The following is a 56,794-nucleotide window of genomic DNA, read 5'->3' on the forward strand; positions in this document are numbered from 1 at the left end:
TCGACCGCGAACCCGTGGTTGTGCGCGGTCACCTCGACCTTGCCGGTCGTACGGTCCTGCACCGGCTGGTTGATGCCCCGATGCCCGTACTTCAGCTTGAAGGTCCCGAAGCCCAGCGCACGGCCCAGGATCTGGTTCCCGAAGCAGATCCCGAACAACGGGGTGCCACGCTCCAGGACACCCCGCATCACGGAAACCGGGTGATCGGCGGTGGACGGGTCACCGGGGCCGTTGGAGAAGAACACACCGTCCGGCTCGACCGCGTAGACGTCCTCGACGGTCGCCGTCGCCGGCAGCACGTGCACCTCGATGCCACGCTCGGCCATCCGGTGCGGGGTCATGCCCTTGATGCCGAGGTCGACGGCGGCGACGGTGAACCTCTTCTCGCCGACCGCCGGGACGACATACGCCTCGGTGGTGGCGACCTCGGCGGAGAGGTCGGCGCCGGTCATCTCGGGGGCTTCCTGGACGCGGGCCAGCAGCGCGGCGTCGTCCTGGATCGCGTCCCCGCTGAAGATGCCGACGCGCATGGCGCCGCGCTCGCGCAGGTGGCGGGTGAGGGCGCGGGTGTCGATGCCGGAGATGCCGACGACGCCCTGGGCGGCCAGCTCCTCGTCCAGTGAGCGCGTGGAGCGCCAGTTGGAGGGCACGCGCGCGGGGTCGCGCACGACGTAGCCGGAGACCCAGATCTTCTTGGACTCCATGTCCTCGTCGTTGACGCCGGTGTTGCCCACGTGCGGGGCGGTCATCACGACCACCTGGCGGTGGTACGACGGGTCGGTGAGGGTCTCCTGGTAGCCGGTCATGCCGGTGGAGAACACGGCTTCGCCGAAGGTGGCCCCCACGGCCCCGTAGGCACGGCCGCGGAAGATCCGGCCGTCCTCCAGGACGAGTACGGCGGGAGTTTTCACAGCTCCCCGGGTGGAGGTCGTCATCGTGCGCCTTCCGTTTCCGTCTTCTTGATCATGTCGTTCAGTGTCTCGACCCACTCGTTGTGCTCGGCCGCGTGGTCGGAGCGGAAGCCGGAGTCGATCAGCTTGTCGCCGTGCTCCCAGGTGACGACCAGCAGGCCGCCCTCGGTGAGCACCTTGCCGGCGATGCCCTTGTCGAGCCGGGCCTCGCGCAGCGCCGTGACGGGGACGAAGAAGTCGTTCGCGCCGGGGCGTACGACGTCCAGGCCCGCGTCCGTCAGCGTGAGCTCGACCCGGCTGCGGGTGCCCAGGCCGTGCGCCACGATGCGGTCCAGCCACTGCCCGGCGCTGGTGGAGCCGTGGTAGCGGCCGCTCATCGTCAGTCTGGCCGGGCCCGGCTGTTCCGGCGCGGTGGGCAGCTCGGGCAGGTCGCCCTGGAGGGTGCTGCGCCACTTCCAGCCCTCGCGCATCAGCCAGTAGACGAGCGCGACGAACAGGCCGAGGCCGACGACCCAGCCGATGCGGGCGGCCCAGTCGGTCACTTCCGCCGATTCCTTCTCGGCGGCCAGTAGGATTACAGGTGTCACGTGAGCTTCCCGTCGACGAGCGTGGCCTTGCCCCGCAGCCACGTGTGCGTCACACGGCCCGGCAGCTCACGCCCCTCGTAGGGGGTGTTGCGGCTGCGCGAGGCGAAGCCCGCGGGGTCCACCTGGCCACGGTATGCCGTGTCGACGAGGGTGAGGTTGGCGGGCTCACCAGCCGAGACGGGACGGCCGTGTCCGGTGGCCTGTCCGATCTGCGCGGGCTTGACGGACATCCGGTCGGCGACGCCGGCCCAGTCCAGCAGGCCCGTGTCCACCATGGTCTCCTGGACCACCGACAGCGCGGTCTCCAGGCCCACCATGCCCATGGCGGCGGCGGCCCACTCGCAGTCCTTGTCCTCGTGCGGGTGCGGGGCGTGGTCGGTGGCGACGATGTCGATCGTGCCGTCGGCGAGCGCCTCGCGCAGGGCCATCACGTCGCGCTCGGTGCGCAGCGGCGGGTTGACCTTGTAGACCGGGTTGTAGGAGCGGACCAGCTCGTCGGTGAGGAGCAGGTGGTGCGGGGTGACCTCGGCGGTGACGTCGATGCCGCGGGACTTGGCCCAGCGGACGATCTCGACGCTGCCCGCCGTGGACAGGTGGCAGATGTGGACGCGGGAGCCGACGTGCTCGGCGAGCAGCACGTCCCGGGCGATGATCGACTCCTCGGCGACGGCCGGCCAGCCCCCGAGGCCCAGCTCGGCGGAGACGACGCCCTCGTTCATCTGGGCGCCCTCGGTCAGCCGGGGCTCCTGGGCGTGCTGGGCGACGACGCCGCCGAAGGCCTTCACGTACTCCAGGGCGCGGCGCATGATCACGGCGTCGTGGACGCACTTGCCGTCGTCGGAGAAGACGGTGACGCCGGCCGCGGACTCGTGCATGGCGCCCAGCTCGGCGAGCTTGCTGCCCTCCAGGCCGACGGTGACGGCGCCGATGGGCTGCACGTCGCAGTAGCCGGACTCCTTGCCGAGCCGCCAGACCTGCTCGACGACGCCGGCGGTGTCGGCGACCGGGAAGGTGTTGGCCATGGCGAAGACGTTGGTGTAGCCGCCGGTCGCCGCCGCGCGGGTGCCGGTCAGGACGGTCTCGGAGTCCTCGCGGCCGGGCTCGCGCAGGTGGGTGTGCAGGTCGACCAGGCCGGGCAGCAGCACCTTGCCGTCGGCCTCGACGACCTCGGCGCCGTCGGCGGACAGGCCGCGGCCGACCGCCTCGATGACGGAGCCGTCGATCAGCACGTCCTGCGGCTCGCCGCCGAGCACCTTCGCACCGCGGATCAGGGTCTTGCTCATCTGTCTTACTTCTCCTCGGTGGTGCGGGCGTGGGTCGCGGCGGGTTCGTTGCCGCCGAGCAGCAGGTACAGGACGGCCATCCGGATGGACACGCCGTTGGTGACCTGCTCGACGGCGGTGCAGCGGTCGGAGTCGGCGACCTCCGCGGTGATCTCCATGCCGCGGACCATCGGGCCGGGGTGCATCACGATGGCGTGGTCGGGCATCTTGGCCATGCGGTCGCCGTCGAGGCCGTAGCGCCGGGTGTACTCGCGCTCGGTCGGGAAGAACGCGGCGTTCATGCGCTCGCGCTGCACGCGCAGCAGCATCACCGCGTCGGACTTGGTCAGCGTCGAGTCGAGGTCGTACGAGACCTCGCAGGGCCAGGTCTCCACGCCGACCGGCAGCAGGGTGGGCGGCGCGACGAGGGTGACCTCGGCGCCGAGGGTGTGCAGCAGGTCGACGTTGGAACGGGCGACCCGGCTGTGCAGGATGTCGCCGACGAGGGTGATCCGGCGCCCGTCCAGGTCCTTGCCGAGGCCGGCGTCGCGGCCGACCAGGCGGCGGCGCATGGTGAACGCGTCCAGCAGGGCCTGGGTGGGGTGCTGGTGGGTGCCGTCGCCGGCGTTGATGACGTGGGCGTCGATCCAGCCGGAGGTGGCCAGGCGGTACGGCGCGCCGGAGGCGCCGTGCCGGATGACGACCGCGTCGACGCCCATGGCCTCCAGGGTCTGGGCGGTGTCCTTCAGGGACTCGCCCTTGGAGACGCTCGAACCCTTGGCGGTGAAGTTGATGACGTCCGCGGACAGGCGCTTCTCGGCGGCCTCGAAGGAGATCCGGGTCCTCGTCGAGTCCTCGAAGAAGAGGTTGACGACGGTACGGCCGCGCAGGGTGGGCAGTTTCTTGATCGGCCGGTCGGCGACCCGGGCCATCTCCTCGGCGGTGTCGAGGATCAGGACGGCGTCGTCGCGGGTGAGGTCGGCGGCCGAGATGAGATGACGCTGCATCTGTCAGGCTCCGTAAGGCAATTCATGCGGAAGAACGGGATAATTCGGGCGGCCGGGCGCGCGCGTGGGCACACCGGGCGGGCGTACGGCACGGCGGTACGCGTTCGCGAGGTGCTAGTGGTGGGCGCCCGGGGCGGCCGGCTTCGCGCCGAGCAGCACGGTGTCGCGACCGTCCTCCTCGGCGAGCTGGACCTTGACCGTCTCCCGCAGTGACGTGGGGAGGTTCTTGCCGACGTAGTCGGCGCGGATGGGCAGTTCGCGGTGACCGCGGTCGACGAGGACCGCGAGCTGCACCGCGCGCGGGCGGCCGATGTCGTTCAGCGCGTCGAGGGCGGCCCGGATGGTGCGGCCGGAGAAGAGCACGTCGTCGACCAGGACGACCAGCCGGCCGTCGATGCCGTCACCGGGAATCTCGGTGCGGGCCAGCGCACGCGGCGGGTGCATGCGCAGGTCGTCGCGGTACATGGTGATGTCGAGCGAGCCGACCGGCATCTTGCGCTCGGTGATCTGCTCGAGCTTTTCGGCGAGCCGCCGGGCCAGGAAGACACCCCGGGTCGGAATGCCGAGGAGCACCACGTCGTCGGCGCCCTTGGCGCGTTCGACGATCTCGTGGGCGATGCGGGTCAGGACCCGTGCGATGTCGGGCCCTTCGAGAACGGGCCGCGCTTCGGACCGCGTGTCCGGCGGGGTGTTCTCGCGTGCGTTCTGCCGCACGTCCTGCTGATGGTTCTGCCGCTTGTCCATAAGAAACGGACCTCCTTCTCCGCCTCACGGGACGGACGTTAAAGGACGTCGGATATGCGCCACCTACGGTATCAGGCTCACAAGAGCGCCTCCGACGGCACCCCGAACACTCCCCCGTCACCCTTGTGCCGCGTCCGCGTCACCCGCTCGGAGTAACGGATCGCGGATACCACGGAAGAGCCGGTGCGGACCATTCGGCTTGACGCAGGAGAGTAACGCTGCGTAACCTCACAGTGAGTTACCAGCCGAGCGGCACGCAACACAGCAGGCCGCGTCGACACCTTGTCCGGGGAGCCATATGTCCAGCGAATACGCCAAACAGCTCGGGGCCAAGCTCCGGGCCATCCGCACCCAGCAGGGCCTTTCCCTCCACGGTGTCGAGGAGAAGTCCCAGGGCCGCTGGAAGGCCGTCGTGGTCGGTTCGTACGAGCGCGGCGACCGTGCCGTCACCGTGCAGCGCCTCGCCGAGCTGGCGGATTTCTACGGCGTTCCCGTGCAGGAGCTGCTGCCGGGCACCACCCCGGGCGGTGCCGCCGAGCCGCCGCCGAAGCTGGTCCTGGACCTGGAACAGCTGGCCACGGTGCCGGCCGAGAAGGCGGGCCCGCTGCAGCGTTACGCGGCCACGATCCAGTCGCAGCGCGGTGACTACAACGGCAAGGTGCTCTCGATCCGCCAGGACGACCTGCGCACGCTCGCCGTCATCTACGACCAGTCGCCCTCGGTCCTCACCGAGCAGCTGATCAGCTGGGGTGTCCTGGACGCGGACGCGCGGCGCGCCGTGGCGTCCCACGAGGAGGTCTGAGGCACGACCGCCTCAGCAGAAACGTGCCGCCGGGGCTCAGGCCGGGCGGTGCGGCGTGACCGCGCCGGAGGGCCCGCAGCGCGCCTGCTGCGGGCCCTCCGGCGCGGTGGGGGTCTTTCCCTCTGTCGGTCCCGGCGCCTCTCTCAGCTCTCGTCGCGACGCAGCGAGGGCTTGAGGTCCTTCAGCCGGCCGAGCAGTCCGTTGACGAACGCGGGCGAATCGTCCGTGGAGAACTCCTTCGCCAGCTGCACCATCTCGTCCAGGACGACGGCGTCCGGGGTCGCGTCGACCCAGATCAGCTCGTACGCGCCCAGGCGCAGGATGTTGCGGTCGACGACCGGCATGCGGTCGAGCGTCCAGCCGACCGAGTACTGGGCGATGAGCTCGTCGATGCGCTGCGCGCGCTCGGCGTAGCCCTCGACCAGCTCCATCGTGTACTCGCTCACCGGCGGCTGCCGGGTGTCGGACCGGGAGTGCCGGACCCAGTCGGCGAGTACCGTCAGGACGTCGGCGCCGCGCTGATCGCCCTCGAAGAGGATCTGGAAGGCGCGCTTGCGGGCCGTGTTGCGGGCAGCCACGGTTAGCTGTTCACCCGGCCGAGGTAGTCGCTCGAGCGGGTGTCGACCTTGATCTTCTCACCGGTGGTGATGAAGAGCGGGACCTGGATCTGGTAGCCGGTCTCCAGCGTGGCGGGCTTGGTGCCGCCGGTGGAGCGGTCGCCCTGGACGCCGGGCTCGGTCTCCTGGATGGTCAGCTCGACGGCGGCGGGCAGCTCGACGAAGAGCACCTCGCCCTCGTGCTGGGCGACGGTGGCGGTGAAGCCCTCGATCAGGAAGTTGGCGGCGTCGCCGACGGCCTTGCGGTCGACGTGCAGCTGGTCGTAGGTCTCCATGTCCATGAAGACGAAGTACTCGCCGTCCATGTAGGAGAACTGCATGTCACGCTTGTCGACAGTGGCCGTCTCGACCTTGACGCCGGCGTTGAAGGTCTTGTCGACGGTCTTGCCGGAGAGCACGTTCTTGAGCTTGGTGCGCACGAAGGCAGGGCCCTTGCCGGGCTTGACGTGCTGGAACTCGACGACGGACCAGAGCTGGCCGCCTTCGAGCTTGAGCACCATGCCGTTCTTGAGGTCGTTCGTGGAAGCCACGGTTGCGGAATCTCCTGGACTGGACTGACGTGGACGACCTCGGGGCGGGCAGGCGCGCAGCGCGAAGGCTAGAGCGCGAGCAGCTCCTTGGTCGTGATGGTGAGTAGCTCGGGTCCGCCGTCCGCCTCGGGGCGCACGACGAGCGTGTCATCGATCCGGACCCCGCCCCGGCCCGGGAGGTGGACCCCCGGTTCGACGGTGACCGGCACACAAGCGTCCAGTTTACCCATGGCCGCGGGGGCCAACTGCGGGTCCTCGTCGATTTCGAGTCCGACACCGTGGCCGGTGAGGGTCGGAAGGTTCTCCGCGTACCCGGCCGAGTCCAGTGCCTGGCGGGCGGCGCGATCGACATCGCGGCAGGCGGCGCCGGGTGCGAGGGCCTCCCGGCCGGCCCGCTGGGCGGAGAAGACGAGGTCGTACAGTTCGATCTGCCAGTCGGCCGGCGAGGTGCCGATGACGAACGTACGGCCGATCTCGCAGCGGTAGCCGCGGTAGGTCGCGCCCAGGCAGACGGAGAGGAAGTCGCCCTCCTCCACGCGCCGGTCGGTGGGGCGGTGGCCGCGGCGCCCCGAGTTCGGGCCCGTGCCGACGGAGGTGGGGAAGGCGGGGCCGTCGGCGCCGTGGTCGACCAGCCGGCGCTCCAGCTCCAGGGCGAGGTGCCGCTCGGTGCGGCCGACCAGGATGGACTCCAGGAGTTCGCCGAGGGCCTGGTCGGCGATCTCGGCGCCGATGCGCAGGCAGGAGATCTCCTCCTCGTCCTTGACCACCCGGAGCTGCTCGACCGCCTGACCGAGGTCGGTCAGGCGCAGCCGGGGTGCGACCGAGTGCATGGCGCGGTGCCGGACCACGGTGAGGTGGTGGTCCTCGGTGGCGAGGGACTCGGCCCCCTGGGCCGCGGCGAGGCCGGTGGCCGCGACGGCCGGGTCACCGCCGGGTCCGGGCAGCGCCCGCACCGGCAGGGAGTCGTCGGGCCGGACGCCGTCCGTCGGCCGGTCGTCCGGCGGGCCCGAGCAGACCAGCAGATCCTCGGTCTTGCCGAGCAGCAGCACGGCGCCGTGCGGGGCCGCGCCCGCGAGATAGCGCACGTTGGCGGGCCGGGAGACGAGCGCCGCCGCGCTGCCGCCCGCGTTGCAGCGTTCTCGTAGGCGCGTCCGGCGGGCCGCGTACACCTCTGACATGGGCCGAGCGTAAGAGCTCCGCTCGGGGGGCGCCGCTCGGGAGAGGCCGAGTGGGGAAGCGAGGGCGGTCGGTCTGCGGGGGGCGACTGGAGGTTGTGCGCCGTCCGGCCGCCGGTGGGGCTGGTCGCGCAGTTCCCCGCGCCCCTTCGGGCGCTCCCCGGTCTCCCTCTCGCTACCAGTTCGGCGGGCTTGCTATGGAACGGGTCAGGACCTCGTTCAGGACCTGGGCGGTTTCCGGTATGTCCAGCGTGGAGTTGTCGATGATCGGGAGACCCGAGCCGTACCAGCCGGCCATACGGCCGTGGATGCGGGCGACCTCCTCGTCGGTGAGCCGCCGGTTGCCGCTGCGTTCGGCGTTGCGCTCCAGGACGATGTCCAGGCCCGGCAGGAGGACGACCGGGAGCAGGCCGGGGCCGACGTGCCGCTTCCAGCCGCCGAGGCCGACGACGGGGCGGTCCGGGAAGACCGCGTCGTCGAGGATGCAGGAGATGCCGTTGGCGAGGAAGTTGCGGGCGGAGAAGCCGCAGGTGCGGCGGGCGAGGCGGTACTGGGCCTCGGAGTTCTCGTTCCACCCGGTCTGGGGGTCGGCGAAGCCGGAGCGGACCCATTCGCGGACGTCGTCGAGGCTGATGTGGGCGGTGGGGACCCGGCGGTGGTCCGCCCAGTACTTGGCGACGCTGGTCTTGCCGGCTCCCGCGGGTCCGATGAGCAGCACCGCCAGGGTGGTCGTGGCCGGGTCGGGCGCGGTGGACGCGGCAGGCGGCACGCTGGGCACGGCCACGGGGCCGCCGGGCGGCAGCGGTACGTGGCCGGTGGTGTCCGGCGGGGGCGGCACGGGAGCCGCCTGGTGCGGACCCGGAGCCTGGTGCGGACCCTGGGCCTGGTGAGGTCCCGGGGCCGGGTGAGGTCCCGGAGCCTGGTGCAGACCTTGGGCCTGGTGAGGTCCCGGAGCCTGGTGCGGGGCCTGCTGGGGAGCCGCGGGGTGCGGGGCCCGCATGGGGTAGCCCGGCGCCGCGGGCGGCGGTACGGGGCTGGAACCCTGGTGCGGGCCCGGGTGGTGCGCGGCCGGTGACCAGCCGACGGCCGGTCCGTGCCCCGGCTGATGGGGCGGCGGCAGCGGAGAACCCACTGCGTGCTGCATCCGGTGCCACTCCGTCTCGTACAGGCGATGGGCGCTGGCGGCGGGAAGGGGGGCCCGCCCGCTTCCCCACAGCCTAAAGGGCGTGAGGGGATCCCCGTCCGAACGGTACCGCCCCCGGCCGTCGTTCGGTGAACGGCCGGGGGCGGTACGAAGTGCCCGTCGCGCAAGGCGAATCGGGCGGAAGGTGCGGCGGGGTACTACTCGCCCACCTCGCCGTAGGCGGCGAGGAGGACGGCCGGGTCGGGTCCCTCCAGCACGGTGGGCTTGGCGAGGCCGTCCAGGACGATGAAGCGCAGCAGGTCTCCGCGGGACTTCTTGTCGACCTTCATGTTCTCGACGAGCTTGGGCCACTGGTCGTAGCGGTAGTGCAGGGGCAGGCCGACCGCTTCGAGGATGCTGCGGTGCCGGTCGGCGGTGGCGTCGTCCAGACGGCCCGCGAGGCGGCCCAGTTCGGCGGCGAAGTGCATGCCGACGGAGACGGCGGCGCCGTGACGCCACTTGTAGCGCTCGTTCTTCTCGATGGCGTGGCCGAGGGTGTGGCCGTAGTTGAGGATCTCCCGCAGGCCCGCTTCCTTCAGGTCGGAGGAGACGACCTCCGCCTTGACCTTGATGGAGCGCACGATCAGCTCCGCGGTGTGCGGTCCGGCCGGGGTGCGCGCGGCCTGGGGGTCGGACTCGATCAGGTCGAGGATCGCCGGGTCGGCGATGAAGCCGGCCTTGATGACCTCGGCGAGTCCGGAGACGTAGTCGTTGACCGGGAGCGAGTCCAGGGCGGCCAGGTCGCACAGGACGCCGGCGGGCGGGTGGAAGGAGCCGACGAGGTTCTTGCCCTCGGCGGTGTTGATGCCGGTCTTGCCGCCGACGGCCGCGTCCACCATGGCCAGCACGGTGGTGGGGACGGCGATCCAGCGGACGCCGCGCAGCCAGGTCGCGGCCACGAACCCGGCCAGGTCGGTGCTGGCGCCGCCGCCGACGCCGACGATCACGTCGGTGCGGGTGAAGCCGGACTGGCCCAGCGCCTTCCAGCAGTAGGCGGCGACCTCGGCGGTCTTCGCCTCCTCGGCGTTGGGCACCTGGATGGCGATCGCCTCGTAGCCCTGCCCCGCGAGGTCGGCGCGCAGCGCGTCGCCGGTCTCGGCGAGGGCCTCCGGGTGGATCACCGCGACCCGCTTGGCCCTCGGGCCGATCAGCCCGGCCAGCTCGCCCAGGAGCTGTCGGCCCACCAGAACCTCGTAGGCATCGCTGCCCGCGGTGCCGCCGACCTGGATCCGGGTGACTGCCTCGCTCATGCTTCCTTCAACTCCACTGCGTCCAGGACGGCTTGGGTGACTTCTTCGGGCGTGCGGCCGTCCGTGGCGACGACGACCGTGGCGACCTCTTCGTAGAGGCCGCGGCGGGCCTCCATCAGCTCGCGCCACTGCTTGCGCGGGTTGACCGCGAGGAGCGGGCGCGCGGCGTTCAGGCCGGTGCGCCGGACGGCCTCCTCGACGTCCATCGAGAGGTAGACGACGCGCTGTCCGGCGAGCAGCGCGCGGGTGTCGGCGTCCAGGATCGCGCCGCCGCCGAGGGCGAGAACGCCCTCGTGCCCGGCGAGCGCGGTCCGTACGGACTCCTTCTCCAGGGCCCGGAAGGCCGCCTCGCCCTCGTCGACGAAGATCTCGGCGATGGCCCGTCCCTGCGCGGAGACGATGTCCTCGTCCGTGTCCCGGTAGCCGGTGCCGAGGCGCTCGGCCAGCAGCTGCCCCACCGTGGACTTGCCGACGCCCATCGGTCCGACCAGGACGATCAGCGGTGCGCTCATCGGATGGCCAGGTTGTCGAGGTAGGACCGCACGTTGCGGCGGGTCTCCGGCACGCTGTCGCCGCCGAACTTCTCCGCGACCGCGTCCGCCAGGACCAGGGCGACCATCGCCTCCGCGACGATGCCGGCCGCCGGCACCGCGCACACGTCGGAGCGCTGGTGGTGGGCCTGGGTGGCCTCGCCGGTGGCGACGTCCACGGTCTTGAGCGCCCGCGGCACGGTCGCGATCGGCTTCATGGCCGCCTTCACGCGCAGCAGCTCGCCGGTGGTCAGACCACCCTCGGTGCCGCCGGAGCGGCCGGACGCCCGCCTGATGCCGTCGGGACCGGCCAGGATCTCGTCGTGCGCCTTCGAGCCCGGCACCCGGGCCAGGTCGAAGCCGTCGCCGACCTCGACGCCCTTGATGGCCTGGATGCCCATGAGGGCGGCGGCCAGCCGGGCGTCCAGCCGGCGGTCCCAGTGCACGTGCGAGCCGAGACCGACCGGGACGTCGTACGCCAGCACCTCGACCACGCCACCGAGGGTGTCGCCGTCCTTGTGGGCCTGGTCGATCTCCGCGACCATCGCCTTCGAGGCGTCCGCGTCCAGGCAGCGCACCGGGTCGGCGTCCAGCTTCTCGACGTCCGCCGGGGTCGGGTACACCCCGTAGGGGGCCTTCGCCGCAGCCAGTTCGACGACGTGACTGACGATCTCGATGCCGGCCGTCTCCTTCAGGTACGACCGTGCCACGGCGCCCAGGGCCACCCGGGCGGCCGTCTCCCGCGCGGAGGCGCGCTCCAGGATCGGCCGGGCCTCGTCGAAGCCGTACTTCTGCATGCCCGCGAGGTCGGCGTGGCCGGGGCGGGGGCGGGTCAGCGGCGCGTTGCGGGCCAGGCCGGCCAGCACCTCCGGGTCGACCGGGTCGGCCGCCATGACCTGCTCCCACTTCGGCCACTCGGTGTTGCCGACCATGACCGCGACCGGGGAACCGAGGGTGAGCCCGTGCCGGACGCCGCCGAGGAAGGTGACCTCGTCCCGCTCGAACTTCATGCGTGCGCCGCGACCGTAGCCGAGCCGTCGCCTCGCCAGATGGTCCGCCACCATGTCCGTGGTGATCGGTACGCCGGCGGGCAGACCCTCCAGCGTCGCGACGAGTGCGGGACCGTGGGACTCCCCCGCGGTCAGCCAGCGCAACCTGCTCAACGGTGCTCCTCAGTGCTCGCGCCCCGGTTATGCCCTGCGTACGCGTCTTCTCTGCGTACGGCGACGGCGTGTCCGGGTGCGCGGCCCCGGTCCGCCACCTCCGATCCTCCCACGTCCGGGCCCCGGACCCGGCCGCCGGTCCATCTGGCGGACGGTGGCGCGGACGCCGGACGACGCCGTGGGCGCGCCCGCGGGACCACGGAGGCTAGCGGTCCGCCAGGGCCCGCTCCCCCGCCGTGCGCATGGCGGCGAGGGGGGCCGGAGCGCGGCCCGTCATCTGCTCCACCTGGAGCACCGCCTGGTGCAGCAGCAGGTCGAGGCCGCTGACGACCGCACCGCCGTGGGCCGACCAGCGGGCGGCGAGGGCGGTCGGCCACGGGTCGTAGAGCACGTCGAAGAGGGTCGCGGGCATCTCCGGGACGGCGGCGGCGAGGGCGTCGGTGGCGCCGGCCGGGGTGGTGGCCACCACCAGAGGGGCGTGCAGCGCCTCCTCGGCGTCCGCCCAGTCCGCGATGCGCACGTCGACGTCCAGCCGCTCGGCCCAGCCCCGCATCTCGGCGGCGCGCGCCCGGCTGCGTACGTAGACGGCGATCTCGCCGGTGCAGATCCGGGCCAGCGCGGCCAACGCGGAGGACGCGGTGGCGCCGGCGCCGAGGACGGCCGCGGTCTCGGCCTTCTCGATGCCGTGCTCGCGCAGGGCGGCGACCATGCCGGGGATGTCCGTGTTGTCGCCGGTCCTGCGGCCGTCCTCGGTGAGGACCACGGTGTTCACCGCGTCCACGGAGGCCGCCGTCTCACTGATCCCGTCGAGCAGCGGGATGACCGCCCGCTTGAGCGGCATGGTCAGCGACAGCCCCGCCCACTCGGGACCCAGCCCCTCGAAGAAGCCGGGCAGCGCCTCCTCGTCGACGTCGAAGCGGTCGTACGTCCAGCCCTCCAGGCCCAGCTCGGCGTAGGCGGTGCGGTGCAGGGCCGGGGAGAGGGAGTGGGCGATCGGCGAGCCGAGGACGGCGGCCCGCCGACGGTCAGTTGCCCGAGCTGGCATCGAACTTGTCCTTCAGCTTCAGGAAGTCGTCGTGCGTCTTGGCGAACTCGGTCTTGCTCAGGCCGTCGGTGGCCACGAAGTACATCCAGCCGTCGTCCGTGGGATCGAGCGCCGCCTTCAGGGCCTCTTCGCCGGGGTTGCTGATGGGTCCGGGCGGCAGGCCCTTGTTGGTGTAGGTGTTGTACGGGTCCGGGTTGCTGTTGATCTCGGACTCGCTGATGTGGATCTCGCTCTGGCCGAGCAGGTAGTTGAAGGACGAGTCGAACTGCAGTTCCTGGTTGGTCTCGGTGTTGGTGGGCTTGAGCCGGTTGTAGATGACCTCGGACATCATGCGGAAGTCCTCGTGCGTCTTGCCCTCCGCCTGCACCAGGCTCGCCACGGTGAGCAGCTGCCACGGATCTTCGAGGCCGAGGCCCTCCGCCTTCTCCTCGAGCCCGATCTTCTCGTACTGCTCGCTGGCCCGCGCCACCATCTGCCTCAGCACGTCCTCGGGCTTCTGGCCCTTGGCCGCCGAGTAGCTCGACGGGTAGAGGAAGCCCTCCAGCGGGTCCTTGACGTTCTCGTGGTTCATCGCCCAGTCGGGCAGGCCGAGGTTCTTCCACTCGGCCTTGGCGACCTTGGCGGTGGTGCCCTCGTCCAGTTCGAGGCGCTTGTCGATATCCTTGTAGATGCTGGCGTTGCGTTTGCCCTCGGCGATGATCAGGTTGCTGCGGCTCTTGGGATTGAGCAGCAGCTCGATCGCGGCCTCGGCCGACATCTCCTTCTGCAGCGTGTACACGCCGTCCTGGATGCTCTTGCCCTGCGGGTTGCTCTGCTGGGCGGCGATGAAGGCGTCGACGCTCTTCACCACGCCCTTCCGCTTGAGCTCCTGGCCGATGGTGGAGCCGCCCGCGCCCTTGGGGATCGTGACGGTCACCTGCTCGCCGTTGCCGTCACCCGCGTAGTCCGGGGCCGCGCCGAAACGTTCCTGGTAGAACTGGAAGCCGAAGTATCCGACTCCCGCCACTGCGCCGCCCAGCACCAGGCAGACCACGAGGCACGCGACTCCGTTGCGGCCCTTCTTGGGCTTGCCGCCCCGGCCCCTGCGGTCGCCCCGCGCTGCGCCGTCGTCGCCGCCGTCCTCTTTCTCGTCGGCGTCCCCGTCCGCGAAGAAGGCGTGCTCTCCCTCGTCGGGACCGGGGTCCCGGTCGGTGTCCTGCGGTTCGGGCTCGGCGCGCCGGCGGCCCGGTGGCTCGGGGGGCGGGTACGCCTCCGGGGTGCCGTAGAAGTCGGGCTGTTCGGCGCCGTAGGCGGCGGCCTGCTGCCCGTAGGGGTCCGACGGGTCGGCGGGGTACTGCGCGGGAGGCTGCGCGCCGGTGCCCCAGCCGCCGTCGTCGTGGCCCTGCTGGGACTGTCCCTGGGGCGCGTACTGCTGGTCGTACTGCTGCTGACCGTACTGCTCGTACTGGTCGTACTGCGGATTCTGCTGGTACTGGTCGTACTGCGGCTCGGGGTGCTGCTGACCGTACTGGCCGTACTGCGACTGCTGACCGTAGGCGGACTGGCCGCCGTCGCCCCACTCGCCGTACTGCTGCTGGGACTGCTGCTCCGGATACTGCTGCGGCTGGCCGCCGTAGGGGGACTGCTGACCCGCGTGGGCCTGCTGTCCGCCCCATCCGCCGTCCCCGTACAACGGGTCCTCCGGATGCCACGGTTCGGAGCCTGGGCCCCGGCCATACTCAGTCATCGATCCCCTAGAGCCGCGAGGCGACGGCGCGCTCGGCCTGTCATGGAGGGCCGTCTTCCGTTCCGCCTCTTGCTGTGCGGTGGCTGTTCGAATGCCTCCGCATCGCGCGGAACGTTACCGTATCGCGATCAGATGACCACTTCGACGCCCTCACCGGGTGGCCTGCCTGACACCCGTTCGGATTCCAGTGCCTGCTGAAGGATGATCACAGCGGCGGCCTGGTCGATGACGGACCGGCCCTTCTTGGACTTCACTCCCGAGGCGCGCAGCCCCTGACTGGCGGTCACCGTCGTCATCCGCTCGTCGACGAGCCTGACCGGCACCGGCGCGATGCCGCGGGCCAGCTCCTGCGCGAAGCCCCTGACCTTGACCGCGGCCGGTCCCTCACCCCCCTTGAGGGAGCGAGGGAGACCGACGACGACCTCGATCGGCTCGTACTCCTCGACCAGCTGCCGCAGGCGGCGGTGTGCTGCCGGGATGTCCCGTCCGGGAACGGTCTCCACCGGCGTGGCGAGGATCCCGTCGGGGTCGCAGGACGCGACCCCGATACGGGCGTCCCCGACGTCGATCGCCAGGCGGCGGCCACGGCGCATGACCGGGCCGTCCGGCCGGTCGTCCGTCCGGCCCTCCGCCTGACCTTCCGTCCGGCCGTCCATCCGGCCGTTCCTCGCGTCGCTCACTTGGCGGTGTCCGCCACGAGCCGCTCGACGGCGTCGACGGCGTCACCGATGGCGGCCGGGTTCTGGCCACCGCCCTGGGCGACGTCCGGCTTGCCGCCACCGCCGCCACCGAGGGTCTTGGCGGCGGCACGCACCAGGTCACCGGCCTTGAGACCGCGCTCGCGGGCGGCATCGTTGGTGGCGATGACGGTGAGGGGCTTGCCGTTCACCGTGGTGAACAGGGCGACGACGGCGGCCCGGCCGCCCTGGATGCGGCCGCGCACGTCGAGGACCAGCTTGCGCAGGTCGTCGGCGGTGGTGCCGTCCGGGACCTGACCGGTCACCAGGGCGACACCGCGCACGTCCTTGGCGGAGTCGGCGAGCGAGCCGGCGGCCTGGAGGACCTTCTCGGCGCGGAACTTCTCGATCTCCTTCTCGGCGTCCTTCAGCTTGCCGAGCATGGCGGAGACCTTCTCCGGGAGCTCCTCCGGACGGCCCTTGATCAGCTCCTGGAGCTGGGCGACGACCGTGTGCTCACGGGCGAGGAAGTTGTAGGCGTCGACGCCGACCAGGGCCTCGATGCGGCGCACCCCGGAGCCGATGGACGACTCGCCGAGCAGCTTGACCAGGCCCAGCTGGGCGGTGTTGTGCACGTGGGTGCCGCCGCACAGCTCCTTGGAGAAGTCACCGATGGTCACGACGCGTACGCGCTCGCCGTACTTCTCGCCGAACTCGGCGATGGCGCCCTGCTTCTTGGCCTCGTCGATGCCCATGACGTCGGCGCGCACGTCGAGGTCGCGGGCGAGTACCTCGTTGATCTTCTGCTCGACGTCGGTCATCACGGCCGTCGGCACGGCGGACGGCGAGCCGAAGTCGAAGCGGAAGCGGCCGGGCTGGTTCTCGGAACCGGCCTGGGCGGCCGTCGGGCCGAGGGCGTCGCGCAGCGCCTGGTGGGTGAGGTGGGTGGCCGAGTGGGCGCGGGCGATGGCCTTGCGGCGCCGGTCGTCGATCGAGGCGTGGGCCTTGGCGCCGACGGTGATCTCGCCGACCTGGACGACGCCCTTGTGGACGTACACGCCCGGCACCGGCTTCTGGCAGTCCCGGACCTCGATGACGGCACCGGAATCGACCTTGATCCGGCCGGTGTCGCCGATCTGGCCGCCGCCCTCGGCGTAGAACGGGGTGCGGTCGAGGACGATCTCGACCTCGTCGCCCTCGGTGGCGGCCGGGGAGGAAGCACCGTCGACGAGGATGCCGACGATTCGAGACTCGCTCTCGGTGTCGCTGTAGCCGACGAAGTCGGTGGCACCGGCCTGGTCGGCGATCTCGCGGTAGGCGCCGGCGCCGGCGTGGCCGGTCTTCTTGGCCTGGGCGTCGGCCTTGGCGCGCTCCCGCTGCTCCTTCATCAGGCGCCGGAAGCCGGCCTCGTCCACGGAGAGCCCCTGCTCGGCGGCCATCTCCAGGGTGAGGTCGATCGGGAAGCCCCAGGTGTCGTGGAGCAGGAAGGCCTTGTCGCCGGCGAGGACGCTGCCACCGGCGGCCTTGGTGTCGCTGACGGCGGTGTCGAGGATGTTGGTACCGGCCTTCAGCGTCTTCAGGAAGGCGTTCTCCTCGGCGAGGGCGACCTTCTCGATCCGCTCGCGGTCGGTGATCAGCTCGGGGTACTGCTGCCCCATCATCCCGATCACGACGTCGGTCAGGTCCTTGACGACCGGACCGGTGGCGCCGAGCAGGCGCATGTTGCGGATGGCACGGCGCATGATGCGGCGCAGCACGTAGCCGCGGCCCTCGTTGCCGGGGGTGACACCGTCGCCGATGAGCATCACGGAGGTGCGCATGTGGTCGGTGACCACGCGCAGGGAGACGTCCGAGGCGTGGGCGTCGCCGTAGGCCACGCCGGTCAGCTCGGTGGCCTTCTTGATGACGGCCATGGAGGTGTCGATCTCGTACATGTTCTGCACGCCCTGCAGAATCATGGCGAGCCGCTCCAGGCCGAGCCCGGTGTCGATGTTCTGGCTCGGCAGGTCCCCGAGGATCTCGAAGTCCTCCTTGCCGATGCCCTCGCCCCGCTCGTACTGCATGAAGACGAGGTTCCAGATCTCCACGTACCGCTCGTCGTTGACGGCGGGGCCGCCCTCGGCTCCGAACTCGGGGCCGCGGTCGTAGTTGATCTCGGAGCAGGGGCCGCAGGGGCCGGGGACGCCCATGGACCAGTAGTTGTCCTTCTTGCCGAGCCGCTGGATGCGCTCGGACGGGACGCCCACGACGTCGTGCCAGATGCGCTCGGCCTCGTCGTCGTCCTTGTAGACGGTGATCCACAGGCGCTCGGGGTCGAGGCCGTAACCGCCCTTGTCCTGGGGGCTGGTGAGCAGCTCCCAGGCGAGCTTGATGGCGCCTTCCTTGAAGTAGTCGCCGAAGGAGAAGTTGCCGCACATCTGGAAGAACGTGCCGTGGCGCGTGGTCTTGCCGACCTCTTCGATGTCCGGCGTGCGCACGCACTTCTGCACGCTCGTGGCGCGGTCGAAGGGCGGCTTGACCTCACCCAGGAAGTAGGGCTTGAACGGCACCATGCCGGCCGGGACCAGCAGCAGAGTCGGGTCGTCCGCGATGAGCGACGCCGAAGGGACGACGGTGTGCCCGCGCTCCTCGAAGAAGCTCAACCAGCGGCGACGAATCTCGGCCGACTCCATCAGTGGTCCTCATTCCGGTTGTACGAGTACGTCGTCCTGTCGACGTACGTCGGGGTGTTGCCGTTCTCGGTGTTGCGGTTCTCGGTCTTGCGGTTCTCGATGGCGCGGGAACGCCGGGGTGCGGGGAGTTCGTGGTCGACGGGGGCGTTCAGCCCGAGCGCGTCGTCCAGTTCGGCCTCCCGCTGGGCCATGTTGTCGCGGACGTCGAGCGCGAAGCCCACCGCGCGGTCCTTGATCCGGGTGCCCGCGTCGAGCGCCTTGTTCGCCGCGGTGGCGGCGAGGCTCTCGGGGGTCAGCTGCCTGAGCTTCCGGTTGACCTTGGTGGTGGCCCACACACCGGCGGCGACGCCGGTGCCGAACCAGAACGTACGGCGGAACATCGCTGGATCAGCCCTTCTTCCGCTTCGTCCGCCGCGCGTCCGGGATCGTACGGCCCACGATCACGGTACGCCGCGGCTGCTTGGCCGGGCCCGCGGGCTCGCCCTCCTTGCGACCGCCGAGTGCCCGCCGTACGCCGTACCCGAACGCGGCGACCTTGACCAGGGGGCCGCCGAAGGTGGAGGCCACGGTGGTGGACAGCGCGGAGGCGTTCGACGTGACCTCCTGGACGTCCGAGGCGATCGCGTCGACCCGGTCGATCTGGGTCTGCGCGGAGCGCACCGCCGACGAGGCGTCGGACAGCAGCGGGACGGCCTGGTCGGTCACGTCCGCCACCAGCTTGGTGGTCGCCCTGAGCGTCTGGGCCAGCCTCGCCAGCGCGACGGCGAGGAAGGAGACCAGGATCGCCCAGAAGACGGCCACCAGGATCCCGGCCACCTCGCCACCGGACACTGTGCACCCGCTCCCTGAAAGACGTGCCTGAACATCGGGAAAAGTCGTGCACCGAGCCTATCGCGCCGGGCGCGGGGCTCCGTACCGGATTACCGACCGCGCGCGGCGGAGTGCGGTGAAGTCACGAGGAGGGATTGTACGGAGTGAATACGGTTCAGTACGCTCCGTGTTCCATGCGAGACCTTCGGCGCGACGGCATCCCGCACGGCAACCTCTCCCTGGAACTCGACACCTTCGTGGGGAGAGCGGCGGAGCTCGCGGAGCTGGCCCGGGCGCTGGACTCCGGGCGGCTGGTGACCGTGACCGGGACCGGCGGGGTCGGGAAGTCGCGGCTGGCGGCGCGGGCGGCCGCGCGGTGCGCGCCCCGGGACGGGGTGTGGCGGGTGGAACTGGCGCCGGTGCGCGACGCGGAGTTCGTCGACTACGCGGTCGTGGAGGCGCTCGGCCTGACCGACCACACGACCCGGCTGCCGCGCGAGACGCTGCTCGCGCACCTCGCCGAGCGAGAGCTGCTCCTGGTCCTCGACGGGGTCGAGCATCTGGTGGACGCCTGTGCCGCGCTCGTGACCGACCTGCTGGGCCGGGCCTCGGGGCTGCGCGTCCTGGCGGTGGGGCGCAGACCGCTGGCCGTGACCGGGGAACGGCTGCTTCCGCTGGCACCGCTGAGGCCGGAGGAGGCGGTGGAACTGCTGACCGTCCGGGCGCGGCAGCGGCACCTGACCTACGGGTACGACGCCGACCTGGACGACGGCCACGGGGAGATGCGCGAGCTGTGCCGGCGTCTGGACGGGATCCCGTTGGCGATCGAGCTGGCCGCGGGGCGGCTCGGCGCGCTGTCGCCGGGACAGGTGCTGCAACGGCTGGACGACCGCTTCCGTCTGCTGACCGGCGGGGACCGCACCGCGCTGCCCCGGCACCGGACCCTGCGCACGGCGATCGGCTGGAGCCATGAGCTGTGCACGCCCGCGGAGCGGCTGCTGTGGGCGCGGCTGTCGGTGTTCGCGGGGCCGTTCGACCTGGAGGCCGCCGAGTACGTGTGCGGCGGCGAGGGCCTGCCCGCCGACGACGTGCTCGACGTGCTCTCCGCGCTGCTCGCGCAGTCCGTGCTGGCCCGCGAGGAGACCCCGGCCGGGGTGCGCTACCGGATGCTCGACACGGTGCGGGCGTACGGCGCCGACTGGCTGGAGGCGACGGGCGACGCGCCGCGGATACGGCGGCGGCACCGGGACTGGTACGTGGGCCTGGCGACCTGGTGCGAGCTGGAGTGGTTCTCGCCGCGCCAGCACGAGGTCACCGCGCGGGTGGACGCGGAGCTGCCGAACCTGCGCAGCGCCCTGGAGCACTGTCTGACGGAGCCGGACGAGGCGCACCTGGGCCAGTATCTGGCGGGTGCCCTGTGGTTCCACTGGGTGGGGTGCGGGCGGCTGTCGGAGGGGCGGCGCTGGCTGGAGCAGGCGGTGCGGCTGGACCCGGAGCGGACGGCGGGCGAGCCGGCCCGGCTGAAGGCGCTGTGGGTACTCGCCCACGTGGCGATCCTGCAGGGCGACACGGTGCCCGCGCTGGCGGCGCTCCAGGAGTGCCGGGAGGAGGCCGAGCAGTCCGCGAACCCCACGGCGGTGGCGTACGCGGAGCACCGCACCGGTTGTCTGGCCCTGGTCACGGACGACATGCCGCGCGCCGAGACGCTGCTGCGTTCCGCGCTGCGGCGCTACCGGGAGATCGGCGAGCTCAACAGCAACGTCCTGATGGGCCAGGTGGAACTGGCGATGGCGCGGGCGTTCCAGGGCGACGTGCCGGACGCGGTGCGCCTGTGCGAGGACGTCCGCCAGGTGTGCGAGGACCACGGCGAGCGCTGGACCCGGGGCTACGCCCTGTATGTGCTGGCCTACGCGGCCTGGAGCGACGGCGAGCCGGGGCGCGCCCGCGAGTTGCTGGCCGACTGCCTGGCCGGCGCCCACCGCTTCCGGGACCAGCTCGGCTCGGTGCTGGCGGTGGAGCTGCTGGCCCTGGTCACGGTGGCGGACGGGAACGCGGCGGAGGCCGCGGTGCTGCAGGGCGCGGCGGGGCGGATGTGGCCGTCGGTGGGGCTGCCGTTGTTCGGCTCGGCGCACTACAACGCGCCGCACGAGCTGTGCGAGGCGGCGGCCCGGGAGCAGTTGGGCGACGAGCGGTACCAGGAGTGCGTACGGCACGGGGCTCGGCTCGGCCGGCGGGAGGCGGTGTCGCGGGCGCTGCGGCGGCCCGGGGCGCCGGCCTCGCTGCCGGCGCCGCGCGGGGGCGGGCGGCGTGCCACGGCGGGTGCGAGAACGGCGAAGCCCGCCGCCTCGCCCACCCGGAAGGGCGGGGAGACGGCGGGCTGAGGTACCGCGGAGGTACTGCGCCTTGCTGAGATGCAGCGTTCTGCTGGGATCAGCGGGCGTAGTACTCGACGACGAGCTGCTCGTCGCAGATCACCGGGATCTCCTTGCGGTTCGGCTCACGGTCCAGGCGGAACGCCAGGGCCTTGAGGTTCACCTGGAGGTAGCGCGGGGTCTCGCCGTCGGGGGCGAAGCCACCCTCACGGGCGATCGTGAAGAGCGTCTTCTCCTTGGAGCGCTCGCGCACCTGCACGACGTCGTCCGGGCGGACGCGGAAGGACGGCTTGTCGACCTTCTGGCCGTTGACCTGGATGTGGCCGTGCACGACCATCTGGCGGGCCTGGTAGATCGTGCGGGCGATGCCCGAACGCAGGACCAGCGCGTCGAGACGGCGCTCGAGCTCGATGACCAGGGCCTCGCCGGTCTTCATGTTGGTCTTGGAGGCACGCTCGTAGGCGCGGACGAGCTGGCGCTCGCTGAGGTCGTACTGCGCGCGCAGACGCTGCTTCTCGAGCAGACGGACCTTGTAGTCCGAGTTCTGCTTGCGGCCGCGGCCGTGCTCGCCCGGCGGGTAGGGGCGGGCCTCGAAGTACTTGACGGCCTTCGGGGTCAGCGCGATGCCGAGGGCACGCGACTTCTTGACCTTGGGGCGGGACTGGTTCGCCACTGTCTGTGTCTCTTTCCTGGTTTCCGGCTTGTCAGGGTTGAGGGAGGTCGCAATCCGCAGCCGGGGAAACCCGTCTGGTCCGCGAGGGACCTGCCGGGCAGCCGCTCCCTGGTCTGGGCACATACGTGCAGCACGCGAGTGGCCCACCGACCGCTCCCGGAGCTCCGGGTGGTGGTGGGCTGCCCGCGACACCTATCGACGGTGCGCGACGCTCCTGGGACCCGCTGGGGGTTCCGGCCGGTTGTCCCGTTCTGACTGCGCGGGACTCGGCACTCCGGGCGATTCTACAGGCTGCTCAGGACCGCTTGCGACCGAGGTGCCCGCGGGTCCACTCCACCGCGTCCGCGTATCTGGCCTCGGCGCCGTGCCGGGTCGGAGCGTAGTACGTGCGGTCCTTCAGCTCGTCCGGGGCGTACTGCTGAGCGGCGATGCCCTCCGGCAGGTCGTGCGGGTACACGTATCCCTGTCCGTGTCCGAGCTTGCCCGCGCCCTTGTAGTGGCTGTCGCGCAGGTGCGCGGGGACCGGCCCGGCGTGCCCCTTGCGTACGTCGTCCAGGGCGGCGCCGATGGCGGTGGTGGCGGCGTTGGACTTGGGGGCGAGGGCCAGGGCGATGGTGGCGTGGCTGAGGGTGAGGGCGGCCTCGGGGAAGCCGATCATGGCGACGGCCTGGGCGGCGGCGACGGCGATCGGCAGGGCGTTCGGGTCGGCGAGGCCGATGTCCTCGCTGGCGGAGATCATCAGGCGGCGGGCGATGAACCGGGGGTCCTCGCCGGCCTCGATCATCCGGGCCAGGTAGTGCAGGGCGGCGTCCACGTCGGAGCCGCGGATGGACTTGATCAGGGCGCTGGCGACGTCGTAGTGCTGGTCGCCGTCGCGGTCGTACTTCACGGCGGCCCGGTCGACGGTCTCCTCCAGCGTCGCCAGGGTGACCTCGGCCTCGCCCTTGTCGAGCGCGGCCCCGGCGGCGGCCTCCAGCGCGGTCAGCGCGCGGCGGGCGTCGCCGCCGGCGATGCGCAGCAGGTGCTCCTCGGTGTCCTCGGGGAGGCCGACGGCGTTCTTCAGACCGCGTTCGTCACTGAGCGCGCGCTTCAGCAGGCCGCGGATGTCGTCGTCCGTCAGGGACTCGAGGGTGAGGAGGAGGGAGCGGGACAGGAGCGGGGAGATCACCGAGAAGTACGGGTTCTCGGTGGTGGCGGCGATCAGGGTGACCCAGCGGTTCTCGACGGCCGGGAGCAGGGAGTCCTGCTGGGCCTTGCTGAAGCGGTGGATCTCGTCGAGGAAGAGGACCGTCTCCTTGCCGTACCCGCCGACCGCGCGGCGGGCGCCGTCGATGACCGCGCGGACCTCCTTGACGCCCGCGGTGATCGCCGACAGCTCCACGAAGCGCTTGTTGGTGGCCTTGGAGACGACGTACGCCAGGGTCGTCTTGCCGGTGCCCGGCGGGCCCCAGAGGATCACGGACGACGGTCCGGCGGGACCGGAGGCGCCCTCGCCGACCAGCCGGCGCAGGGGGGAACCGGGCTTGAGCAGGTGCTGCTGGCCGACGACCTCGTCGAGGGTGCGCGGACGCATCCGCACGGCGAGGGGACTGCCGGTCGGGTCCTTCTCCTGGCGTTCTTCGGCTGCGGCGGTGAACAGGTCGGGCTCCACGCTCTGAACCCTAAATCACCGCACTGACAACCCGGCGGGCGCAGTCGGACGGACCGGCGGCCCGCCCCGTCAGCTGGTCCAGAAGTCCCACCAGCGGGTGAGGATCATCATGCCGATGATGCCGATGTGCAGGACCGGCAGGACCCAGGTGAACTCGCCGAAGAAGCCCTTGAGCCAGTTCGGCGCGGGCAGGAAGCCCTTGCGGACGTTGAAGGACGTCACGTACCAGAACATGATGATCGTGGCGACCCAGGCCAGGCAGCACCACAGGCACAGGGCGTTGATCCGGTACAGGGACTGGAACTGCAGCCAGGTGCAGAAGCCCACGCCGAACAGCGTGCCGGCGTTGAAGGTGAGCCAGTACCAGCGCGGGAAGCGGGCCCCGGCGAGCAGGCTCATGCCGACGCAGACGACGATGCCGTAGGTGACCAGGCCGAGCATCGGGTTGGGGAAGCCGAAGACGGCCGCCTGGTCGCTCTCCATGACGCTGCCGCAGGAGACGACGGGGTTGAGGCTGCACCCGGGGGTGAACGTCGTGCCCGCGACCTTGGCCTCGAGCAGCTTGAACTTGTCGAGCGTGATGACCCACGCGGCGAGCACCCCGGCCGCGCCCGTGAGCACCAGCAGCAGGGCGAGGGCACGACTGCCTCCCTCGGCCCCCGGTGTTCCGGCGGTGGCTTCCGGCGCGGGCTCCGCCACGGTGGAGACGTCCTTCACTGTCGTCTTGCTCATCACGCCGATTCCGTCACTTGAGTCGGGCCTGCTTCGGGCAGGGCCATTGTGCCGCACGGACCTGTATGGCCACCGTTCGATGAACATAAGAACGCACCGGTGATCGCCCTGGAGCGGTGTGTTCCGGCCGATGTCCGTTCCCCGGGGGCACGCGCGAGCGAACGCGGGCGCCCCCGGGGGTGACGGGACGCACGGACCCGTCAGCCGAGCCTGGACTCCAGCTCGGCGACGATCTCGTTCACACCGATCGCCGTCTGCTCGCCGGACTCCATGTCCTTGAGCTGGACGATGCCCTCGGCCAGGTCGCGCTCGCCCAGGACCAGGGCGTAGCGGGCGCCCGAGCGGTTGGCCGCCTTCATCGCGGCCTTGAGGCCCTTGCCGCCGTAGGAGAAATCGGCGGCGACGCCGTTCTTGCGCAACTCGGTGACCTTGGCGAACAGGATCCGGCGGGCCTCCTCGCCGAGCGGGACGGCGAAGACGGAGGTGGCGGACGGGATGTCCAGTTCGATGCCCTCCGCCTCCAGGGCGAGGACGGTGCGGTCGACGCCGAGGGCCCAGCCCACGGACGGCAGGGAGGGACCGCCGATCATCTCGGACAGTCCGTCGTAGCGGCCGCCGCCGCCGACCGCGGACTGGGAGCCCAGTCCGTCGTGGACGAACTCGAAGGTCGTGCGCGTGTAGTAGTCCAGGCCGCGCACCAGCTTCGGGTCGTCCTCGAAGACCACGCCCGCCGCCGTGATCAGCTCGCGCACCTCCTCGTGGTACGCCTTGCAGGCGTCGCACAGGTAGTCGCGCAGCAGCGGGGCGTCGGTGAGCTGCTTCTGCACGTCCGGGCGCTTGTCGTCCAGGACGCGCAGCGGGTTGATCTCCGCGCGGCGCAGCGTCTCCTCGTCCAGGTCGAGTCCGCGCAGGAAGTCCTGGAGCGCGGCCCGGTAGACGGGGCGGCATTCCTTGTCGCCCAGGGAGTTGAGCAGGATGCGGAAGTTCCGCAGGCCGAGCGCGCGGTACGACTGGTCGGCGAGGATGATCAGTTCGGCGTCCAGCGCCGGGTCCTCGGCGCCGATCGCCTCGGCGCCGACCTGGGAGAAGTGGCGGTAACGGCCCTTCTGGGGGCGCTCGTAGCGGTACTGCGAGCCCGAGTACCAGACCTTCACCGGCAGGTTGCCCGCCTTGTGCAGGTTGGCCTCCAGGACCGCGCGCAGCACGGGGGCGGTGGTCTCCGGGCGCAGGGCGAGGCGGTCGCCACCCTTGGTCTCGAAGACGTACATCTCCTTGGTCACGATGTCGGTCGACTCACCGACACCGCGCGCGAAGAGCTCGACGTTCTCGAAGCCGGGCGTCTCGATGTAGCCGTAGCCGGAGTTGCGCAGCGGGGCGGCGATCGCCTCGCGGACCGCCAGGAACTTGGCGGAGTCGGGCGGCAGCAGGTCGTACGTGCCCTTGGGGGCCTTGAAGGTGCTCACGGAAGGTCTCTCGTCACATTCCTCGTCGGGGAGCCTCGGTGGCTCCCTGGCCGGCGGCCACCTGCCGCAGATACGGGTTGGTGGCGCGCTCCTGGCCGATGGTCGTCTGGGGGCCGTGGCCGGACAGCACCACGGTCGAGTCGTCGAGCGGCAGGCACACGCGGGCCAGCGAGGCGAGCATGTCGTCCATGTCGCCGCCGGGCAGGTCGGTGCGTCCGATGGAGCCGGCGAACAGCAGGTCGCCCGAGAAGAGGACCGGCGGGATGTCCGCCGCCTCGGGCAGGCCGAAGGTCACCGACCCCTTGGTATGGCCCGGCGCGTGCGCGACCGTCAGCTCCATGCCCGCCAGCTCCAGCTTCGCGCCGTCGGTCAGTTCCCTGACGTCGTCCGGCTCCCCCACGGTCAGCTCGCCCATGAGCGGCATGCCGATGGAGCGGCCGATCCCCTTCTCGGGGTCGCCCATCATGTAGCGGTCGTCGGGGTGGATCCAGGCCGGCACGTCGTGCGCGCCGCAGACCGGGACGACCGAGGCCACGTGGTCGATGTGGCCGTGGGTGAGGACGACGGCGACGGGCTTGAGCCGATGCTTCCTGATCGCTTCCTCGACTCCGGGGGCCGCCTGATGGCCCGGGTCGATGATCACGCACTGCTCACCGGCGGCGGGGGCGACGAGATAGCAGTTCGTCCCCCAGGCCCCGGCGGGGAACCCGGCAATGAGCACGATCGTCCTTCGTTTGTGTCGGTACGGGTGGGCTTGCGAACGGGCCGCGCCCAGGGTGAGAGCCTACCGGCGGTGCCGATTCCTCAGCGAACCCATATACGGTACGGGGCTACACGCCCACGGTCGGCTCATCGCACCCACGCGTACCGGTCGGCACACGAAGACGCATGAGGAGAGAACCCGGTGGTCACCCAGGAGCAGCGGCGGCGTCAGCTCGCCCGGGAGAAGTTCTTGCGGCAGCAGCAGCGACGTACCTCCGCGCGGCGCAAGGCGCGCATGCGCAACGCAGTGATCGCGTCGGTGCTCGGCGTGATCGTGATCGGCAGTGTCGCGCTGTACACGACCGGGGTGGTCCTGGACGACGGCGACAGCAAGGCGAACGCGAGCGCGGAGGTCACGCCGAGCGCCTCGGCGAGCAGCAAGGCGCCGGACCCGTGCGACAAGCCGGCCGAGGGCGAGGTCAAGACGCAGACCTGGGAGAAGGAACCTGCGATGACCATCGACAAGTCGGCGAAGTACACGATGAAGCTGGCGACGACCTGCGGCGACATAGACATCGCGCTGAAGACGTCGGCGGCACCGCACACCGTCAACTCGTTCAACTTCCTGGCCGGCAAGGGCTACTTCGACCACACGCCGTGCCACCGGCTCACCACCAACGGGATCTACGTGCTCCAGTGCGGCGACCCGACGGGCCAGGGCAACGGCGGTCCGGGCTACAACATTCCGGACGAGAACCTGAAGGACGAGAGCCTGAAGGAGAACACGTACCCGGCGGGCACGGTGGCGATGGCGAACACCGGCCAGCCGGGCTCCGGCGGCAGCCAGTTCTTCCTCGTGTACCAGAACAGCCCGCTGCCGCCCAGCTACACGCCGTTCGGCACCATCTCGGACGAGGGCATGACGGTGCTGAAGAAGATCGCCGCGGCGGGCGAGAGCACCGGCGCGGGCGACGGAGCACCCAACGCGACGGTCGTGATCGACAAGGCCACCGTCACGAAATCCTGACCCTCATCAGCGAAAGTTCGGTCGCGCGGGATGCGGACAGGCCGCCCGCCGGTCGCCTATGTTGGCCGTGACGAAACTGTGGACGATGCCCGGGGGTAGCGAAGCCCTCCGGGGCATCATGTGGAGGAGGCGCTGTGAGCAGCGACCCGTGGGGCCGCGTCGATGAGACGGGGACCGTGTACGTGCGTACGGCCGACGGCGAGAAGGTCGTCGGCTCCTGGCAGGCAGGCTCCCCCGAGGAGGCGCTGGCCTATTTCGAACGCAAGTACGAAGGCCTGGTTGTCGAGATCGGCCTCCTCGAAAAGCGAGTGAAGACCACCGACCTGTCCGCGAAGGACGCCCAGGCCGCCGTCGACCACCTGCGGGAACAGGTCGACGCGCACCACGCGGTGGGCGACCTGGAAGCGCTGCGGGTCCGGCTGGACAAGCTCGTCGCACTGGTGGAGACGCGCCGCGAGGAGCGCAAGGCCCAGCGGGCGAAGCAGTCCGACGAGGCGCGCGGCGCCAAGGAGGCGCTGGTCGCCGAGGCCGAGGAGCTGGCCAAGTCCGACCAGTGGCGGTCGGCCGGGGAACGGCTGCGGTCCCTGGTGGACACGTGGAAGGGCCTGCCGCGACTGGACCGCAAGTCCGACGACGAACTGTGGCACCGCTTCTCACACGCGCGTTCGGCGTTCTCCAAGCGCCGCAAGCAGCACTTCGCGCAGCTGGACGCGCAGCGGGAAGAGGCCCGTCGGACCAAGGAACGGCTGGTCGCCGAGGCCGAGGCGCTGTCGAACTCGACGGACTGGGGACCGACGGCCGCGCGCTACCGCGACCTGATGTCCGAGTGGAAGGCCGCGGGCCGCGCCCAGCGCGAGCACGAGGACGACCTGTGGAACCGCTTCCGCGGCGCCCAGGACGTGTTCTTCGCCGCCCGCAGCTCGGTCTTCGCCGAGCGGGACGCCGAGCAGGCGGAGAACCTCAAGCTCAAGGAGGAGCTGGCCGAGGAGGCCGAGAAGCTCCTGCCGGTCACCGACCTGAAGGCGGCCCGCGCCGCGTTCCGCGCGGTCAACGAGCGCTGGGAGGCCATCGGCCACGTGCCGCGCGACGCCCGGCCGAAGGTCGAGGGCCGGATGCACGCGGTCGAGCGGGCGCTCCAGGAGGCCGAGGAGACCGAGTGGCGCCGGACGAACCCGGAGGCACGCGCGCGTGCCGCGGGCCTGACCGGGCAGCTCCAGGCCGCCGTGGACAAACTGCGCTCCCAGATCGAGCAGGCGCGCGCCCAGGGCAACAACGCCAAGGCCGACAAGCTCCAGCGTGAGCTGGAGGGCCGGCAGGCGCTGCTGGACCAGGCGCTGAAGGGTCTGCACGAGTTCGGCGGCTGACCCCGCCCCCGCACGAAAGGGGCTCCCGTACGGTGCGTACGGGAGCCCCTTTCGTATGCGCCTGTGCGGGCCGCTACGACGGCCTGCGCGCCGACGTCACCCGGTACACGTCGTACACGCCCTCGACGCCCCGTACGGCCTTCAGGACGTGCCCGAGGTGCTTCGGGTCGCCCATCTCGAAGGTGAAGCGGGAGGTGGCGACGCGGTCGCGGGAGGTCTGCACGGCCGCGGAGAGGATGTTGACGTGCTGGTCGGACAGCACGCGGGTGACGTCCGAGAGGAGCCGAGAGCGGTCCAGGGCCTCCACCTGGATGGCGACCAGGAAGACGGAGGACTGGGTGGGCGCCCACTCGACCTCGAGGATGCGCTCGGGCTCCCGGGACAGCGAGTCCACGTTCACGCAGTCGCTGCGGTGAACGGAGACGCCGCTGCCGCGGGTGACGAAGCCGATGATCGGGTCGCCGGGGACGGGCGTGCAGCAGCGGGCCAGCTTGACCCACACGTCCTCGACGCCCTTGACGACGACGCCCGGGTCGGCGTTGGTGCGGCGTTTGCGGCCGCGACCGCGGGCCGGCGGTACCGACTCGTCGATCTCCTCGGTGGCGGCCTCCTCGCCGCCGAGCGCCTGCACCAGCTTCTGCACGATGTTCTGCGCGGAGACGTGGCCCTCGCCGATCGCCGCGTACAGCGCGGAGATGTCCGAGTAGCGCATCTCGTGGGCCAGCGTGACCAGGGAGTCGCCGGTCAGGATCCGCTGGATCGGCAGGTTCTGCTTGCGCATGGCGCGGACGATGGCGTCCTTGCCCTGCTCGATCGCCTCGTCGCGGCGCTCCTTGGAGAACCAGGCGCGGATCTTGTTGCGGGCGCGCGGCGACTTCACGAAGCCGAGCCAGTCGCGGGAGGGGCCCGCGCCGGCCGCCTTGGACGTGAAGACCTCCACCAGGTCGCCGTTGTCCAGGGTGGACTCCAGCGGGACGAGGCGGCCGTTGACCCGGGCCCCTATGGTGCGGTGGCCGACCTCGGTGTGCACCGCGTACGCGAAGTCGACGGGGGTGGCACTCGCGGGGAGCGCTATGACGTCGCCCTTGGGAGTGAAGACGAAGACCTCGTTGCGGGAGAGGTCGAAGCGCAGGGACTCCAGGAACTCGCCGGGGTCCTCGGTCTCCTTCTGCCAGTCCAGCAGCTGCCGCAGCCACGCCATGTCGTTGAGGTGGTCGTCCTTGCCCTTGCCGGACGACCTGGGCGCGTCGGAGCGGACCTTGGAGGCGCCGGCGACGGCCTCCTGCTTGTACTTCCAGTGCGCGGCGATGCCGTACTCGGCGCGGCGGTGCATGTCGAAGGTGCGGATCTGCAGCTCGACCGGCTTGCCGTTGGGCCCGATGACCGTCGTGTGCAGCGACTGGTACATGTTGAACTTGGGCATCGCGATGTAGTCCTTGAACCGCCCCGGAACCGGGTTCCAGCGGGCGTGGACCGTACCGAGGGCCGCGTAGCAGTCGCGGACGGTGTCCACCAGGACGCGGATGCCCACCAGGTCGTAGATCTCCGCGAAGTCACGGCCGCGGACGATCATCTTCTGGTAGACGCTGTAGTAGTGCTTGGGCCGGCCGGTGACGGTCGCCTTGATGCGGGCCGCGCGCAGGTCCTGCTGGACCTCGTCGGTGACGATGGCGAGGTACTCGTCGCGCTTGGGGGCGCGCTCGGCGACCAGGCGGACGATCTCGTCGTACATCTTGGGGTAGAGGATCGCGAAGGCGAGGTCCTCCAGCTCCCACTTGATGGTGTTCATGCCCAGCCGGTGGGCGAGCGGCGCGTAGATCTCCAGGGTCTCGCGCGCCTTCTTCTCCTGCTTCTCACGCTTGAGGTAGCGCATGGTGCGCATGTTGTGCAGGCGGTCGGCGAGCTTGATGACCAGGACGCGCGGGTCCTTCGCCATCGCGACGACCATCTTGCGCACGGTCTCGGCCTGCGCCGCCTCGCCGAACTTGACCTTGTCCAGCTTGGTGACGCCGTCGACGAGGAGGGTGACCACGTCGCCGAAGTCGCGGCGCAGGTCCTCCAGGCCGTACTCGGTGTCCTCGACGGTGTCGTGCAGCAGGCCGGCCATCAGCGTGGCCGGGTCCATGCCCAGCTCGGCGAGGATGGTGGTGACGGCGAGCGGATGCGTGATGTACGGGTCGCCGCTCTTGCGCTTCTGGCCGCGGTGCCAGCGTTCGGCGACCTGGTAGGCGCGCTCGATCTGGCGCAGGGTCGCCGTCTCGATCTTGGGGTCGTTGCTGCGCACTATCCGCAGCAACGGCTCCAGGACCGGGTTGTACGGGTTGGCGCGCTGCACACCGAGGCGGGCCAGACGGGCGCGGACGCGGTTGGAGGAGCCGGACCGGGCGGGCTGTCCGGGCGCGCGGACCACGGGCGCGTTCCGGTCGCGCTCGGGCGGGATCGGCTTGGGACGCGGCTGCTGCTCGGCGGGCTTGTCGACGGGCCCGGCCGGGGCATGCTGTATCGGCCCGCGGGTGTCGTTCTTCGCCTGCGGCGCGCTCGGGGCGGGCTTCGCCGCGGGCGCCGAGGCCGACTCGGGCTTTGCGGCGGTCAGTGGCTGGGCCTCGTCTGGCAAGAGGGCTCCTCGTGCGCGATCCGGGTCCCCCGGTCAGGCTCCGGAAATCCCATGGTAGCGATCCCGCGCTCCAGGATCGCCTTCAGGCCACTGTGAGGGCCGTCAACCCGAGAAACGCGTGAGGCGGGCGCCGGAATTCCTTCCGGGCCCGCCTCCGCCGTGCGACGAGAGCTGTCAGACCGTGAGCAGCGCCTTCAGCGGCGCCCCGGCCAGGGCGGGCTCCAGACGGGCCCGCCCGCCGAGAAAGCCCAGCTCCATCAGGACGGCGACGCCGGCGACCTGCGCGCCGGCCCGGCGGATGAGCTCCAGGGAGGCCTCCGCCGTTCCGCCGGTGGCCAGGACGTCGTCGACGACCAGCACCCGGTCCCCGGCGGTGAGGTCCTCTGCGTGCACCTCGATCTCGGCCGAGCCGTACTCCAGGTCGTACGCCTGGCTGAGGGTGGCTCCGGGGAGCTTGCCCGCCTTGCGTACGGGGATGAAGCCGAGGCCCGCCCTCAGCGCCACCGGGGCGCCGAGGATGAAGCCGCGGGCCTCCAGACCGACGACCTTGGTGGCGCCGGTGTGCCCGGCGACCTCGGCGAGCGCGTCGGTCAGGGCGGTGAACGCGGCCGGGTCGGCCAGGAGCGGGGTGATGTCCTTGAACACCACGCCCGGCTCGGGGTGGTCGGCCACGTCCCGGATACGGCTGAGCAGCAGTTCCGTGATGTCGGTCGTTCCGGTCATCGGCGCTTCCCCGAGGGTCGGCCGCGGCCCCTGGTACGGGACGCGGGCTGGTTGCGGGGGCCCACGACCGCGGCGGCCGCGTCGTCGGCCTCGTCGGCCTCGTCGTCGGCGTACCGCTCGTCGTCGAAGGCGTTCTCCGCCGGCTCGCCCTTGGCCGCCGCCTGGGCCCGCTTGGCGAGCACCCGCTTCTTGAGTGCCTTCATCTGCGGCTCGGCCTCCTTGAGGTCGGCGACGAGCGGCGTGGCGATGAAGATCGACGAGTACGCGCCCGCGGCCAGGCCGACGAACAGCGACAGCGAGATGTCGTTGAGCATGCCCGCGCCGAGGACACCGCCGCCGATGAACAGCAGACCGCCGACCGGCAGCAGGGCGACCACCGTGGTGTTGACGGAACGGACCAGGGTGCTGTTGATCGAACGGTTGGCGATCTCGCCGTAGGTCCAGCGGGTCTGTTTGGTGATGTCCTTCGTCTGCTCCTTGAGACTGTCGAAGACGACGACCGTGTCGTAGAGCGAGTAACCGAGGATGGTCAGCAGACCGATCACCGTGCCCGGCGTGACCTCGAAGCCGACGAGGGCGTAGATGCCGACCGTGATGGTGATGTCGTGGACCAGCGCGACGAACGCGGCGAGCGCCATGCGCCACTCGAACGCGATCGCCAGGTAGATCACCACCAGGACCATGAAGATCCCGAGGCCTTGCCAGGCCTTGTTCGCGATCTGGTCACCCCAGCTGGGGCCGACCAGGTCGGCGTTGATCTTCTCCGCCGGGACGTCCAGGTCCTTGGAGAGCTCCTCCTTGATCTGGTCCGAGGCCTCGGTGTCGGTGCCCGAGATCTGGATGCGGAGGCTGCCGTCGCCGAGCTTCTGGACGATCGCGTCGTGGCCGGAGGCCTCTTCCGCGTAGGTCTCGGCCTGGGAGACCGAGGCGCTCATGTTCTTCGGGGTGGTGAAGACCGCGCCGCCCTGGAACTCGATGCCCATGTGGAGGCCGCGCACCGCCAGGCCGACGATGGCCGTGATGGTGATGAGGATGGAGATGCCGTACCAGAGCTTGCGGTTCTTGACGAAGTCGTAGCCGACCTCGCCGTGGTGCAGTCGGGCGCCGAGGTTGCCGAGCTTTCCCATCTCACGCCTCCTTCGGGTCGACAGGGCCGGCGGCGGGACGGACGGGGCGGCGGGTGCGGCGCAGCGGGGGCTTGGCTCCCAGGCTCTTCGGGTCGAGGCCGGACCACTTGTGCCCGCTCGCGAAGAACCTGCGCCGGGCCATCAGCGTCAGCAGCGGCTTGGTGAAGAGGAACACCACCACCACGTCGAGCAGCGTGGTCAGACCCAGGGTGAACGCGAAGCCCTGCACCTTGCCGACGGTGACGGCGAAGAGCACCGCCGCGGCGAGGAAGGACACGAAGTCGGAGACCAGGATGGTGCGCCGGGCGCGCGGCCAGGCCCGCTCGACGGCGGGACGCAGCGAGCGGCCCTCCCGGATCTCGTCGCGGACGCGTTCGAAGTAGACGATGAACGAGTCCGCTGTGATGCCGATGGCGACGATGGCGCCGCACACGGCCGGCAGGTTCAGCGCGAAGCCGATGGCCGGGCCGAGCAGCGACATGATCACGTACGTGAGACCCGCGGAGACGAACAGCGAGGCGATGGCGATGAACGACAGACCGCGGTAGTAGACCAGCAGGTAGAGGATGACCAGCGCGAGGCCGATCGCACCGGCGATCAGGCCTGCCTCGAGCTGCTCACCGCCGAGCGCGGCGGTGACGGTGGTGACGCTGTCCTCCTTGAAGGTCAGCGGCAGCGCGCCGTAGGACAGCATGTTGGCGAGGCCCTGGGCCTCTTCCTGGTCGAAGCTGCCGGAGATCTCCGCGCTGCCGCCGGTGAGCGCCTGGCTGACGTACGGGTCGGAGACGACCTCGTTGTCCAGGACGATGGCGAACTGGTTCTGCGGGGACTGGTTCTGCGCGAGCTTGCCGGTGATGCCGGCGAACTTCTTGGCGCCCTCGTCCGTGAACTTCATCGTCACGGTCCAGCCGGCGGCGGTCTGCGTGTTGTAGACGGCCTCGGCCTCGTCGACGTCGGTGCCGTCGACCTCGGCGGGGCCGAGGATGTACTTCTGCCACTGGCCCTGGGAGTTCTGGCCGCAGGCGACCATCGAGTCGCCGGGCTTGGAACCGTCGCCGGCCTCGGCGCGGGCGCCCTCGTCGGTGCACTCCAGCTTCGCGTACTCGGCCTGGAGCTTGGCGGTGGCGTCGTCACCGGAGGCGCTGTCGCTCGGGGCCGGGGAGGCGCCGTCGGAGGCGGTGGCGGACGGGCTGGGGTCCGCCTTCAGCGCGTCGCTGGCGGCACGGCCCTGGGTCGTGGCGCTCGCCGAGGCGGAGCCGGACGGGGAGGAGGTCGCCTCTTCCTTGTCGGTGGCCGTCTCGCCCGCGTTGTCCGTGGCCTTGTCGGTCGCCTTGTCCGAGGCTCCGCCGGTGGCGCTCGGCGAAGGGGTTCCGGGCGCTGCGGCGCCGGAGAGTTCGGTGGCGACGACCGGACGGAAGTAGAGCTTGGCGGTCGTGCCGACCTGGGCCCGGGCTTCCTTCGAGTTCGTCCCCTTGGGGACGTTGACGATGATGTTCCGGTCGCCCTGGGTCTGGACCTCGGCCTCGGAGACACCCAGACCATTGACACGGCGTTCCATGATCTGGACCGCGGTGTCCATGTTGGTCTTGTTGATCGCGGACTCCTGGCCCGCTTCCGGCACTGCCCGGAGCGTGATGCTCGTGCCGCCTGCGAGGTCGATACCGAGACGCGGAGTCGTGTTTCCGGAGGCGAACATGCCTCCGGTGAGCGCCACAATGGCGATCAGAATCAGGGCCAGCGAGCGCCCAGGCTTACTTTGAGCGCTCGCGTTCTTTCCCTTTTTAAGTGCTGCCACCTTTGTGTACTCCCTCTCATGCCGCTTCGCGCCGGGTAGGCGTCACCGGCGGCCATCACCTGGTGTCGGCATCCGTGTGAGCCGCGCGTCGCACGGGGGCGCGAGCAGAGCCCGCGCCCCCGGAGCACGGCTACTTCGCCTCGGAACCGCCGTCGGACTTCTTCGGCTGCTCGTCCGTCTTCGCCTCGGCGGACGCGGCGTCGACCGCCGGCTCGCCGGCCGGCTCGTCGTCCGCGTCCTTCTTGCCGAGGTCGACGGGCCGGTCGTCCGAGGAGGCGGCGGCGTCGGCGTCGGAGGCGTCGGTCTCGGTGAGGGAGGAGGCATCGTCCGGAACGACGTCGGTGTCGGACTTCAGGTCGTGCTCGATGCCGTGGACGATGCGGTTGTACTCGTCGTCGGTGAGGACGGCACCGATGGAGTTCTTGGCGAAGAGCAGCTCGACGCCCGGACCGGCGTCGAGGAGGACCGTGTCCTCGCTGACCTCCTTGACCGTGGCGTACATGCCCCCGATGGTGCGGACTCCGGAACCGGGCTGCATCTGGTTCCGCATGTCGGCGGCCTGCTGCTGCTTCTTCTTCGCCGACCGGGTCATCAGGAACATGGCCCCGATGAGCACGATGAACGGGAGGAGGGTCACGAGACTCACGGGTCGGTACTTCCTTCACACGACCGCGATGGTGAGCGGCCTGATGGTTGGGGGTGTGTGCGCCGCCGACAAGGGCGGCATCGGCGGAGTCTAAGCGGTTCCGCGCGCATGGAACAACGCTCAGCATGGCACCGGGGTTCCTGCTCCGGCGAATGTCCTCCTCGTGACGGGATGGTCACGCCCCGAACAAGTCCTGTTGTCCCTTTCCGGAACTCCGGGAACCCGGCGGGGTGAGGCCGAGATGCGCCCACGCGGCGGGGGTCGCGACCCGTCCCCGTGGGGTGCGGGCGAGCAGGCCCTCCCGTACGAGGAAGGGTTCGGCGACCTCTTCCACTGTCTCACGCTCCTCCCCCACGGCTACGGCGAGCGTGGACAGGCCGACCGGTCCGCCGCCGAACAGCTTGAGGAGCGCTTCCAGAACACCCCGGTCCAGCCGGTCCAGGCCCCGGGCGTCGACCTCGTAGACCGCGAGGGCGGCCGCCGCGATCTCCCGGGTGATCAGACCGTCGGCCTTCACCTGGGCGTAGTCGCGGACCCGGCGCAGCAGGCGGTTGGCGATGCGGGGGGTGCCGCGGGAGCGGCCGGCGATCTCGGCGGCTCCCGCGGTGTCGATCCCGACGTCGAGCAGGCCCGCGGAGCGGTGGACGACGCGTTCCAGTTCGGCCGGTCCGTAGAACTCCATGTGCGCGGTGAAACCGAAGCGGTCGCGCAGCGGCGGCGGCAGCAGCCCCGCGCGCGTGGTGGCGCCGACCAGGGTGAAGGGCGGCAGCTCCAGGGGGATGGCGGTGGCGCCCGGGCCCTTGCCGACGATGACGTCGACGCGGAAGTCCTCCATCGCCATGTAGAGCATCTCCTCCGCGGGCCGCGACATGCGGTGGATCTCGTCGAGGAAGAGGACCTCGCCCTCCTGGAGGGAGGAGAGGATGGCCGCGAGGTCGCCGGCGTGCTGGATGGCGGGGCCGGAGGTGATGCGGATGGGGGCTTCCATCTCGGCCGCGATGATCATCGAGAGGGTGGTCTTGCCCAGGCCGGGGGCGCCGGAGAGCAGCACGTGGTCCGCGGTCGCCCCGCGCGCGCGTGCGGCGCGCAGCACGAGGTCGAGCTGTTCGCGGACCTTCTCCTGGCCGATGAACTCGCCCAGGTCCTTGGGGCGCAGGGCGGCCTCCACGGCCTGGTCCTCGCCGTCGGCGGACGCACCCACCAGCCGTTCGCCCGCGGCGTCCGTGTCGGTCGTGTCGTCCCAGTTCATCAGGTGTGCCTCGGCTCTCGGTACGGACTATCGGGCGCGGTTCAGTGTCTGCAGGGCCGCCTTCAGGAGCTGCCCCACCTGGGGGGTGCCCCCGGCGGCCTCCGCCTGGGGCGCCACGGCGGTGACGGCCTCGTCGGCCTCGCGGGTCGCGTACCCGAGGCCGATCAGGGCCGCGTGCAGCTGGTCGCGCCAGCCGGCGCTGACCGGCGCTCCGACGGCGGGGGCCCCGACGGGTTCGCCGAGGCGGTCCTTCAGCTCCAGGAGCAGCTTCTGAGCGCCCTTCTTCCCGATGCCCGGGACCGCGGTGAGCGCCTTCTCGTCGCCGGTAGAGACGGCTCTGCGCAGGGCGTCGGGGTTGTGCACGGCGAGCATCGCCTGGGCCAGCCGGGGGCCGACGCCGCTCGCGGTCTGGAGCAGCTGGAAGACCTGGCGCTCGTCGTCGTCCGCGAAGCCGTACAGAGTGAGCGAGTCCTCGCGGACGACGAGCGAGGTGGCGAGTTTGGCGGGCTTGCCGATCCGGAGGGTGGAGAGCGTGTTCGGCGTGCACTGGACGGACATGCCGACGCCGCCGACCTCGACCACCGCGGCGTCGGGGGCGAGGGCGGCGACCGTGCCGCTGACGAAGGCGATCATGACGTACGGCCTTTCGGTGCGGTCGGGACCTGCGGAGTCCGCGGGGCTTTCGATGCGTGCAGGGCCATGGCCTGCTGCAGCCGGTTCTGCGCGGGGGCGCGCCAGATGTGGCAGATGGCGAGCGCGAGGGCGTCGGCGGCGTCGGCGGGCTTGGGGGGCGCGGCGAGCCGCAGCAGACGGGTGACCATGGCACCGACCTGCGCCTTGTCGGCGCGTCCGCTGCCGGTGACGGCGGCCTTGACCTCGCTGGGGGTGTGCAGGGCGACCGGGATGCCGCGGCGGGACGCGCACAGGATGGCGACGGCGCTGGCCTGTGCGGTGCCCATTACCGTACGGACGTTGTGCTGGCTGAAGACGCGCTCCACGGCGACGTACTGAGGCCGGTGCTCGTCCAGCCACCGCTCGATGCCCTGCTCGACGGCGACGAGGCGGCGGCCGAGGTCGGCGTCCGCGGGCGTGCGGACGACGCCGACGCCGATCATGGTGAGCGGCCGGCCCGCGACGCCCTCCACGACACCGACCCCGCAGCGGGTCAGCCCCGGGTCCACCCCCAGTACGCGCACGTGCACCCCTTCGCGGCCGGACCGCCGCCGCTCTCGCGGATCTGGCTGATCGCCGTCGGGGTCCTCAATCGAAGGTTGCGGTCCGTGGACGGTGATCTTTGACGTACGCCAGGCTATCGGCTGCCACTGACAGGAGCGGCGGGCCGGTGGGGACGCGTCCCCCCACCGGCCCGCCGGACCGTCGTGTGCGCGGCGGCGCTACGCGTCGACCTTCTCCATGATCTCGTCGCTGACGTCGAAGTTGGCGAAGACGTTCTGCACGTCGTCGCTGTCCTCCAGGGCGTCGATCAGCTTGAAGATCTTCCGGGCGCCGTCCTCGTCCAGCTCGATCTGCATGGTCGGGACGAAGTTCGCGTCGGCGGACTCGTAGTCGATGCCGGCGTCCTGGAGTGCGGTGCGGACCGCGACCAGGTCGGTGGCCTCGCTGAGGACCTCGAAGGTCTCACCGAGGTCGTTGACCTCCTCGGCGCCCGCGTCCAGGACGGCGCCGAGGACGTCGTCCTCGCTCAGCTCGCCCTTGGGGACGATCACGACGCCCTTGCGGTTGAACAGGTACGACACCGAGCCCGGGTCGGCCATGGAGCCGCCGTTGCGGGTCATGGCGACGCGGACGTCGGAGGCGGCGCGGTTGCGGTTGTCGGTGAGGCACTCGATGAGCACCGCGACACCGTTCGGGCCGTAGCCCTCGTACATGATCGTCTCGTAGTCGGCGCCGCCGGCCTCGAGGCCGCCGCCGCGCTTGACCGCGGAGTCGATGTTCTTGTTCGGCACCGACTGCTTCTTCGCCTTCTGGATGGCGTCGTAGAGCGTCGGGTTGCCGTCGATGTCGACACCACCCATGCGGGCCGCGACCTCGATGTTCTTGATCAGCTTCGCGAAGAGCTTGCCGCGCTTGGCGTCGATCACGGCCTTCTTGTGCTTCGTCGTGGCCCATTTAGAGTGGCCGGACATCTGCCTGTCTCCTTCGCGTAACCCGTCTTTGAACGAACGCAGGAATCCTACAAGGACTCCGCCGCCCGGTTCGCGCGCACCATGTCGGCGAAGAGGCGGTGCACGCGGTGGTCGCCGGTCAGTTCCGGGTGGAACGACGTGGCCAGGGCGTTGCCCTGGCGGACGGCGACGATGTGACCGTCGTGCTCGGCGAGCACCTCGGCCGCGGCGCCCACGGACTCGACCCAGGGGGCGCGGATGAAGACGCCCTCCACGGGACGGCCCTCGACGCCCCTGATGCCGACGGCCGCCTCGAAGGACTCGTTCTGCCGTCCGAAGGCGTTGCGGCGCACGATCATGTCGATGCCGCCGACCGTCTCCTGTCCGGAGCGCGGGTCGAGGATCTTGTCGGCCAGCAGGATCATGCCGGCGCAGGTGCCGTAGACGGGCAGGCCGTCCCGCACGCGCGCGCGGAGGGGCTCCATCACCCCGAAGAGGACGGCCAGTTTGGAGATGGTGGTGGACTCGCCGCCGGGGAGGACCAGGCCGTCCACCTCGGCGAGCTCTTCCGGTCGCCTGACCGGCCTGGCCACGGCATCGGCCGCGGCCAGGGCGACGAGGTGCTCGCGTACGTCGCCCTGGAGGGCCAGGACACCGATGACGGGGGTGTCGCTCGTGTCTCGCACGTCTTCGGGGCCCCTCGTCCTACCAGCCGCGGTTGGCGTAGCGCTCGGTCTCGGGCAGGGTGTCGCAGTTGATGCCGACCATGGCCTCGCCGAGGTTGCGGGACGCGTCCGCGATGACCTTCGGGTCGTCGTAGAAGGTGGTCGCCTTCACGATGGCCGCGGCGCGCTTGGCCGGGTCCCCGGACTTGAAGATGCCGGAGCCCACGAAGACGCCCTCGGCGCCGAGCTGGCGCATGAGCGCGGCGTCGGCCGGGGTGGCCACGCCGCCGGCGGAGAAGAGGACCACCGGGAGCTTGCCGAGCTCGGCGACTTCCCGGACCAGCTCGTACGGGGCGCGCAGCTCCTTGGCGGCGGCGTACAGCTCGTTGTTGTCGTAGCCGCGCAGCCGGGCGATCTCGTTCTTGATCTGGCGCAGGTGACGGACGGCCTCGACGACGTTGCCCGTGCCGGCCTCGCCCTTGGAGCGGATCATCGCTGCGCCCTCGGCGATCCGGCGCAGGGCCTCGCCCAGGTTGGTGGCGCCGCAGACGAAGGGGGTGGTGAAGGCGAACTTGTCGCTGTGGTTGACCTCGTCGGCCGGGGCGAGGACCTCGGACTCGTCGATGTAGTCGACGCCGAGGGACTGCAGCACCTGGGCCTCGACGAAGTGGCCGATGCGGGACTTGGCCATCACGGGGATGGAGACCGCGCCGATGATGCCCTCGATCATGTCCGGGTCGGACATCCGGGCCACGCCGCCGTCCTTGCGGATGTCGGCCGGGACCCGCTCCAGGGCCATGACGGCGACGGCGCCCGCGTCCTCGGCGATCTTCGCCTGCTCCGGCGTGACGACGTCCATGATCACGCCGCCCTTGAGCTGCTCGGCCATGCCGCGCTTCACACGGGCGGTGCCGGTCTCGGGGGCCTGGTTTTCGGAGAGCGTGCTGGCCACGGGTACCTCGCTGAAGGAAAGGGGGGTTTCTGCAGCTCCGAGGAAACGCGAATGGACCAGGCCACAGCAAGGGCCAATGGGCAGCCGGTGGATCCTTTTGGGACGCGGGGCCTGGCCGGGGAACGCGGGGCCCGGCCGGGGCCGCTAAGCCGCCCTGTCGACCAGGGCCGCCGGCGACTCGTCGTCCATCTCGAAGGCCAACGGGAAGGGCGCGTGTCCGGCGAGACGGAACCAGCGGACCTTCCGGTGCTCGCGCAGCCTGCGGGCGGCTCCCACCGCGTCGTTGTGGAAACGCCGGGCCATCGGGACGCGCCGTACGGCCTCGGCCAGCTCGTGGGCCGCTTCCTCGCCACCGGGCGCCGCGCGCAGGGCGTCCACCTGCGGCGGATCGGCGAACACGGCCCGCAAGGCCTGGCTCAGCTCGCTCTCGGCGACCTCGCGCTGCTCCTCCTCGGCCTGCCGGGCGGCGTGCGCGGCCTCGTACAGGACGATGGAGGCCGCCGGGTCGAGCACGCCCGAGGTGGCCAGTTCCTGGGCCACGGACGCCCTGCGCAGCAACTGCGCGTCGAGTGCGGCACGGGCGGCGTCGATCCGGGCGTGCAGGCGGTCGAGCCGCCCCGCCGTCCAGCTCAGGTACAGGCCGATCGCGACGAGGGCGACCAGGATCCAGATCAGGGTTGCGGTCACGGACCGCAACCCTACGGGAGCGCTCCGCCGGGCCGGCCGGGTACCTCGGTGCGGGCGTCGCCGGGTGTTGGGGAGACCGGACGGGCTTCAGAGGCGGGGCGGGCCGGAGAGGCAGGACGGGCCGGAGAAGCGGACCGGGTTCTCAGTCCCTCGCCAGGCCGAATCGTGCCCTGAACCCCGTCGCCCGGTCGTCCGTCGCCACCGCCGCCGCGCCCGCCGTGACCGTCTCGTAGACCGACAGGATGTCCGCGCCGACCGTGGACCAGTCGAAGCGCCGTACGTGCGCGCTGCCCCGTTCCCGCAGTGCCGCCCGGCGCTCCGGGTCCGCCAGCAGCCGCACCGCCGCGTCGGCCAGTGCGTCGGCGTTCTCGTTGGGGAACAGCTCGCCGGCCGCTCCCCGGTCCAGGACCTGGGCGAACGCGTCCAGGTCGGCGGCGAGCACGGGGGCGCCCGCCGACATGGCCTCGACGAGGATGATCCCGAAGCTCTCGCCGCCGGTGTTGGGCGCCACGTACAGGTCGACGCTGCGCAGGAAGCGGGCCTTGTCCTCGTCGCTGATCATGCCGAGGAACTCCACCCGGGAGCGCAGTTCGGCGGGCAGGGAGGCCACCGCCTCCTTCTCGTCGCCGCGCCCGGCGACCAGCAGCCGGGTCTGGGGGCGGGCGGCGAGGATCCTCGGCAGGGCCCGCATCAGTACCGGCAGGCCCTTGCGGGGCTCGTCGATGCGCCCTATGAAGCCGATCGTGTCCCCCTGCCACTCGGGCTTCGGCTCGGCGTCGGCGAAGAAGTCGACGTCGACGCCGTTGGGGATGACGACCGCGTCCCCGCCGAGGTGCTCGACGAGGGTGCGGCGGGCGTACTCGCTCACCGCGATCCGGGCGCTGATCTTCTCCAGGGCGGCCTGGAGGATCGAGTACGCGGCGATCATCGCGCGGGAGCGCGGGTTGGACGTGTGGAAGGTCGCCACGATCGGGCCCTGCGCCGCCCAGCAGGTGAGCAGGCCGAGCGAGGGCGAGGTCGGCTCGTGGATGTGGATGACGTCGAAGGCGCCGTCGTGCAGCCAGCGCCGTACCCGGGCCGCCGACAGGAAGCCGAAGTTCAGCCGGGCCACCGAGCCGTTGTACGGCACCGGCACCGCTCGGCCGGCCGAGACGACGTACGGGGGCAGCGGGGTGTCGTCGTCGGCGGGGGCGAGCACGGAGACCTCGTGGCCGAGACGGATGAAGTACTCGGCCAGGTCCCGGATGTGGAACTGGACGCCGCCCGGTACGTCCCAGGAGTACGGGCAGACGATGCCGATCCTCACGACGTGCCCTGCCCGTCGGCCGGCGCCGGGGCCTTGGCGGGGTCGAGGTCCTTCAGCCACAAACGCTGGAGCATGTGCCAGTCCTCCGGGTGGTCGGCGATCCCCGTGGCGAAGGCATCGGCCAGCGCCTGTGTCATGACAGACGTCTTCTCGGCCCGCGTACCTGACCGCGGGACCTCGACCGGCGGATGCACCCGGCCCTGCATGACGGGCGAGTCGTCGTACCAGAGCGTCACCGGCAGCAGCAGTGCGCCCGTCTGCTGGGCGAGCAGGGCGGGACCGGCCGGCATGCGGGCCGTCTCACCGAAGAACTCGACCTCCACCCCGGAGGCGGACAGGTCGCGGTCGGCGACCAGGCAGACCAGGCCGCCGTCGCGCAGCCGCCGGGCCAGCGTCCCGAAGGCGGTGCCGCCGCTGTGCGGCAGGACCTCCATGCCGAGACCCTCGCGATAGGCGACGAAGCGGTCGTAGAGGGTCTCCGGCTTGAGACGCTCGGCGACCGTCGTGAAGGGGATGCCGAGCCCGGTGGTGACCCAGGCCCCGGCGAGGTCCCAGTTGGCCAGGTGCGGGAGGGCGAGGATCACGCCCTTGCCCGCGTCCATGCCGTCGGTGAGGTGGTGCAGGTCCCTGGCGGCGAAGCCGGCCTTGATCCGCTCGGCGCTCCAGGCGGGGAGCCGGAAGGACTCCATCCAGTAGCGCAGGTACGAGCGCATGCCCGCGCGCGAGAGGGCGGCCAGGCGTTCCGGGCCCGCGTCCGGCAGCACGCGCGCGTAGTTGCTCTCCAGACGCCGTACGCCCGTGCCGCGCTGCTTCCAGGCGATGTCCGCGACGAGGCGGCCGAGCCGTACGGCGGCCGGCTCGGGGAGCTTCTTCACGGTGCTCCACCCGGCTCCGTACAGGGCGTCGGTCAACCGGTCCCGAACGCTCACTTCGCCGCCTCGGTGCCCTGGTTCTCCTGCGCGGCGGCGTCCGCCTCGGCAGCCTCCCGGCGGACCGTGACGACGCGCTGGATCAGCGTGACGAGGCTGCCGACGGCGACGATCCACAGGGCGACCGGCAGCAGGTACTGGATGCCCGGCACACCGAACGCGTGCAGTCCCGCGAGACCGGCCGCGACCAGCGAGACGACGAGCCGCTCGGCACGCTCGACCAGTCCGTTGACGGCGACCGGCAGGCCGATCGACTCGCCGCGCGCCTTGGTGTACGACACCACCTGGCCGCTGGCCAGGCAGAAGATCGACACCGCGCACAGCACGATGTCGTCACCGCCGGCCGCGTACCAGAGGGCGAAGCCGCCGAAGATCGCGCCGTCGGCGACCCGGTCCAGCGTGGAGTCCAGGAAGGCGCCCCAGCGGCTGGAGCGGCCGAGCTGGCGCGCCATGTTGCCGTCGACGAGGTCGGAGAAGACGAAGAGCGTGATCACGACCGTGCCCCAGAAGAACTCCCCCATGGGGTAGAAGACCAGCGCGCCCGCGACCACACCGGCGGTGCCGATCAGTGTGACCGCGTCGGGGCTGACGCCCCGGCGGATGAGAAACGCGGCGAACGGTGTGAGGACACGCGTAAAAAATGCACGCGCGTACTTGTTCAGCATGGCCTTCCCGACGGTCGGTGTGGCCGCGGCCCCTGCTGGCCACCGGCTGGCCCATCGTAGCCACGCGCGCGCGTGGGCGACGGACGGGCACCCTGCCCCCCTTGCCGGGCGGCCGGTGGGCGGCGTGATCGGGGCCGTCGTATGGACGCGGCGTGACGGGAGTGGAAAGCTCGAAGGACCGCGGGCGTCGCCGGAGCCGCCAGTGCACGCGGTCCCGCGTGTCCGCGCTCCCAGTGACCTCACCGTGTACGGGAGGCAAGGAACATGGGCGACAAGGCACACACCCACCCCGGAGCCGCCGGAAGGGCAACGGCGGCCGACCGTCCCACGTCCGTACGGAATGTGGTGCTGGTCGGCCACTCCGGATCGGGCAAGACGACTCTGGTGGAAGCTCTCGCGCTGACGGCGGGAGCGGTGAACCGGGCGGGCCGCGTCGAGGACGGCGGCTGCGTCTCGGACTACGACGAGATGGAGCACCGGCAGCAGCGCTCCGTACAGCTCTCCCTGGTGCCGGTCGAATGGGACGGCATCAAGATCAACCTCCTGGACACCCCCGGGTACGCCGACTTCGTCGGTGAACTCAGGGCCGGTCTGCGGGCGGCGGACGCGGCCCTCTTCGTCGTCTCGGCCTCCGACGGGGTGGACGGTTCGACCCGCATGGTGTGGGACGAGTGCGCCGCCGTCGGTATGCCGCGCGCCATCGTGATCACGCACCTGGAGTCCGCCCGCGCCGACTTCGAGGAGATGACGCGGATCTGCGCGGAGGCCTTCGGCGGGGACGATCCCGACGCCGTCCTGCCGCTGTACCTGCCGCTGCACGGACCGCAGGCGCCGGACGGGCACGCCCCCGTGACAGGCCTGATCGGGCTGCTCTCGCAGAAGCTGTTCGACTACGCGTCCGGCGAGCGCGAGGAGTCCGAGCCGGGCGAGGAGCAACTGCCGCTGATCGACGAGGCCCGCTCCATGCTGATCGAGGGGATCATCTCGGAGAGCGAGGACGAGACCCTCATGGAGCGCTATCTCGGCGGCGAGCAGGTGGACGTCAAGACGCTCATCGAGGACCTGGAGCGGGCCGTGGCGCGCGGGGTGTTCTTCCCCGTACTGGCCGCCGCCCCCGCGGCCGAGGGCGCCCGGCAGGGGCTCGGCACGGTCGAGCTGCTGGAGCTGGTCACGCGCGGCTTCCCGACCCCCCTGGAGCGCGCGGCGCCGCAGGTGACGACGCCTGACGGCCGCCCGCGCGAGCTGCGGATGTGCGATCCCGACGAGTCGCTGGTCGCGGAGGTCGTCAAGACGTCCTCCGACCCGTACGTCGGACGGATCTCGCTGGTCCGCGTCTTCTCCGGCACCCTGCGCGCCGACCAGACGGTGCACGTCTCCGGGCACGGGCTGGCCGACCGCGGCCACGAGGACCACGATGTCGACGAGCGGATCGGTGCCCTGTCGACCCCCTTCGGCAAGCAGCAGCGGCCGGTCTCGCACGTGATCGCGGGTGACCTGGCGTGCGTGGCCAAACTGAGCCGCGCGGAGACCGGGGACACGCTCTCCGCCAAGGACGACCCGCTGCTGATGGCCCCGTGGGAGATGCCCGACCCGCTGCTGCCGCTCGCCATCCAGGCGCACAGCAAACCCGACGAGGACAAGCTCTCCCAGGGGCTGGCGCGGCTGGTGGCCGAGGATCCGACGATGCGCCTGGAGCAGAACCAGGACACGCACCAGGTGGTCCTGTGGTGCCTGGGCGAGGCCCACGCCGACGTGGCGCTCGAACGGCTGCGCGGCCGCTACGGCGTCCAGGTCGACGTCGTACCCCACCGGGTGTCCCTGCGGGAGACGTTCGGGGACAGGGCGGCCGGGCGTGGGCGGCACGTGAAGCAGTCCGGCGGGCACGGGCAGTACGCCATCTGCGAGATCGAGGTGGAGCCGCTGCCGGGCGGCTCGGGCATCGAGTTCGTCGACAAGGTGGTCGGAGGCGCGGTGCCCCGGCAGTTCATCCCGTCCGTCGAGAAGGGCGTACGCGCGCAGGCCGCCAAGGGCGTCGCCGCGGGCCATCCGCTGATCGACGTGCGGGTGACGCTGCTCGACGGCAAGGCGCACTCGGTGGACTCCTCCGACGCCGCCTTCCAGACGGCCGGCGCGCTGGCGCTGCGGGAGGCCGCGGCCGAGGCGAGGATCCACCTGCTGGAGCCCGTGGCAGAGGTGAACGTGCTGGTCGGTGACGCCTATGTGGGCGCCGTGATGAGCGACCTGTCCGGCCGGCGCGGGAAGGTGCTCGGCACCGAGCAGACGAGCGGCGGGCGGACCCTGGTCCGGGCCGAGGTTCCGGAGATCGAGATCGGCCGGTACGCGGTGGACCTGCGCTCCCTCTCGCACGGCACCGCGCGCTTCGACCGCCGTTACGCGCGGCACGAACCGATGCCGCCGCAGATCGCGGAACGTCTCCGGGAGGAGCCGCGGGCGGCGTCGTAGCACTGCGGAGACCGGTGCGGGCCCCCGCGCCGGAACCGCGCTCCCCCGGCGCGCGACGGCGCACCTGCGGGTCAACCCGCGCGCGCAGGGGGCGTCTTCGAAGGTCCGGTGACGCATGTCGGTGGTGGCGGATACGCTGATGACCTGATCAACAGGTGTGCGGGGCAGGGAAGTCGGGAAGGCCGCAGGACGACAGTGGTGGCGATCGGGGGCGGGAATGACCGGTGACGGCGGTTACGCGGACTTCTTCGGGCCGCAGGTGCCGCGTACGGACGACGGGGGGCAGACGGCCACCTTCGCGCTGGCCTCGGCCGCCTACCGGGACAACCCGATGGAGGAGATCAAGAAGGCCGACAACGAGTGGCACCAGACGGCCGTCAACGGGGGACGGTCCTGGGCCACGATCTTCCGTCCCAACCTCGGCGAGGCCTTCTCCCGCGCGGTGGCCGACCGGATGCTGGGCAGCGGCCGCAAGCCGCTCATCCAGTCGTTCGGCGCCGAACCGCAGGTGGTCGTCGAGCACTGCCTGGCGGCCAACGGCATCCGCAAGGCGCGCGACGCCCGGCTGTCCATGGTGATCGTGGTGTGCGGCCTGCTGTTCCTGCCCGGCATGCTGGTCTGGCTGATCGGCTTCCAGATCCGTACCACCGTCGCCAAGACGGAGAACAAGCAGGCCGGTGCCCTGGGCACCGCGGTGCTCGTGGCGATAGCCGCGCTGGCCGTGCTGTTCCTCGTCAAGATGCCCTTCGGCGGTTTCTGGGCCTGGTACGCACGTGCCGCGGTCGTGATGCCCGTCATCGGCTGGTTCTGGGCCAAGCGGATCTGCGAGGGCACGGCGAAGGACCTGCGGGAGCGCTGGGCGGGCCTCCTGTCGGGCGCCGGCGTCGGTGCCAAGGTGCCGGAGGCGGTACCCAGCAATCCGGGCGAGACGGCGGCCGAGCAGCTGCGCCAGTCCCTGGCCAAGCTCGGCGCCGAGCAGCAGTCCAACTCCGTCTTCTACGCCGGCCCCAAGGGCATACTCGGCATGGGCACGCGCTGGGGCAGCTGGCAGCTCGCCGAGGACCTGGTGCCGGCCGACCCGACCCGGGAGATCCACCCCTTCCGCAGCTGGGACGTCGTCCGGTCCATCCACGACCAGCTGCGCATGCTGGAGCGCGGCCCGCTGAACACCGGCGGTTTCCCGAAGCCGTCCATCCGGCACTGGGTGGTGACCCCGATCGGTGAGAACGCCAAGGCGGTGTCCCGCCCGGAGGGCACGGACGTCGAGGCCTACCAGGTCAAGCCGCACGCGATACAGGACATCTGCAACAAGCAGCAGTTCAGCGCGGGCGACCGGCACTACCTGGGCGTCCAGTGGACGCTGTGGGACGGTCAGCTGGTCATCACCATGCTGATCACCGTGACCGTGCTGTACGAGACGCTGCGCATCGAGGTCACCGGCCACGCGCTGGGCCCGGTGAACCCGCTCTTCACCACCGGGCCGGAGGCCCCCTCGAAGGAGGTCGCCAAGTCGTTCAAGCCGTGGGAGACGCGGAAGGTCATGCTCCCCCTGGTCACCGCGAACGAGGTGGTCCGGCTCGCCGTCCGGGCTCCGCTCACCTGGTATCCGCCGCTGCTGAACTGGCTCGGCGGCACGATCGGGCTGCCGGAGCCGTTCGGGCTGCGGCACGCGTGGGCGGACCAGCCGTGGCGGCACCGCTTCATGGCCGACGACGCGTTGCGGGCGGCCACGCCGGTGCTGCGGGTGGTGCACTCGGCGGCGATCAAGGTGCTGGAGGAGAACGGCGTGGACACGGAGAAGTTCGGATCGCGGTCGGCGTTCCTGAGCACGGCCGTGCAGGATCCCACGCCGGGTAAAGCGGACCTGTACAACGCGTAGGCCCCGCTGCAGGGGCCCTGCGGGATGCTAGGCGGAGGGCCACGCCTCCGCCAGCATCTTGCGGGTGTCCCCCAGCAGCTGTGGCAAGACCCGCGTCTGGCCGACGACGGGCATGAAATTGGAGTCACCGCCCCACCGGGGCACGATGTGCTGGTGAAGGTGGGCAGCGATGCCCGCGCCGGCCACCGTGCCCTGGTTCATTCCCACATTGAAACCGTGAGCCCCGGAGGCTCTGCGCAACACCGTCATGGTCTGCTTGGTGAGTTCCGCGAGCTCCGCGGTCTCCCCTTCCGTCAGATCCGTGTAGTCGGCGACATGACGGTAGGGCACGACCATGGTGTGGCCGCCGGTGTAGGGGTACAGATTGAGCACCGCGTAGACCAGCTCGCCGCGCCGGACGATCAGTCCGTCCTCGTCGGACTTCGCCGGGATCGAGCAGAAGGGGCAGCCGTCGTCGGCACCGGGGCCGCTCGGCTTGTTCTCGCCCTGGATGTAGGCCATCCGGTGGGGCGTCCACAGACGCTGGAACGCGTCCGGCGTCCCCACTCCCAGCTGCTGCTCCGGCTCACTCGTCATGCGTGCAGCATATGGCGTCGGGGCCCGGGAACCGAAAGGGCCCCCGGGAGCGCCTCCCGGGGGCCGATCCCGCGATCACGGGGAGCACGTCACACCTGGATACGGCGCTCCACCACGTCGGCGAGCTTCGCCAGCGCCTGGTCCCGCGGAATGCCGTTCTCCTGCGAACCGTCGCGGTAGCGGAAGGAGACCGTGCCCGCGTTCATGTCGTCGTCACCCACGATGATCATGAACGGGACCTTCTGCTTCTGGGCCGTCCTGATCTTCTTCTGCATACGGTCCGAGGAGGAGTCGACCTCCACCCGCAGGCCCTTCGTCCTGGCCTCCGCGGCGAACTTCTCCAGGTACTCGACGTGAGCGTCACCCACCGGGATGCCGACCGCCTGGACGGGGGCCAGCCACGCCGGGAAGGCGCCCGCGTAGTGCTCCAGGAGCACCGCGAAGAAGCGCTCGATGGAGCCGAACAGCGCGCGGTGGATCATGACCGGGCGGGTCTTGCTGCCGTCCGCGGCCGTGTACTCCAGGTCGAAGCGCTCCGGCAGGTTGAAGTCGAGCTGGATGGTCGACATCTGCCAGGTGCGGCCGATGGCGTCCTTGGTCTGGACGGAGATCTTCGGGCCGTAGAAGGCGGCGCCGCCCGGGTCCGGGACCAGGGGCAGGCCCTGCTTCTCGGCGACCTGGCGCAGCGTCTCCGTCGCCTCTTCCCAGGCCTCGTCGCTGCCGACGAACTTCTCCGGGTCCTTGGTGGACAGCTCCAGGTAGAAGTCGGTCAGTCCGTAGTCGCGCAGCAGGTTCAGCACGAAGGTGAGCGTCTTGTCGAGCTCCTCCGACATCTGCTCACGGGTGCAGTAGATGTGCGCGTCGTCCTGGGTGAAGCCGCGGGCCCGGGTCAGGCCGTGCACGACGCCCGACTTCTCGTAACGGTAGACCGTGCCGAACTCGAAGAGCCGCAAGGGCAGTTCACGGTACGAGCGGCCGCGCGCGTCGAAGATCAGGTTGTGCATCGGGCAGTTCATGGGCTTGAGGTAGTAGTCCACGCCCTCGTCGAGCTGCATGGGCGGGTACATGCCGTCGGCGTACCAGTCCAGGTGGCCCGAGGTCTCGAAGAGCTTCCCCTTCGTCGCGTGCGGGGTGTAGACGAACTCGTAGCCCTCCTCCTCGTGGCGGCGCCGCGAGTAGTCCTCCATGACCCGGCGGATGACGCCGCCCTTGGGGTGGAAGACGGCGAGGCCTGAGCCGATCTGCTCCGGGATCGAGAACAGGTCCAGCTCGCTGCCGAGCCTGCGGTGGTCGCGCTTCTCGGCCTCGGCGAGGAACTCCAGGTGCGCCTTCAGCTCGTCCTTGGTCGGCCAGGCGGTGCCGTAGATGCGCTGGAGCATCGGGTTCTTCTCGCTGCCGCGCCAGTAGGCGGCGGCGTTGCGCATCAGCTTGAACGCCGGGATGTTGCGGGTGGTGGGCAGGTGGGGACCGCGGCAGAGGTCCTTCCAGCACAGCTCGCCGGTCTTGGCGTCCAGGTTGTCGTAGATCGTCAGCTCGCCGGCGCCGACCTCGACGTCCGCGCCGTCGTCGTGCGACGCGGAGCCCTTGAGGCCGATCAGCTCCAGCTTGTACGGCTCGTCGGCGAGCTCCTCGCGGGCCTCGTCGTCGGTGACGACGCGGCGCGAGAAGCGCTGGCCGCGCTTCTGGATCTCCTGCATCTTCTTCTCGATGGCCTTGAGGTCATCGGGGTGGAAGGGCTTCTCGACGTCGAAGTCGTAGTAGAAGCCGTCCTTGACGGGCGGGCCGATGCCCAGCTTGGCCTCGGGGAACAGCTCCTGCACGGCCTGCGCCATGACGTGCGCGGTGGAGTGGCGCAGGATGTTCAGGCCGTCCTCGGACGAGATCTCGACGCCCTCGACGGTCTCGCCGTCCTCGACCTCGTGGGAAAGGTCCCTGAGCTCACCGGACACGCGGGCGGCGACGATCGAGCGCTCGCCGGCGAAGAGCTCGGCGGCCGTCGTGCCCGTAGTCACCACGCGTTCTTCCCGCTCGGAATCGCGTTGGATGATCACACGGACGTCTGACACCGGTCTCTCCTGACTGAAGGTGGGGCCGCGGCGCCATACCAAAGCGCACGCATGAGGGCGATCGTACCGACCCGGGCCCGTGCATCGCGAAATCATTCCCGCCGTCGGCCCGGGCGGTCAGTCCTCGCAGTCCCCTGCGCAGGCCTCCTCGAAGAAGGCCGCCACCTCGACGTGCTCCTGCACCGCCTTCAGCAGCCGGTCCCGCTCCGCGTCGTCGACCTGTACGGGAGCGATCTCGCAGGCGCCGGTGAGCCGGCGGAATCCGCCCCGGCTCTCCAGCCGGCCGAGCACCCGCACCGGCAACCCGACGAGGTGGGCGTGCCCGGCGATCCGGTAGGCCTCCTCGTCCAGCGTGATCCGCACGTGCGGGACGTCGGCGCCGGCCAGCACCCGCAGCCGTACGGTGCCCGCGCCGCGCGGTCCGGGCCGGCGCATACGGACGACGGTGCCGGTGATCCGCACCGGTACGGACGGCTCCACGCTCAGGTAGCGGGCGGCGGCCTCGCGCAGCGCGGGCAGGTCGCCGGGCGAGAACCCGACGGGCTCGGTGACGGCGGCGCAGCCCTCGGGGACGCCTGCGGCCGGCGCCCAGCCGACGGCGATCCACGCTCCCTCCGTGCCGCGGACCAGGGTGACGAGCGCCTCGGTGAGTTCGTGGCTGACGCCGGCCGCGACGGCCGTGTCGAAGGCCTCCATGCCGCCGGTGGCCCGCCGGTAGTCGACGGCCTCACGGGCGGCGTGCAGCGCCTGGTGGAGGCGTACGGCGAGCGGGCGGCCGGTGGTGACCGGCACGAACGCCGTGAGCCGGCGGCCGCCGGAGGCGGGTCCGACCAGGACGTTCTCCAGGGCCTCGGCGGCGGCCCGCCGGTGCCGGGCGCCGTAGTAGCCGGCCCGCGCGCGCGTGGCGAGCGCTCCGGCGAGCAGCATCCGGCGGGCGGCGGAGCGCAGCTGCTCCTCCACGGTCCAGGGCGGGGTGTCGCCGGGACCGGTCGGCACGTCGCGCCCCCAGCGGATCTCGTCGCTGGGTACGGCGAGGGAGACGAGGATCTCGCGGGCGGCGGGCGTGCCACTGCGGGACAGGGCGAGCAGCGCCTCGCCGAGCAGGTCGTCGCTGTCGGGGAAGGCTCGGCTGACCGGCACCAGCAGGCTGGTGGCGCCGGCGCCCGGGCCGGGCGGGGTCCAGCGGCCGTAGCGGCCGGGGGCGCCACCGCGCCGCCGCCAGCCGTGCCGGTGGAGCAGGGCGGTGAGGACGGCGGGGTCGACGGTGCCGGACTCGGGCGGGTGGTCCTCGCTCCAGGCGGCGCCGTCGACGGGGTGGGGCAGCGGCTCCCCGGTCGGGCGGTGCGTCATGGTTTCCCTCCCGTCCCGACCCGCGTCATGATCTCGCACAGCGCCCGGTCGTCGAAGATCCGCGCGGTCGGTATCCGCACGGTGGTGCGCCGCCGGCCGGTGACCGGATGTCCGGCGAGGTTGGTCCAGTAGCAGCAGTGCCTGAGGTCGAGCCGGTCGTGACCGGCCCGCAGCCACTGGTCCCGGGACCGGGGGACGATCATCACGACCAGGATCTTGTGCACCGAGACCGGGGTGCGGGCGAGCTTCACCAGGTGCTCGTTGTCGAGCGTGAAGGAGAAGGAGCGGCCGGGTGGGCCCGGCGGGATCTGGTACGTCGCCTTGAGCTGCACCTTGATGGTGACCTCGTCGTCGACCGTGTGCCCGGGGGCGCTGTGGCTGACGTGCCAGTCGATGCCGTTGTCGGGGAAGGGCTGGGAGAGCGAGCAGCCCGCCGCCGCGGCGACCGCGTGGAGGTAGCCGACCTGCAAGGTCTCCATGCAGGCGGTGGTGGCGAGGGAGCCGCGAGTGGGCGCGGTGCGCTCGGGCAGCAGCCCGCCCCGTTCGGGCTGCGCTATGGCCATGGCCAACAGCCTTCCAGAACTGGTGAATCCCCGCTGCGGGCCTGTGAACTGGCAAGACCCTCACTCCTGTTGTGTCCTTCCGGCGTACGCCGCAAACAGTGCGGGTATCACCGAACCGGGACAGAGGACGGCGCGTCAGCGGCCGTGTCCGGACGAGGAGTTGAGTGCCCTATGACGAGCTGGTTCGAGGGGCCGCTGGCCGCCTTCGACACGGAGACGACGGGTGTGGACGTCGAGACCGACCGGATCGTGTCGGCCGCCCTCGTCGTCCAGGACGCGCCGGGCCTGCGGCCGCGCGTGACCCGCTGGCTGGTGAACCCGGGGGTGCCGGTGCCGCGGGCGGCGACGGCCGTGCACGGGCTGACGGACGAGCATGTGCAGCGCCACGGTCGCTGGCCGGCGCCGGTGATGTGGGAGATGGCCGAGGCGCTGGCCGAGCAGGCCCGCGCCGGGCGTCCGCTCGTGGTGATGAACGCGCCGTTCGACCTCACGCTGCTGGACCGGGAGTTGCGCCGGCACCGCGACTGCTCCCTCGGCCGCTGGCTGGAACGGACGTCCCTGCACGTGCTGGATCCGCGGGTGCTCGACAAGCACCTGGACCGCTACCGCAAGGGCCGCCGCACCCTGACCGACCTGTGCGCGCACTACGGCGTCGAACTGGAGGGCGCGCACGACGCGGCGGCCGACGCGCGGGCCGCGCTGGAGGTCGTGCGGGCGGTGGGGCGCCGATTCCCGGCGCGGCTGGAGCGTCTGTCCGCCGCCGAGCTGCACTCGCTCCAGGCGGTGTGGCACGCGGGGCAGGCACGGGGGCTCCAGGCGTGGTTCGCGCTGAACGGGACCGAGGAGGCGGTGGACCCGGCCTGGCCGCTGCGGCCGGACCTGCCGACGGCGGCGTGATCACACGAAGAAGCCGGCCCGCCATGCGGCGGACCGGCTTTTCCCGGTGGGCGATACTGGGTTCGAACCAGTGACCTCTTCGGTGTGAACGAAGCGCTCTCCCACTGAGCTAATCGCCCGGGAACGCACTGAACAATACAGGGCCCGGCGCTCTCTCTTCAAACCGCTTGCAGGTGGGCCGCCAGTCCGCGCCGCCCCGCCCGCATCATCAGCCGGTGGTTGGCCCGGAACAGGGGGCGCCCGGGCACGGCGAGGCGACGCAGCAGTGGCTTGCGTACGTCGACCTCCTGGTCGTACCGGACGAGGGCGCCGGAGCCGCGCGGGGCGACCGTCCAGCGCGCCCAGCCCTCCATGTCTCCGTCGATCGCGACCTCCAGCACGCCCGCCGCCGGGTCGCGCCGCCGCTCGCGCAGGGTGGTGGTCAGGTCGTACGGGAGGAGCGAACGGATGCGGACGACCCCGCCGGTGTCGCCGAGCCGGGTGACCTCGCGCACCTGGGGCCACCAGCGGGGGTAGTCCTCGATCCGTTCCAGCGAGCGGTAGACGGCCGGGGCGGGCGCGGGCAGGGCCCACAGGCTGAGGAATCGGTAATGGTTCCAGTCCACCTGTGGAGTGTGCCCGAGCCCGCGCCCGTCACGTGCCGGTCACGGCATCCTGTCGCCGAGGAGTGCCAGGTTCTCGATGGCGGCGAGGCCGTAGAGCGCGGTGTCGTTGGTGGACACCCAGGTCGCCTCGCTGCCCGGCACCAGCGCGACGGGGCCGCTCAGCTTCTCCGTCTTCCAGGGCGCCGACTCCTTGTAGCCGTCGGAGGCGTAGAACTTCTGCCACGCGCGCGCGGCGAGCTTCTCGTCCCCGGTCCGTACGGCCGCGTAGGCGTCGAGGCGCGAGTGACCCTGGAAGAGGATGAGGCTGCCGAAGTTGCTGCCGTAGCGGGCCGCCTGTTCGGTCTTGGAGGCGTTGAAGTAGCGGCAGTAGTCGTAGTACGCCTCGTTGAACTCCGGCATGTCGACGAGGTCGATCAGCTCGGCGCACAGTTCGTTCAGGCCGAAGACGGCCGACAGGTGGGAGACCTCGACCTTCGGGGTCTCGGCGACCGCGAACCGGCCGGTGTCCAGGTCGTACAGGCCGCTGCCCTGGACGAAGCCGTTGGGCTGGGCGGCGATGGTCTCCATCGTGGACAGGACGCGCGCCTTGGCCTTCTCCCACTTGGGGCCCTTGCGTTCCCACTCGGTCAGCCACGCCGAGACCAGGCCGCTCCAGTCGGTGCCGAAGCCGACCGACAGGGCGTTGCGGTCGGGGGTGTAGGGCTCGGTGCGGATCTTGCGGAGCGGGTCGAGGGCGAGGAACGTCTCGTCGGAGTCGACGTTGGCGTGCATGAGGTCGCCGACGCGTTCGTCGGCGGTGAGGAAGTAGTAGTAGCGCCGGTAGGTGGTGTTGGCGATGCGCTGCTGCTTGGCGCTGTCGGCGTAGTGCTGGACGCCGTGCCGGGTGCCGAGGCCGGCCCATTCGCCGAGGTGGTAGACGTCGACCTCGCCGGTGTGCCGGGTCATGGCCTCGGCGAAGCGGAAGATGTCGGCGCGGCCGGAGCGCAGGTAGGCGTACCAGAGCCACAGGTCGGGCGAGAGCTCGGAGTTGTCCCAGGCGTAGCCGCCGACGTCGTAGCGCCACTGGTGCCGGACGGTGTCGTAGGTGTGCATGATGTCGCCGTAGTCCCAGAAGCCGTACCAGCGGCGCTGCTCCACCTGGTCCTTGTAGTAGGTGAAGAGGAAGTCGAGGTGGTCCTCGATCTTCGCCTTGGCGGGTGTGGAGCGGTCGGGCTCGGAGTAGAGGCCGGGGCCGAAGACGCCGGCCTTGATGAGCTGCTTCGGCGGGGCGGCGAGCTGCGGCAGCACGCGCACCGCCTCGACCTGCTCGGCGAGGGTCTCGGCGCTGGGTGTCGAGGCGTTGGCCCAGAACATCAGCTCCGAGGTGCGGGCGATGCCGTAGGGGGTGCCGAACCCGGGCTCGTAGTCCTCGTAGGTGATGTTGAGTCCCTCGATCTGCTCGGGGAAGGTGTCCTGGCCCATGCCGTCGTGGTAGAAGCGCAGGTCCATGGGCTGGGCCTCGGGCGACCAGAGCCAGAGGGTGACCTCGGCCTCGTCGGTCTGGGCGTCGCGGATGTCGAGCTGGGCGGGGTGCTTCTCCCAGAAGTCGCGCAGGCCGAAGGAGAGTCCGCCGCTCGCCCCGCCGACGTAGCCGAAGCCGGAGGCGCGCCGGCCGCCGCCGGCGCCGATCCAGCCGTGGCCCTTCTTGGTGCGCTTGCGCAGGGTGAAGCCGTCGGCGGAGAGCTGGGAGAGGGTGTAGTCGCCCCACTCCGGGATGTACTTCAGGCGGGTGGTGACGCGCTGGTCCCAGGTGGCGGGGTCGGGCAGCTTCTCCCCCGCGAACTGTGCCGCCTGTACGGCCGCTCCGGGGTCGCGGCGCAGGCCGGTGATGCCCTTGACGGCCTCGCGCAGCAGGCCGGTGCCCTCGCCGCCGATGCGGATGTGCCGGTCGTAGGACTCGTCGCGCATCGGCACGGTGAAGCGGACACCGAGGCCGCGGATGAAGTCACCGCTCGCCTTGCCCGGCTCCTGCTTCCCGTCGAACGTGATCGTGTGCACCATGCGGAAGGAGTCGGCGCCCGCGTAGAAGTAGAGGCGGATGGAGAAGGGCAGCCAGCTCCGGCCGCCCTTGCGGTGCCTGCCGTCGATGCGGACGACGGCGCGGACCGGGCCCTCCTGCTCGACCTTCACCTCGTCGATGGCGCCGTCGAAGCGCTCGTACTTCACCGTGCCCTGGTCGCCGTCCTCGATCTCGGGC

The 56,794-nt window shown here is 71.1% G+C and carries 51 protein-coding genes and 1 tRNA gene (1 of these 52 cut by a window edge); 7 read left to right on the forward strand and 45 right to left on the reverse strand.

The genetic code is table 11. The features are described 5' to 3' along the window. From carA to pyrR, 5 genes are all read right to left on the reverse strand, one after another. Positions 1-935 (reverse strand): glutamine-hydrolyzing carbamoyl-phosphate synthase small subunit (gene carA, locus ACP4J0_RS24160; protein ID WP_426600767.1); only part of this gene is annotated, 935 nt, incomplete at its 3' end. Beyond that, complete coding sequence (locus ACP4J0_RS24165; RefSeq protein WP_426600768.1) at positions 932-1,498, reverse strand: hypothetical protein; 567 nt, start codon at positions 1,496-1,498, stop codon at positions 932-934. The genes carA and ACP4J0_RS24165, both read right to left, overlap by 4 nt. Then, positions 1,495-2,781, reverse strand: coding sequence for a dihydroorotase (locus tag ACP4J0_RS24170; protein ID WP_426600769.1), 1,287 nt, complete (start codon positions 2,779-2,781; stop codon positions 1,495-1,497). Before ACP4J0_RS24170 ends, ACP4J0_RS24165 begins: the two co-directional genes overlap by 4 nt. A gap of 5 nt (positions 2,782-2,786) precedes the next feature. Then, positions 2,787-3,767 (reverse strand): aspartate carbamoyltransferase catalytic subunit, encoded by a 981-nt coding sequence (locus ACP4J0_RS24175; RefSeq protein ID WP_426600770.1) that lies wholly within the window; start codon positions 3,765-3,767, stop codon positions 2,787-2,789. 114 nt (positions 3,768-3,881) lie between these two features. Beyond that, entirely contained in the window at positions 3,882-4,511 is a 630-nt protein-coding gene (pyrR, locus tag ACP4J0_RS24180) for a bifunctional pyr operon transcriptional regulator/uracil phosphoribosyltransferase PyrR (protein WP_426600771.1), read from the reverse strand. A gap of 298 nt (positions 4,512-4,809) precedes the next feature. Between pyrR and bldD the strand changes: the two genes are divergently transcribed. Next, positions 4,810-5,313, forward strand: coding sequence for a transcriptional regulator BldD (bldD, locus tag ACP4J0_RS24185; protein WP_398136652.1), 504 nt, complete (start codon positions 4,810-4,812; stop codon positions 5,311-5,313). Positions 5,314-5,456: 143 nt separating this feature from the next. On the opposite strand, the gene nusB is transcribed toward bldD, so the two are convergent. From nusB to ACP4J0_RS24250, 13 genes are all read right to left on the reverse strand, one after another. Then, positions 5,457-5,891, reverse strand: coding sequence for a transcription antitermination factor NusB (gene nusB / locus ACP4J0_RS24190; protein ID WP_426518876.1), 435 nt, complete (start codon positions 5,889-5,891; stop codon positions 5,457-5,459). A gap of 2 nt (positions 5,892-5,893) precedes the next feature. After that, positions 5,894-6,460, reverse strand: a complete 567-nt coding sequence (gene efp, locus ACP4J0_RS24195; RefSeq protein ID WP_398136554.1) for an elongation factor P — start codon at positions 6,458-6,460, stop codon at positions 5,894-5,896. A 68-nt stretch (positions 6,461-6,528) separates the two neighbouring features. Continuing rightward, positions 6,529-7,638 (reverse strand): aminopeptidase P family protein, encoded by a 1,110-nt coding sequence (locus tag ACP4J0_RS24200; protein WP_426600773.1) that lies wholly within the window; start codon positions 7,636-7,638, stop codon positions 6,529-6,531. Positions 7,639-7,810: 172 nt separating this feature from the next. Further along, a complete protein-coding gene (locus ACP4J0_RS24205) occupies positions 7,811-8,779 on the reverse strand; it encodes a Pro-rich N-terminal domain-containing protein (RefSeq protein WP_426600774.1) in 969 nt (322 codons plus the stop codon). Positions 8,780-8,976: 197 nt separating this feature from the next. Beyond that, the gene (aroB, locus tag ACP4J0_RS24210; protein ID WP_426600775.1) at positions 8,977-10,068 is read right to left on the reverse strand and encodes a 3-dehydroquinate synthase; all 1,092 of its coding nucleotides are present in this window, start codon (positions 10,066-10,068) and stop codon (positions 8,977-8,979) included. Next, entirely contained in the window at positions 10,065-10,580 is a 516-nt protein-coding gene (locus tag ACP4J0_RS24215; protein WP_426600776.1) for a shikimate kinase, read from the reverse strand. Before ACP4J0_RS24215 ends, aroB begins: the two co-directional genes overlap by 4 nt. Continuing rightward, complete coding sequence (aroC, locus tag ACP4J0_RS24220) at positions 10,577-11,761, reverse strand: chorismate synthase (RefSeq protein ID WP_426600777.1); 1,185 nt, start codon at positions 11,759-11,761, stop codon at positions 10,577-10,579. Before aroC ends, ACP4J0_RS24215 begins: the two co-directional genes overlap by 4 nt. A 205-nt stretch (positions 11,762-11,966) precedes the next feature. Beyond that, complete coding sequence (locus ACP4J0_RS24225) at positions 11,967-12,806, reverse strand: shikimate dehydrogenase (RefSeq protein ID WP_426600778.1); 840 nt, start codon at positions 12,804-12,806, stop codon at positions 11,967-11,969. After that, on the reverse strand, positions 12,787-14,532 hold the full coding sequence (mltG, locus tag ACP4J0_RS24230; RefSeq protein WP_426600779.1) for an endolytic transglycosylase MltG: 1,746 nt from the start codon (positions 14,530-14,532) through the stop codon (positions 12,787-12,789). The genes ACP4J0_RS24225 and mltG overlap by 20 nt, the downstream gene beginning before the upstream one ends. Before the next feature lie 128 nt (positions 14,533-14,660). Beyond that, entirely contained in the window at positions 14,661-15,125 is a 465-nt protein-coding gene (gene ruvX, locus ACP4J0_RS24235) for a Holliday junction resolvase RuvX (protein WP_426600856.1), read from the reverse strand. An 83-nt stretch (positions 15,126-15,208) separates the two neighbouring features. Further along, complete coding sequence (gene alaS / locus ACP4J0_RS24240; RefSeq protein WP_426600780.1) at positions 15,209-17,881, reverse strand: alanine--tRNA ligase; 2,673 nt, start codon at positions 17,879-17,881, stop codon at positions 15,209-15,211. Beyond that, entirely contained in the window at positions 17,881-18,261 is a 381-nt protein-coding gene (locus tag ACP4J0_RS24245; protein WP_426600781.1) for a hypothetical protein, read from the reverse strand. Before ACP4J0_RS24245 ends, alaS begins: the two co-directional genes overlap by 1 nt. Positions 18,262-18,268: 7 nt before the next feature. Further along, entirely contained in the window at positions 18,269-18,712 is a 444-nt protein-coding gene (locus ACP4J0_RS24250; protein ID WP_426600782.1) for a DUF948 domain-containing protein, read from the reverse strand. Between the two features lie 173 nt (positions 18,713-18,885). On the opposite strand from ACP4J0_RS24250, the gene ACP4J0_RS24255 reads away from it, so the two are divergent. Then, positions 18,886-21,072 carry an ATP-binding protein gene (locus ACP4J0_RS24255; RefSeq protein WP_426600783.1) on the forward strand — a complete coding sequence of 729 codons (2,187 nt, stop codon included), beginning with the start codon at positions 18,886-18,888 and terminating at the stop codon, positions 21,070-21,072. Positions 21,073-21,121: 49 nt separating this feature from the next. On the opposite strand, the gene rpsD is transcribed toward ACP4J0_RS24255, so the two are convergent. The 5 genes from rpsD to ACP4J0_RS24280 all read right to left on the reverse strand — a co-directional run bounded on the left by rpsD (position 21,122) and on the right by ACP4J0_RS24280 (position 26,303). Continuing rightward, positions 21,122-21,736, reverse strand: a complete 615-nt coding sequence (gene rpsD, locus ACP4J0_RS24260) for a 30S ribosomal protein S4 (RefSeq protein WP_030185023.1) — start codon at positions 21,734-21,736, stop codon at positions 21,122-21,124. 295 nt (positions 21,737-22,031) lie between these two features. Beyond that, positions 22,032-23,387 carry a replication-associated recombination protein A gene (locus tag ACP4J0_RS24265; RefSeq protein WP_426600784.1) on the reverse strand — a complete coding sequence of 452 codons (1,356 nt, stop codon included), beginning with the start codon at positions 23,385-23,387 and terminating at the stop codon, positions 22,032-22,034. A 69-nt stretch (positions 23,388-23,456) separates the two neighbouring features. Next, positions 23,457-24,119 carry a vitamin K epoxide reductase family protein gene (locus ACP4J0_RS24270; protein WP_426600785.1) on the reverse strand — a complete coding sequence of 221 codons (663 nt, stop codon included), beginning with the start codon at positions 24,117-24,119 and terminating at the stop codon, positions 23,457-23,459. A 200-nt stretch (positions 24,120-24,319) separates the two neighbouring features. Further along, entirely contained in the window at positions 24,320-25,582 is a 1,263-nt protein-coding gene (hisS, locus tag ACP4J0_RS24275; RefSeq protein ID WP_426600786.1) for a histidine--tRNA ligase, read from the reverse strand. 13 nt (positions 25,583-25,595) lie between these two features. Next, the gene (locus tag ACP4J0_RS24280; protein WP_426600787.1) at positions 25,596-26,303 is read right to left on the reverse strand and encodes an MBL fold metallo-hydrolase; all 708 of its coding nucleotides are present in this window, start codon (positions 26,301-26,303) and stop codon (positions 25,596-25,598) included. A 183-nt stretch (positions 26,304-26,486) separates the two neighbouring features. On the opposite strand from ACP4J0_RS24280, the gene ACP4J0_RS24285 reads away from it, so the two are divergent. Together ACP4J0_RS24285 and ACP4J0_RS24290 are read left to right on the forward strand one after the other, a co-directional pair. Beyond that, positions 26,487-27,311 carry a peptidylprolyl isomerase gene (locus ACP4J0_RS24285; protein ID WP_426600788.1) on the forward strand — a complete coding sequence of 275 codons (825 nt, stop codon included), beginning with the start codon at positions 26,487-26,489 and terminating at the stop codon, positions 27,309-27,311. Between the two features lie 134 nt (positions 27,312-27,445). After that, a complete protein-coding gene (locus tag ACP4J0_RS24290; protein ID WP_426600789.1) occupies positions 27,446-28,675 on the forward strand; it encodes a DUF349 domain-containing protein in 1,230 nt (409 codons plus the stop codon). Positions 28,676-28,748: 73 nt separating this feature from the next. On the opposite strand, the gene relA is transcribed toward ACP4J0_RS24290, so the two are convergent. The 15 genes from relA to pgsA all read right to left on the reverse strand — a co-directional run bounded on the left by relA (position 28,749) and on the right by pgsA (position 44,159). Further along, complete coding sequence (gene relA, locus ACP4J0_RS24295) at positions 28,749-31,289, reverse strand: GTP pyrophosphokinase (RefSeq protein WP_426600790.1); 2,541 nt, start codon at positions 31,287-31,289, stop codon at positions 28,749-28,751. Between the two features lie 174 nt (positions 31,290-31,463). After that, positions 31,464-32,012, reverse strand: a complete 549-nt coding sequence (locus ACP4J0_RS24300; protein ID WP_426600791.1) for an adenine phosphoribosyltransferase — start codon at positions 32,010-32,012, stop codon at positions 31,464-31,466. Beyond that, complete coding sequence (gene secF, locus ACP4J0_RS24305) at positions 32,009-33,139, reverse strand: protein translocase subunit SecF (protein ID WP_426600792.1); 1,131 nt, start codon at positions 33,137-33,139, stop codon at positions 32,009-32,011. The genes ACP4J0_RS24300 and secF overlap by 4 nt, the downstream gene beginning before the upstream one ends. 1 nt (position 33,140) lies before the next feature. Beyond that, positions 33,141-34,934 carry a protein translocase subunit SecD gene (secD, locus tag ACP4J0_RS24310; protein ID WP_426600793.1) on the reverse strand — a complete coding sequence of 598 codons (1,794 nt, stop codon included), beginning with the start codon at positions 34,932-34,934 and terminating at the stop codon, positions 33,141-33,143. A 130-nt stretch (positions 34,935-35,064) separates the two neighbouring features. Next, a complete protein-coding gene (gene yajC, locus ACP4J0_RS24315) occupies positions 35,065-35,580 on the reverse strand; it encodes a preprotein translocase subunit YajC (RefSeq protein ID WP_426600794.1) in 516 nt (171 codons plus the stop codon). Positions 35,581-35,755: 175 nt separating this feature from the next. Then, on the reverse strand, positions 35,756-36,829 hold the full coding sequence (ruvB, locus tag ACP4J0_RS24320) for a Holliday junction branch migration DNA helicase RuvB (protein WP_426600795.1): 1,074 nt from the start codon (positions 36,827-36,829) through the stop codon (positions 35,756-35,758). A gap of 27 nt (positions 36,830-36,856) precedes the next feature. Next, entirely contained in the window at positions 36,857-37,462 is a 606-nt protein-coding gene (gene ruvA, locus ACP4J0_RS24325; RefSeq protein ID WP_426600796.1) for a Holliday junction branch migration protein RuvA, read from the reverse strand. Next, positions 37,459-38,025 carry a crossover junction endodeoxyribonuclease RuvC gene (gene ruvC / locus ACP4J0_RS24330; protein WP_426600797.1) on the reverse strand — a complete coding sequence of 189 codons (567 nt, stop codon included), beginning with the start codon at positions 38,023-38,025 and terminating at the stop codon, positions 37,459-37,461. The genes ruvA and ruvC overlap by 4 nt, the downstream gene beginning before the upstream one ends. A 198-nt stretch (positions 38,026-38,223) precedes the next feature. Then, positions 38,224-38,976, reverse strand: coding sequence for a YebC/PmpR family DNA-binding transcriptional regulator (locus ACP4J0_RS24335; protein WP_426600798.1), 753 nt, complete (start codon positions 38,974-38,976; stop codon positions 38,224-38,226). A 47-nt stretch (positions 38,977-39,023) separates the two neighbouring features. Beyond that, positions 39,024-39,641: a pyridoxal 5'-phosphate synthase glutaminase subunit PdxT gene (gene pdxT, locus ACP4J0_RS24340; RefSeq protein WP_426600799.1), complete on the reverse strand. Its 618-nt coding sequence runs from the start codon at positions 39,639-39,641 to the stop codon at positions 39,024-39,026. A 19-nt stretch (positions 39,642-39,660) separates the two neighbouring features. Further along, positions 39,661-40,572 (reverse strand): pyridoxal 5'-phosphate synthase lyase subunit PdxS, encoded by a 912-nt coding sequence (gene pdxS, locus ACP4J0_RS24345; protein ID WP_426600800.1) that lies wholly within the window; start codon positions 40,570-40,572, stop codon positions 39,661-39,663. A 144-nt stretch (positions 40,573-40,716) separates the two neighbouring features. Further along, entirely contained in the window at positions 40,717-41,259 is a 543-nt protein-coding gene (locus tag ACP4J0_RS24350) for a hypothetical protein (RefSeq protein ID WP_426600801.1), read from the reverse strand. A 142-nt stretch (positions 41,260-41,401) separates the two neighbouring features. Then, entirely contained in the window at positions 41,402-42,565 is a 1,164-nt protein-coding gene (locus tag ACP4J0_RS24355) for a glycosyltransferase family 4 protein (protein WP_426600802.1), read from the reverse strand. After that, positions 42,562-43,494 carry a phosphatidylinositol mannoside acyltransferase gene (locus tag ACP4J0_RS24360; RefSeq protein ID WP_426600803.1) on the reverse strand — a complete coding sequence of 311 codons (933 nt, stop codon included), beginning with the start codon at positions 43,492-43,494 and terminating at the stop codon, positions 42,562-42,564. The genes ACP4J0_RS24355 and ACP4J0_RS24360 overlap by 4 nt, the downstream gene beginning before the upstream one ends. Then, a complete protein-coding gene (pgsA, locus tag ACP4J0_RS24365) occupies positions 43,491-44,159 on the reverse strand; it encodes a phosphatidylinositol phosphate synthase (protein WP_426600804.1) in 669 nt (222 codons plus the stop codon). The genes ACP4J0_RS24360 and pgsA overlap by 4 nt, the downstream gene beginning before the upstream one ends. Before the next feature lie 264 nt (positions 44,160-44,423). Between pgsA and ACP4J0_RS24370 the strand changes: the two genes are divergently transcribed. Both ACP4J0_RS24370 and ACP4J0_RS24375 read left to right on the forward strand, forming a co-directional pair. After that, a complete protein-coding gene (locus tag ACP4J0_RS24370; protein WP_426600805.1) occupies positions 44,424-46,622 on the forward strand; it encodes an elongation factor G-like protein EF-G2 in 2,199 nt (732 codons plus the stop codon). Between the two features lie 217 nt (positions 46,623-46,839). Further along, positions 46,840-48,501 (forward strand): hypothetical protein, encoded by a 1,662-nt coding sequence (locus ACP4J0_RS24375; protein WP_426600806.1) that lies wholly within the window; start codon positions 46,840-46,842, stop codon positions 48,499-48,501. 27 nt (positions 48,502-48,528) lie between these two features. Here the strand turns inward: ACP4J0_RS24375 and ACP4J0_RS24380 are convergent, their stop codons facing one another. The 4 genes from ACP4J0_RS24380 to ACP4J0_RS24395 all read right to left on the reverse strand — a co-directional run bounded on the left by ACP4J0_RS24380 (position 48,529) and on the right by ACP4J0_RS24395 (position 53,056). Next, positions 48,529-49,077 carry an HIT family protein gene (locus tag ACP4J0_RS24380; protein ID WP_426600807.1) on the reverse strand — a complete coding sequence of 183 codons (549 nt, stop codon included), beginning with the start codon at positions 49,075-49,077 and terminating at the stop codon, positions 48,529-48,531. Between the two features lie 89 nt (positions 49,078-49,166). Then, complete coding sequence (gene thrS / locus ACP4J0_RS24385; RefSeq protein ID WP_426600808.1) at positions 49,167-51,143, reverse strand: threonine--tRNA ligase; 1,977 nt, start codon at positions 51,141-51,143, stop codon at positions 49,167-49,169. Between the two features lie 117 nt (positions 51,144-51,260). Beyond that, positions 51,261-52,493: a hypothetical protein gene (locus ACP4J0_RS24390; RefSeq protein WP_426600809.1), complete on the reverse strand. Its 1,233-nt coding sequence runs from the start codon at positions 52,491-52,493 to the stop codon at positions 51,261-51,263. After that, entirely contained in the window at positions 52,490-53,056 is a 567-nt protein-coding gene (locus ACP4J0_RS24395) for a DUF4365 domain-containing protein (RefSeq protein WP_426600810.1), read from the reverse strand. Before ACP4J0_RS24395 ends, ACP4J0_RS24390 begins: the two co-directional genes overlap by 4 nt. Before the next feature lie 171 nt (positions 53,057-53,227). On the opposite strand from ACP4J0_RS24395, the gene ACP4J0_RS24400 reads away from it, so the two are divergent. After that, positions 53,228-53,953 carry a 3'-5' exonuclease gene (locus tag ACP4J0_RS24400; protein WP_426600811.1) on the forward strand — a complete coding sequence of 242 codons (726 nt, stop codon included), beginning with the start codon at positions 53,228-53,230 and terminating at the stop codon, positions 53,951-53,953. A gap of 47 nt (positions 53,954-54,000) precedes the next feature. On the opposite strand, the gene ACP4J0_RS24405 is transcribed toward ACP4J0_RS24400, so the two are convergent. The 3 genes from ACP4J0_RS24405 to ACP4J0_RS24415 form a co-directional block, all read right to left on the reverse strand. Beyond that, positions 54,001-54,072, reverse strand: a tRNA-Val gene (locus tag ACP4J0_RS24405). A gap of 39 nt (positions 54,073-54,111) precedes the next feature. After that, complete coding sequence (locus ACP4J0_RS24410) at positions 54,112-54,558, reverse strand: SRPBCC family protein (RefSeq protein WP_426600812.1); 447 nt, start codon at positions 54,556-54,558, stop codon at positions 54,112-54,114. Between the two features lie 39 nt (positions 54,559-54,597). Next, positions 54,598-56,794 carry the 3' portion of a Tat pathway signal sequence domain protein gene (locus tag ACP4J0_RS24415; RefSeq protein WP_426600813.1) on the reverse strand. It continues 539 nt past the right edge of the window, so only the last 2,197 of its 2,736 coding nucleotides appear in the window; the start codon falls outside the window, past its right edge; its stop codon occupies positions 54,598-54,600.

The organism is Streptomyces sp. WG7, from assembly GCF_049975785.1.
GTDB lineage: Bacteria > Actinomycetota > Actinomycetes > Streptomycetales > Streptomycetaceae > Streptomyces.

What these genes read in the sequence shown, in the direction of transcription:
- ACP4J0_RS24170 (WP_426600769.1), bottom strand. Translation starts at nt 2,781, where the DNA reads ATGAGCAAGACCCTGATCCGCGGTGCGAAGGTGCTCGGCGGCGAGCCG.
- ACP4J0_RS24175 (WP_426600770.1), bottom strand. Translation starts at nt 3,767, where the DNA reads ATGCAGCGTCATCTCATCTCGGCCGCCGACCTCACCCGCGACGACGCC.
- pyrR (WP_426600771.1), bottom strand. Translation starts at nt 4,511, where the DNA reads ATGGACAAGCGGCAGAACCATCAGCAGGACGTGCGGCAGAACGCACGC.
- bldD (WP_398136652.1), top strand. Translation starts at nt 4,810, where the DNA reads ATGTCCAGCGAATACGCCAAACAGCTCGGGGCCAAGCTCCGGGCCATC.
- ACP4J0_RS24200 (WP_426600773.1), bottom strand. Translation starts at nt 7,638, where the DNA reads ATGTCAGAGGTGTACGCGGCCCGCCGGACGCGCCTACGAGAACGCTGC.
- ACP4J0_RS24205 (WP_426600774.1), bottom strand. Translation starts at nt 8,779, where the DNA reads ATGCAGCACGCAGTGGGTTCTCCGCTGCCGCCGCCCCATCAGCCGGGG.
- aroB (WP_426600775.1), bottom strand. Translation starts at nt 10,068, where the DNA reads ATGAGCGAGGCAGTCACCCGGATCCAGGTCGGCGGCACCGCGGGCAGC.
- ACP4J0_RS24215 (WP_426600776.1), bottom strand. Translation starts at nt 10,580, where the DNA reads ATGAGCGCACCGCTGATCGTCCTGGTCGGACCGATGGGCGTCGGCAAG.
- ACP4J0_RS24225 (WP_426600778.1), bottom strand. Translation starts at nt 12,806, where the DNA reads ATGCCAGCTCGGGCAACTGACCGTCGGCGGGCCGCCGTCCTCGGCTCG.
- mltG (WP_426600779.1), bottom strand. Translation starts at nt 14,532, where the DNA reads ATGACTGAGTATGGCCGGGGCCCAGGCTCCGAACCGTGGCATCCGGAG.
- ruvX (WP_426600856.1), bottom strand. Translation starts at nt 15,125, where the DNA reads ATGCGCCGTGGCCGCCGCCTGGCGATCGACGTCGGGGACGCCCGTATC.
- alaS (WP_426600780.1), bottom strand. Translation starts at nt 17,881, where the DNA reads ATGGAGTCGGCCGAGATTCGTCGCCGCTGGTTGAGCTTCTTCGAGGAG.
- ACP4J0_RS24245 (WP_426600781.1), bottom strand. Translation starts at nt 18,261, where the DNA reads ATGTTCCGCCGTACGTTCTGGTTCGGCACCGGCGTCGCCGCCGGTGTG.
- ACP4J0_RS24255 (WP_426600783.1), top strand. Translation starts at nt 18,886, where the DNA reads ATGCGAGACCTTCGGCGCGACGGCATCCCGCACGGCAACCTCTCCCTG.
- ACP4J0_RS24270 (WP_426600785.1), bottom strand. Translation starts at nt 24,119, where the DNA reads ATGAGCAAGACGACAGTGAAGGACGTCTCCACCGTGGCGGAGCCCGCG.
- ACP4J0_RS24300 (WP_426600791.1), bottom strand. Translation starts at nt 32,012, where the DNA reads ATGACCGGAACGACCGACATCACGGAACTGCTGCTCAGCCGTATCCGG.
- secF (WP_426600792.1), bottom strand. Translation starts at nt 33,139, where the DNA reads ATGGGAAAGCTCGGCAACCTCGGCGCCCGACTGCACCACGGCGAGGTC.
- ruvB (WP_426600795.1), bottom strand. Translation starts at nt 36,829, where the DNA reads ATGAACTGGGACGACACGACCGACACGGACGCCGCGGGCGAACGGCTG.
- ruvA (WP_426600796.1), bottom strand. Translation starts at nt 37,462, where the DNA reads ATGATCGCCTTCGTCAGCGGCACGGTCGCCGCCCTCGCCCCCGACGCC.
- ACP4J0_RS24335 (WP_426600798.1), bottom strand. Translation starts at nt 38,976, where the DNA reads ATGTCCGGCCACTCTAAATGGGCCACGACGAAGCACAAGAAGGCCGTG.
- pgsA (WP_426600804.1), bottom strand. Translation starts at nt 44,159, where the DNA reads ATGCTGAACAAGTACGCGCGTGCATTTTTTACGCGTGTCCTCACACCG.
- ACP4J0_RS24370 (WP_426600805.1), top strand. Translation starts at nt 44,424, where the DNA reads ATGGGCGACAAGGCACACACCCACCCCGGAGCCGCCGGAAGGGCAACG.
- ACP4J0_RS24375 (WP_426600806.1), top strand. Translation starts at nt 46,840, where the DNA reads ATGACCGGTGACGGCGGTTACGCGGACTTCTTCGGGCCGCAGGTGCCG.
- ACP4J0_RS24380 (WP_426600807.1), bottom strand. Translation starts at nt 49,077, where the DNA reads ATGACGAGTGAGCCGGAGCAGCAGCTGGGAGTGGGGACGCCGGACGCG.
- ACP4J0_RS24390 (WP_426600809.1), bottom strand. Translation starts at nt 52,493, where the DNA reads ATGACGCACCGCCCGACCGGGGAGCCGCTGCCCCACCCCGTCGACGGC.
- ACP4J0_RS24395 (WP_426600810.1), bottom strand. Translation starts at nt 53,056, where the DNA reads ATGGCCATAGCGCAGCCCGAACGGGGCGGGCTGCTGCCCGAGCGCACC.
- ACP4J0_RS24400 (WP_426600811.1), top strand. Translation starts at nt 53,228, where the DNA reads ATGACGAGCTGGTTCGAGGGGCCGCTGGCCGCCTTCGACACGGAGACG.